This is a genomic window from Bacillus cereus group sp. Bc031 (assembly GCF_027716265.1).
GTDB classification, from domain to species: Bacteria; Bacillota; Bacilli; order Bacillales; family Bacillaceae_G; genus Bacillus_A; species Bacillus_A paranthracis.
On sequence record NZ_JAQFUL010000025.1, the window covers coordinates 1 to 57,671 of the forward strand.

A 57,671-nucleotide genomic window follows, 5' to 3' on the forward strand; every position below is an offset into this window, starting at 1 on the left:
TGTTTCGAAACGATTATCTGTTATTTTTGGGGAATTTAAAACCGTTGTTATTGGGTATTTTACAATCGTTGATTACATATGTATCATAATGCGGCAAATTCTTTAGAAAAGTTAAGTGTAGAAGCACAAATTTATACGATGAATTATTTAGAGAAGGAAGCAGAGGTAGAGACGCTCGGTCCGAATTCACTTTTAATTGCTTCGTATTTAGCGAAGCGCATGGATGTCCGTGTACAGATGATTGGGAAGAATGGAGATGTTGTGGCGGATACGCAAAAGGGAGCGCTTCTTGATCGGAATATTGATATCGAGAGTTCCTTGAAGGGAAAGAAATCTTATGTGTTTGAAGAGGGAGACCCAGCTCCAATTCTTTTGTTTTCAAGCCCGGTTTATTATGGAAACGATGTCATTGGTAGTGTTCGTTTTATAAATGAGTTAACGGGTGAGAAGGATGTTTTAACAAATGTTGGTTGGACGTTTTTAATGACGTCTCTTTGTCTCGTAGCTGCAGGTATTTTCTTTGCAATTCGTTTGGCAAAGTCTCTTCATAAGCCGATTGATCAGTTAAGACAAATGGCGCACCGGCTTGCGAATGGTGATTATAAAAGTAAGATTGAGTTAAATGAATATGTGGAAATTGCGCAGCTTTCAGCGTCTTTTAATGCGATGGCTGATGGGATTGAACTACATATTAAGCAATTGAAGGAAGAGAAAGAGAAGCAGAAAGATTTCTTAGACCGTATTACGCATGAGCTAAAAACACCGCTAACGGCGATTATTGGCTATGTGGATTTAATTCCGAAGTTAAAGGCGAAGGAAGATGTACAGGAGAGCTTGCGTTATGTAGCTGTAGAAAGTGAGCGTTTATTATCACTTGTAGAGGAATTACTTAAGTCTTCAAAGTACGGTACGAGTACGTTTGAAATATCACCTACAGTTGTGAATATAAAGGAGTTAGCCGAAGAAGCAGTTTCAATCGTGAAACCTCGTCTGCAGAAGTTTGAGATTGAAGTTATTAATGAGTTAACAGATGTATATGTTGTTGCCGATTTCGATAAGACGAAACAGATTTTCTTAAATGTGCTTGATAATGCGATAAAATATAGCGATGCTACGCAAATTCGTATGAATGTCATTGTAAATGAGCGTGAGGCGAAGGTGTTTGTTCATGATGATGGCATTGGTATCGATGAAGGGGTGCTGGCAGAGTGGAATGAATCGCCAGAAGGGAAGGTACTTTCTTCTAGTTACGGGAATGGGTATGGTTTGTATATTTGTCAGGAGATTATGAATAAGCAGGGCGGAAGTATGCGGATTGAGAGTAGTGAAGAGGTTGGTACTACCATATTTATTACATTCTTACTTCCGAGACGGATGGAAGACATAAAAAACTTGAAAGCGGTTAAATGATACATTTATGAAACAATTATGCGGTATTTTCGAAACAACGTTTTTTTATCTTGGAGGTAGGCAGAAATGAAAAGGCTATCATTTCAAATTCTTATGTTTGTCTTTTGTATCATTGTTTCTCTTATTTTGTTTTATGTGATGGAGAAGCAAATATATAATCGGATCACAATTGTGAATGACAAACAAGCTGTTTTACAAAGAGTGAATGAATCCCTGCCTACTGAAATGAAGGTTAGGCATGAAAAGTGGGGAGAAATTGTTATAACGGATGAAGTTCGTTTGCATACGATTGTTTCATTCTTTGACCGAATTCAAATCAATCCGAGTGAAGCTAAGAATCAAGAACAAGTATTTACTGGAGAAGTAACGTACTTGAATGGTTAGAAACGTACTTTTGCAGTAGGTGACTTGTTCCAGTACGGGGCTGATATGTACGGAAAGAATGGTACGGATCCAATGATTTCAGTATTGCAAACGTATTTGTTAAGCCTGTATTACACACCAGAACGTATTCATGATTTTTTTGCGTCAGCACAGGATGTCATAGTACGCCAAGGTGGTGTAGAACGTGCGGTGAATGTTACGCACATACTTGATTCGATTCGGTACGCAAAGCAAATTACAGATTACGGAGAAATTCAGAAGTTATTACAATCACAGAATGAACCGGTCGCTTATATTACCGCTTATAAAAATGGTAAGCGTATAAAGAATGAGCGTGAAGACATTCTTACTATTTCTGTGTATCCATCGTACTTTGTTGTGCAATATCTCGGTGATAATAATGGGAATGTCATGTATATGAAAAGCTCCCTCGCAAATGTATTTGTAAAGGAGAATGTGTCATGAGAAAGATAGCCTTTTTCTTCTTTTTGCTAGTAATTGGAGGAGCGATGTCTAGTTGCTCTCGAGATACAACCTCTATTAAATATAATAAAAGTGGTCTCCCTATTTTGAATGATCGTCATCTTGTTGCGTATGTAGCGGCTCGCGAGGAAGTGGGGGAAGCGTTGCTTTCATCATTTTGTAAACCACGCGGCTGTACGTATGAATTTATTCGTCTTTCGACAGAAGAGCTTCTTCGGAGGGTAGAAGAGGAAGCTGGAAATCCGAAAGCGGATATTATTATTGGCGGTACGGTAGACGCGCATCAAATGATGAAGCAAAAAAATCTATCTATTCCTGTTACGAGTCAGCATGCGAACCGTATTTCAAAAACTGTTAAAGATAAAGACGGTTATTGGTACGGTTATGAAGTAGAGAAGCTGGCAATTGCGATCAATAAAGAGCGGTGGAACAAAGAATTAGCCCCGCTCGGACTTCCTTATCCATCAAGGTGGCAAGATTTATTAAATCCAGTATATAAGGGAAAGATTGTTATGCCAGATCCAAATGTTTCAGGAACAGCCTATACGTTTTTTCAATCGCTTATTGATACTGTAGGTGAAGAGGAAGCGAAAGAATATGTTAAGAACTTTGCAGGGCAAGTTGGTGAAGTAACGGTAAATGGTTACATGCCAGTAGAGCTTGTTGCGAGTGGTGAATATATGATAGGCATCAACTTCATGGGAGATCAAAGAATGCTTCAAAAACAAGGCTTTCCAGTTGTAAGTATCGTACCTGAGCAAACAGGGCTATCTGTTAATGCGATTTCGAAACTAAAACGTGCACCGAACGGTATTATTGCGGATTTATTTATTGATTATTGTTTATCAGAAGAAGCGGGTCACATTTTAGAAAAGGTTTCGTTTGGCGTGCCAACGATGTTTGCGAAGAACGAGAAAGAACTAGAAGGACAGCCGGTTAGAAGAACGAACCAACATATATCAAATAGTGGAATAATCGAGATATGGAATAGACAACGTCTCTCTCAGAAGTGAGAAAAGGAGACGAAAGAATATGTTTAAATGGCTCAAGCCAGCACCTGCAATTGAAAGATTGCCTGCGGATATGATCGACCGTGTATATCGATTACTACGTATTCGTGTGTTAATCGGAATTTCAGTTGGATATGCTGCTTATTATTTAGTTCGTAGTAATTTTAATTTATCTACTACATATTTAGTTGATGAGTTCGGATTTAGCACTACACAAATTGGGTTATTGGGTGCAGTAATGGCTGTTGTTTACGGACTTAGTAAATTCTTTATGGGTAATTTATCTGATAAGGCATTTGCTCAACGATTTATTGCAGTAGGTTTATTTTTATCTGGACTTGTTAATATTTGTTTCGGCTATGCATCTTCCTTTGGGATGATTTTAACATTACTTGTTCTAAACGGTATTGTGCAAGGTATGGGTGCACCACCTTGTAGTATCGTTATGACGAAATGGTTTTCAAAGAAAGAACGCGGTACGAAAACAGGTCTTTGGAATATTTCACATAACGTTGGAGCATTACTTGTTCCGCCATTCATTGGAATTGGTGTAGGTATTTTTGGGGAAAGTCATTGGCAAGGTGGCGTATTTATTTTCCCAGCGATTATCGCAATGGTAATTGCAGTTCTTGTTTGGATTAATGCGAAAGATACACCAGAATCAGAAGGTCTTCCGCCAATTGATGAATATCGTAATGACTATGAAGAGCTTGAAAAAGTAGATAACGCTAACAAGATGTCACCAAAAGAAATCTTAATGAAGTATGTAGTGAAAAATAAATTTGTATGGTTCTTATGTATTGCGAATGCATTTGTTTACTTAATTCGTTTCGGTGTTATTAACTGGGTACCAATTTATTTAACAACAGTTAAAGGTTTTACAAAAACAGAGGCGCATTTTGCTTATTCAATATTTGAAACAGCAGCGATTCCAAGTTCTTTAATTGTCGGTTTTTTAAGTGATAAATTATTCAAAGGGAAACGTATGCCGTTATGTGTTATAAGTATGGCTGGGGTTGTTGTTGGAACAATCGTGTATTGGCAAGCAACTAATATTATAGTTGTGAGTATTGCAGTTTCTATTATCGGTTGTTTAATTTATGTACCACAATTCTTAATCGGTTTAAGTGCAATGGAATTAGTACCGAAATTTGCAGTAGGTACGACAGTTGGTATGTGTGGTCTGTTCGGTTATGTTGGAGGAAGTTTCATAGCAAACGCCGCAATTGGTATTATTGTTGATCGTTCTGGTTGGGATGGTTGCTTCATGTTACTGTTAGCAGGTGGTATTTTATCAACAATATTCTTATTGATTGTTCAAATAGGACATGAGAGAAAAGCTTCTAAAGTAGCATAATATTTCATTTTAAAAAGCTATCCAGTTTATATACTGGATAGCTTTTATATTTTTATACGAGGAAAATAAGTATGTAAAATTGCAGTTTAATATGTAAATGATTTTTATTCATTAATATAATTTTTTTAGATTTAATAAACCAATTACGTACATAGTTAGACCAAAAAATCCACCGGCACAACTCCAAAGTACAACATCAAATAAAGAAATAGAGATTTCCTCTGAACCTACATAGGGAAGGATATAATTCATAAAAACAAACATTTGAAAGCCCCAAAGCAAACCTGCTTTTAAGCCAGCTTTTCTTAATTTTTTCTTGTGTTGCAAATATTCTTCTTTTGTTGCACATTCAGTATCACTTAAACCTTTTTTCTTAAATTTAAAGGCTAAATAATTAGCATAAATCATATTAGACAGAAAAACTAATATAGTTCCTATAGATATTGTATGGTTCATAGTATCAACAAGTAACATAATAAGCATGACCAACATATTTAACCACCATAAACCAATTCCAGCTACAGATAATTCTTTATTGATTTCTTGTTTTTGATATTCATCTCGCTCACTCATTGTTCCAACAAAACTATTATAAACTCTTTCTTTCCATTCAAATTTCATCATTTACTCTCCCTCCCAAAATAAACTGTTTAAATCTGTTTTTAGTGCTTTTGCTAATTCGATACATAAGGCTAAAGAGGGATTATATTTATTGTTTTCAATTAAGTTTATTGTCTGTCTCGCCACTTTAACTCTTTTAGCTAATTCTAGCTGCGATAGACCTTCAGATTTTCGATATTGTTTAACGTTATTCAAATATAAACCTCCTAGTTAATAGTTGTAGACCTTGTGCACCAGAATGTCATGTATATGTGACATTTTATAGTTGAATAAATGAAAAGTCAAATATATATGACAAAAATGATAGTGATGCAATTAGGAAAATAATTTTAATAATTTATCTTTGTGAGGAGTTTATTAATAAAAGATAGCTTTTCTTATATTACTATAATCTTTCCTTAAATCTATCTTAAAAGATATAATGTCATATTTCTAATCATGGAAATTTTTGTTACAATAAAAATGAATGTGTAAAACTTTGTAAAAAGAATGTAATAATATGTATTTTGTTTTCAGAAAGTTTTATACAATTTCAAATTAAACTATTAAGTTATAAAAAGGAGAGAGAATATGGTACCAAATACGGTTCGTACTCCAAACAAGAAGAAGAAATGGATTATCATCGGGGTTATTGCACTAATTGTTATTGTAGCAGCAGTTAATATTTTTATTATGCAAGGCAAGAAGAAGGGGGCATCAACATCTGCTGATGCTGTAAGTTTTGAGAAGGTAACGGAGCGAAAGCTGAATAATACGAAGTTAATTTCTGGTCAGGTAAAGCCAGGGAATATCGAAAGTTTTTATGCGGATCCGACTAAAGGAAAAGTAAAAGATATTGAGGTGAAAGAAGGACAAGAGGTAGAGAAAGGTGCGAAGTTATTCTCTTATGATAATGAAGAGATTAATTTGCAAATGAAGCAAGCTGAGCTTGATCAGAAGATGGCTGATATGCGTTATGATCAAGGGAAGAAGAAGATTGATTCGCTCAAGAAAGAAATTAAGAAGGCGAAAGATAGCGGAGCTGGGAAAGAAGTAACAGATCCGATGGAAGAGCAAGTAAGTGAGCTGGAGATAGCTCAAAAGACAACTGATCTTGAGAAAGAAAAAGGGAAGTTGCAGAAAGAAGAGTTAAGTAAAAAGCAGAAAGAGCTTACGATTTATAGTAATTTTGCTGGTGTTGTTCAAAAGTTAGATAAAGATGCGGCGCAAAGTTCATCTCAAGCGTTAGGTGGTCAAGGGAAAGCATTTTTACAAGTGGCTTCTAAAGATCCGTTCCAAATTCAAGGAACGTTAACTGAGCTTCAAAAATCACAAATTCAAAAGGATCAAACATTTACTGTAACTGCGAAAGCAAATAGTAAGAAGAAGTGGACAGGTAAGATTACAGAAGTAAGTGAATTCCCAACGAGTGCAGAGATGGCGCAAGCAGGCGGTATGGGTGAGGCGACTCAAAATATGTCCCAATATACATATAAAGCAAGTCTTGATAGTCAAGATGGTTTATCTCCAGGTTATCACGTTTCATTGCAAGTAAATTTAGAGAATAAGAAGATGATTGCTGTTCCAACTAAGAGCATTGTAGAAAAAGATGAGGATGCATTTGTTTACGTTGAGGATAAAGGAAAGCTTCGCAAACAAAATGTGAAAAAAGGTTCTACTGATGGAGACTGGACAGAGGTTGTAGAAGGCGTAACAGTGGGGCAAAAGGTGGTTAAAAATCCTTCCGACGATGTGTATGACGGAATGGAAGTGAAAGAGAAATGATTACGTTAAATAATATCGCTAAAACGTATTATCAAGGAAAATTGGCAGTACCGATTTTGCACGGTATTAGTTTAACGATTCAAGGCGGTGAGTTCGTTTCGATTATGGGACCGTCTGGTTCTGGTAAATCAACGCTTATGAATATTATCGGTTGTTTAGATCGTCCAACAGAAGGCGAATATATGCTGAATGATGTGAATATCTTAACAGCAGACGAGTCAAAGCTTGCTTTAATTCGTAATGAATATATCGGTTTTGTGTTTCAGCACTTTAATTTGCTCCCGCGTCTTTCGGCAGTAGAAAATGTTGAACTTCCGCTCGTATATGGCGGCGTGAAGAAAGCAGAGCGTCGCAAGCGTGCTTTAGAGGCGCTTGGTAAAGTCGGATTAGCGGACCGCGTGCATCATTTACCAAACGAATTGTCAGGTGGACAGAAGCAGCGTGTCGCAATTGCAAGAGCGATTGCGAATAATCCAACGTTCATTATGGCCGATGAGCCGACTGGTGCGCTTGATACGAAGTCTGGTGAGCAAGTTATGGATATTTTCACGAAGCTTAATGCAGAAGGTACAACGATTGTTATGGTTACACATGAAGAGGAAGTAGCAGCGTATTCTTCCCGCCGCATTGTGCTGCGAGATGGGAAAATTACAGAAGATAGAAGGTGTGCGGTATGAGTTTACTAGATAGTATAAAAATTGCCCTATCTTCTATTTTAGCTCATAAACTGCGTTCAGCTCTTACGATGCTCGGTATTATTATCGGGGTAGGTTCTATTATTACTGTCGTTGCAATTGGGCAAGGCGGGGAAGCGATGCTGAAGTCGAAATTCGCAGGTTCTGGTGGTAATAACCTAATGCCAATTCAATTTAAACCAGATATGAATGATGAGTTTGCTATAGGCGGATTTGAAATACCGAAGTTAACAGAAGAGGATATTATGGAAGTAAAACAAGTGAAAGATGTTTCACATGTTATTACGACAAATTCGACAACAGAGATATTGGATGTAAATGATAAAAAAGCAAATCTGAATGTTATTGGTCTTGATAATGAATATTTTGCGGTTAATAAAGTAAAGGTCGTAAAGGGACGTACTTTAAGTGAATCAGATATTTCTCATGCAAATAATGTTGTGATGATTAGTACAAAAACAGAAAAGACGTTATTTAAGGATGTAAACCCAGTCGGACAAATTATTGAGATGAAGGGACAGCCAATGCAAATTGTTGGTGTGTATACATCTGATAATGAGTTTATGGGATTTGAAATGGAAGAAGCTTTAATCCCCCTTACGTTATGGCCTGTTTTATTCGGAACAGATGATATCCAAAATATCGCAATTCAAACTAAAAATGTAGACGATTTAGAAAAAGCTGGGAAACAAGCTGTTGATGTACTGAATAGTCGTAAGCCAAGTGAAATTCCAGGTAAATATGAACTGGTAAATTTAAAAGAATTACAAGAAAATGTTTCTAAAGTCACTAGCATCATGACGATGATTATCGGCGGTATTGCTGGTATTTCATTAGTCGTTGGTGGTATTGGTGTTATGAACATCATGCTCGTATCCGTAACGGAGCGTACGCGCGAAATTGGAATACGTAAAGCACTTGGAGCAACGCGTAGTAAAATTTTATTACAGTTTTTAATTGAAGCAGTTATGTTAACGCTTCTAGGTGGTTTGATCGGAATTGGTCTTGGATATGGCGGAGCATATATCGTTTCCACGTTCGCAAAATGGCCACCACTCGTTTCATGGGAAGTTGTCGTTGGAGGCGTACTGTTCTCTATGACACTTGGTATTATCTTTGGATTAATTCCAGCAAACAAAGCTGCGAAATTAGATCCAATTGAAGCACTTCGTTATGAGTAATTAATAGTGTAGTAAAACTACACACTACCGTTCTAGTGGGCGGTTCGTAGCCTCTATATGAGGAAGTGAACCGCCCGTTAGAACGGGTTATATAAATAGAAGGAGGCGTTATAATGGAAGCTAATATTAATACGCAAGATGCAGGTTCAAAAAAGCCATCATTATTTGGAATGATTACTTCTCCAGGTGAGCAGTTTGAGAGAATGAAGACGAAAAGTCCTGTATGGGGAGGGTTTTTCTTATTTCTTCTAATGGGGACAATCTTGGCAGCAGCGGTATCTTATTTAGGATTACTTAATACCCCGGAGTTGGCGAAGCTGGTTAAGAATGATACGACAGGTATAATGAAATGGACTACACTTGGGTTTGGAGCTATTGGAGGTCTAGTTGGAACTGCTTTTGGTCTTTTTGTAGTAGCAGGATTTTATAAAATTATTATGATGTTTATGAGCAATGATACTCCATATATGAAGATACTATCTATTTATATATATGCCAATGTTGTCTTTTATGTTGGTAGTCTTCTTAATGTAGCTTTAGGATATATTTTAGGTGGGAATGGCGCTGATAAATATACAAGTTTAGGACCTTTATTTGAACAAGGAACAATTGCATATGGCATTGGCTCTGCATTTGAAGTCTTTAACATTTGGAGTTTAATTTTAACTGGCTTAGGCTTGCATATTGTTGCTGGTTTAAGTAAAAAACAAGCAATAATTTTAATTTCTATATTCTTTATCTTGACAATTGGGTTTAGTGTGTTAGGCGGCATGTTCTCTGATTTTGGTGCATAACATATTATTTTAAAAAGGTGGCTCTTTAGAGTCACCTTTTTTATTTTTACCCCTATTTCAAATACCACTAACAGAATTTCAAATTCTACTTCATGTAATTTCAAATTTCAGTGATAGTATTTAAAATTACCCACAGTGCAATCCTTTCTTTATTTTTATATTGTGAAGGTACCGCGGAATATTAGAAAGGTATACCTTTTAGAAACGGGTACTGTGTGAAACCAGCGACTTTTAAAGAGGCAGTTGTGTTGTATGAAGGTATGATTGTGAATCAAATAAAGAAGTTAGGGATTTATCAAGATTATGAAGAGTATTATCAATGTGGGTTAATCGGTCTTTGGCATGCGTATGAAAAGTTTGATGCGGAGAAAGGGAGTTTTCCTGCATATGCAGTTGTAACGGTACGTGGTTATATATTAGAGAGGTTGAAAAAAGAATTCACAGTGCAAGAAAAGTGTGTATGTGTAGGAGAGTATGAGGATATCTTTCGTTTTGAAGATATTGAAATGAAAGTGAAGGATTTTATGAGTGTATTAGATGAGAAGGAGAAGTATATTATTTTTGAACGTTTTTTTGTAGGAAAGACGATGGGGGAAATCGCTTTAGAGACAGAGATGACCTATTATCAAGTGAGGTGGATATATCGGCAGGCGCTTGAGAAAATGCGAAATAGCTTAAGAGGATAAATAGTATCATAAGAATGGAAGGCAAGGGATATTGCTTTCCATTCTACTTATTTTGTTAAGGTAGTAAATGTAATAAGAGGTTTTTAAATTGTAGTGAATCTTGCATGTTCATACGTGATAATACATATCCAGCTTTTAATAATTGTTGTTTTAACTTATGGGGACTGATATGTATAGTTGTAGTTGTGCCATTTGAAAAATGAATGGTAGCTTTTTTACTTTTTTTGAAAAACTCTATGTCATCTATATGGTTATAAAACAGCCATATACAGTTTGGAGAAGAAGGAGACTCTGTTGGGAAAGCACAAATATATTCTCGATGATTAATTGGAATCGGGACATTTTGTTTGAAATGAAAGTTTGTTTGAACTGCTTTCCGTCTGCCTTGATAAGTAGAGTGAACATTGGTTAAACAAGATTTTTTTATGAGCTGGAGAGCGGTTTGACAGGAGTAAAGATGGTTCCCACTACTGTCGATCACTTTTGTGTAATAAGAAGGGTGCTTGCAAGGTTCTAACATCATTGTTGAATTAGAAATAATAATAGCATTTTCGTCATTCATAAATTTAATTCCCCCTTTATAAATAATAATAATTCTCAATATAATTATATACGAATTAAGTAAATTGATTGTTAATCTTTTATTTCATATTGTAAATTTTGGCTATTCGTTTACAATCAATAGATGATAGTCTTTCTAATTTGCATCGCTTGTACATATATATGAAAATAGAAAAGAGTAGGCGGTGAGATAGTATGAAGAAAAGGTATATTATTATGGCTCTAGTTGTTGTTCTTCTAGTATATTTAGCAAATAGTAATCCGAGTAAAGGTGAATATACAGATTGGGCAGCAAAGCAGTTTATGAAACGTAATGATGTAAGTAAGAAGCTAGATGAAGTTCAAAAGGAAAATGAAGAGGGTCTCCTTGGCGATTTAGCATCGGCTGGTAAGAAGTTGGCGAAAAAATATGTTGAGCCGCAAGTTGGATTATTAATCGATCATTATACGAAGCGAGATGATTATATATTCTTCTCAACATATAAGACGGAATTTGATATCGGCGGAGAACATTATAAATATGTATGCGTCGGTTTTTCAAAAATCTTTATTCCAATTGAAATGCCGAAGAAAAAAGACGAATCTGCAAAATGATGCAGATTCGTCTTTTTGTCTATAAGGTAATAGGAACTTCAGATACAGTCTTTTCTACGAGACGAGCTCCTTTTTTTCGGGTATTTTCATTAATTGATGAAAATACAGATGAGGCAAGGATCGTATCCATTACTTGATTTACGACTTGTGCATCAATAGGTGTGATCGGCTTCTCGATAGAAAAGACAACTGTTTTTCCATCTTCTTTCGCGAAAATTAATTCTAGTACTTGCATACGTTGTTTCCTCCTTTTTATTTATCTTGTAATCAGTGGGGACATCCCCACTGATTACATTGCCACCTTAAAGGTTAGAAAGATCTGATGTGCTAACAAGTTGTACAGCGTGAAGTGGTGATGCTTGTAGAGAAGCTAGAGCACGAGCTACGGTTTGTACTTTCTCTAAGTTTGCGTTTGTTTTTACGCGCTTAAATTGTTTGTTCTTTAAAACTGTTTTTCCATTCTTATCTAATCCATTGTTTAAGACGAGACGTAAAGTTAAATCCATTACGATTGTTTCGACTGCCATGTTTATCACCCCCTTTCACTATATAAATAGGATGCAAATGTCATGTTTTGGCGTGAAATTTATTCTTTTTTTTGGTACTCTTAAAAGAATAAGAGAGGGGTTTCGGAAGAATGAATCGTAAATGGTTATTTTGGATTCCTGTTTTACTATGGATGGGGCTGATTTTCTATTCCTCGGCACAACCGTATAAAAAGCAGGATATGCGTTCGGATATTGAACAATATGTAAATGTGGAGTTTGTGAAAGAGCATTTTTCATGGGTATCTATCGATTACGGCGGTGGTACACCTGTTAGTATTGCAAATAAAGGTGTAGGCGGATTTATTGAGTTTTTCCTTCGTAAAGGTGCTCATTTTATGGTGTTCTTTATGCTCGGTTCATTGACGTATTACGCTTTTCATCGATCAGGTTGTTCGAGAAAAAGGTGTTTTATATACGCTCTCCTTTTCGTTGCGGGATACGCAACATTTGATGAAATTCATCAATGGTTTACGGGAGATCGTACACCGATGTGGCAAGATTCATTGCTAGATACGTGCGGCGGATTAACAGGGATTATAATAAGTAATTGGTTTTGGAATAGAAAAAGGAGCTAATCTCGAAAAGATTAGCTCCTTTTGTTTATACACCAAGTAATTCTTTTAGCTCATCTGTAGATAGTTCTGTCATCCAACTATCGCTTGTAATGACGGCGTTGTTTAATGACTGTTTTCTTTCTAACATTTCATCGATTTTCTCTTCAAGTGTCCCCGTTGTAATCAGTTTATGAACGTGAACGAAACGCTTTTGACCAATACGATATGCACGGTCTGTTGCTTGGTTTTCTACCGCTGGATTCCACCAACGATCGTAGTGAATGACATGGTTGGCAGCTGTTAAGTTTAACCCTGTACCACCTGCTTTTAACGATAAAATGAAGATGTCATACGTTCCGTTTTGGAACTGTTCGATCATTTTGTCACGTTCTTTCTTCGGTACACTACCGTTTAAGAAGAGGACGCGCTGACCGAAATGTTTTTCTAACACATCTTTTAGCATGTTCCCCATACCGATGTATTGCGTGAAGATTAAACAACTTTCATTTTGATCTTTTATATTTTCAATGAGTTCCATGAGCGTGCTCGTTTTCATGGAACGTTCGATGATGTCTTTCGGTTCTGTTTCTTTTAAATAAAGAGCAGGGTGATTACAAATTTGTTTAAGTTTGTTCAGCATGAGTAATATAAATCCGCGTCGTTCAATTCCGCTTAATCCTTCTACATTTTGCAATGTATCTTGAACAAGTTGTTCATATAAGGAAGCTTGTTCACCAGTTAGTGGACAGTAAGCTTTCTGTTCTTGTTTATCTGGTAAGTTTAATGCGACTGTTTGATCTTTCTTCGTACGACGCAGTAAAAACGGCGAGATAAAACGTTGAACTTGTTGGATTTTTCCTTCGTCACGGTCCTTTTCAATTGGTGAGACGAAGCGGCGCTGGAATTGTCCTAAGCTGCCAAGGTATCCATGATTAATGAAGTCGAAAATAGACCAAAGCTCGGCAAGGCGGTTTTCCATCGGTGTTCCAGTTAATGCGATTTTGTGATTTGCTTGTAAGTTTCGCACTGCTTTAGACTGTTTCGTGTGTGGGTTTTTAATATTTTGTGCTTCATCCAAAATAACAGCATCCCAGCATAACGTACTAAGTTCTTCCTCATCAAGCTGAGCTAATGCATAAGACGTTAATACAACATCTGCTGATTGAAGGAAGTCTTTAAATGATTCTCCTTTCGCCCTATTACTTCCATAATGTAACTGAACGCGTAAATTCGGTGCGAAACGCTCAAATTCTTTTTGCCAATTTCCAAGAACAGATGTCGGTGCCACGATTAAGGCAGGACCTGTTTGGAGATTGTTTTCTTTTATATATAGTAAGTAAGTGATCGTTTGAATACTTTTTCCAAGTCCCATGTCGTCAGCTAATAATGCACCGAATCCAAGCTTTCTTAAATATAATAACCACTCAATGCCATGTTGTTGATACGGACGGAGTGTTGCGTTTAGTGAAGAAGGGACATCTACTTTTGGAATATCTCCAATGTGCAATAGTTTTTGGAATAGATCTTCATAATATCCATCTAGTTCAATTTCAATATCGTTAAATGGACTATCCTCTTCTACAATTTCTGTTTCAGCAGTGTTTGATAAATGTTGCTGAAGGACATCTTTCATTTCAAGTCCATACTTATCAGCACGGTTCATGAGCTTTCGTACTTCTTCAATAAAGGCTGGATCTAGTCGCATCCATTGACCATTTATATTGAATAACCGTTTGTTTTGTTCAACGAGTTCAAAAAATTCGCTTTCTGATAAATCAATGCCGTTCGTTGAAATGCGCCAGTCAAAGTTAACGAGTGTATTCATACCGAAGAAAGATTGCGTTTGCGTAGCATTTTGCTTCAGTTGCACACGTAATTTTGGTTTTGTCGCTTTTAAATTTTGCCACCACGATGGTAATAAGATTGTAATACCTGCGGCGAGTAATTCGTTACTTGCTTCTGTTAAGAAGTTCCACGCTTCTGTTTCAAAGAGTTCACTTCGGAATGTATCCCCTTCTTTTAACCACGGTACGAGCTTACTGAAGCTTTCTTGTGTTTCAAGAATACGTTCTTCATAATCGTGCCATCGTTTTGGTAAAGAATCGATACTTTCATATACATATATGCGATGTGCCCCGCGCTTTGGTGTAACAATTGTTTCAAGCTTCCACATTTCAAATTCTTCTTGCGGCTCTTGTAGTCGTAGTCCGATTGTAAAGGGAAGGTCATCTTCAATGTAACCAATTTTTCGAAGCCAATCTTCTTCATGTAGTGCTGCGTCTAATTGTCTTTTCGTAAAGTCGTAATGTTCATAAAGTCTCTTTGCATCTTCCCATCCGTCATTTGAACGGTTATCTTGTAATATGCTTTCATTTACTGCAGCCGAGAAAAGAGATGCCAATGTTTCATCTTCGATTGGAGTATGTTGAACTTTCCAAGATGGTTGTTTAGGCCAGCGCTCCATATCAGGTACGAAGCTACCGCTTGTGAAGGCATCCCACAATTCGTTCGCATCTTCCGTAAGTGCTGTAATAGGGCCGTTCATTTGAATACGGGCAAAGGAGTTCATCGGTTTATTCGCGATGTATTCAAATGCTTGTGTGTTTGTTAGCATAACACCTTGTCTTCCTTCAAAGCTTGCTTCTTTTAGAAACGTGCCGTAGAAGGAAGTGGAGTGCCATGTAAATGCATTTCGTTTCCAACTTGTTACGGATAATGGAGTACCGCTATCATCTTCTCCCCAAAGGAACCAACCGTGACTAACGTGCTGGAGCCTAATTGTTACTTCAGTTTGATTGATCATCGATTAATTTTCCTTTCCGTAATTCCTCTTGTAGTGCACGCAGACGTGAATGTAAGTTTGCGATATGAATAATGAAAGCATCCCATTCATCGGTACGCTTTAATCGTTTATATAATGTACGTAATTTCTTTAAGTAACGAACTGCACGTCTATATGATTTGCGATTTCGCTCTTCAATAGCTTCGGTAGCAGCAAGGTGATAAAGAGGAAGGGCTGCTTCTGGTGCTTCCTTCTCAATATCTTTCAGCGGTTCTTTCAAAAGTTCAATTGCTTCAAAACCGTGTAAGAGCTGAAGTTCTGCCCATGTGCGATACTGCTTTTTCGCGAGTACGTATTGTTCATAGTTTGCGAAACTATATGGTAATAGCTCTTGCAAAATCATTTCGAGTCCTGCTTGTTCATTTGTATGGGTTGCATATGTTTCATACATGATGACGAATAAGCGAACGATATCTTTTATGAAAATTGTATTTTCGTGCTCATGTATCGTTTTCTTCACTTGTTTATACGTAAAGGAAAGCCAGTTTTTCGCACGATCCCATTTCATTGCATTTAATAATTCCTCTAACCAATAGAAGTACAGACTTACAACAGAAGCAGGTTGTTTTTTTAATAAGTCCATCGCTAATCGATCTTCGTCATTTAAAAAGAGTAGATGAGAAGATGCTAATGCTTTGGAAAGTGGATTCATTTTCGTATCGATTCGTTTTTCTTCTTCTTGTAGTTGCTCGTTATTGTGTAACAGTTCACTCCATATGTGACGATAAATAAAGAACCTCTCTTGCGTATAGGCATCGGTGGAGAAGAATACTTCGTGAACGAGACGAGCTGTTTCCTGTAGAATTGATTTAGACTCTGAAGGAATCGATTCTGATTGTAAGTCCCGAACGATGGATTCCACTTTATCTACAAATAAGCGAACGACGTTAACAGGCTGATGATAAGAATACGTTTTATTTGCTTCAAAGTCCTGAATTTCTTCTAATAATTTTTGAAAGCAATAAAGCGCTGCATGTAGCCTGAACAACTCATGTATTACAACGATACGCGGGGCTTTCCGCTCGAGTTTCGTATAGAAGTCCGTAAAAATACTCATAAGAAAATACATTTGTTTATAAGTAAGCCGAGCTTGTTCTTTTTTAAATGATTCATATTCGTTATCAAAATATGATTGCCAACTTTTATAATCCGTTTCTTCAAAAGCTGATGATTGCAATACTTGTCTTGCAGTTCGAATAGGAGGAAGGGAAGGTTTCGTATTATTTTTGAATAAAGTTAATACATCTCCTACTTGCCCGAAACTAGATGCTGCCGATAGTAACACAGCGAGCATATGCTCACACTGCGTTGGTGCGAAGCAATCGCAATAGCTTTCAGCTACGTTACGAATCGGGATATGGACGCTATATACGCTGCCTTCAGCATCTACAGTTCCTGATAGCGTATAGCCATCAAAGTCAACGTTGTAGACAACACCACTACGATATAGGTGCCGAGCTGTAGCGACATGTTCCTGATCAGCTGTTTGCTGTGGATCTAGTCCTTGAACGAACTCATTCGCAATCATCATAATTTCATCTTTCGTAATTGAGTGTTGCAGCATAATATTCCTCCGTACACATATTTCTTTCCTTTACCATTATAAACAAAAAATGCTCAAAACAGAAAAAATGAAATTTAGATTACATTACTTGAAAATCATGGTAATATATAAAATGTTAATTTTGTATATTACTATATATTTATGGAGGGATTAGGTTTTGTCAGATTTACAATCGAAGTTTGGTAGCGGTATGAACAAATTGCAAGAGGGAATCGAGCAAGGGAAGATGAAATTACAAGTAGCTCAAGAGGTTGCGCAATTAAAGAAAATTACCCAAGAGAAACTACAGGCGAAAACGGAAATTTTGCTGGAACTTGGTCAAATGGCCTATATGCAACTCCGCAATGATGAAGTTCGAGTAGATGTGTTAAAAAATATTATAGAACCAGTACAAGAGCTGGATGTAGCTATTTATAATACGCGTAAGCAAATAGCTAATTTACAGAATCAAGGACAGAAAGGGCAATGTAGCTGTGGCGGTCCCTTATCATTAAATGATAAGTTTTGTGGACAGTGTGGGAAAGAAAATGAGTTACTCCTTCAATCAAAAAATGATGAAAATGAATCATGTACTTCATGTGGTGAACAAATTGCAACAGAGGCTACATTCTGTCCAGTTTGTGGTATGAAGCAAAGTAAGGAGTGAGGAACATGTATTGTAAAACTTGTGGTTTAGAACAATCGGATGTAGCGAATTATTGTACACATGATGGATCAAGTACAGGTAGTGTAGAAAGTGAAGTTATGTTAGCACCGAAAGACTCAAAGTATTGCCGAACTTGTGGAGTGGAAAGTAAAGGGACCGCTACATATTGTGAGAAATGCGGGGATTCCTTATTAGGTATTATAAAAAAAGAAATGAAAACGAGATTACCAGACGAAAATTTACAATTACATGTAAGTCCACCTGGCAGCACTTTGAAAAAAGGTTTACTTGGTGGCGGGCTTGCAATCGTATGTATGTTTATAGCCGGTTGGATTGGTAGCCTAATTGTCGATGCGGCGATTAACGATTTAGTGAGAACGATGCTTACAAAGATGAACGGTATGCTGAATATGACTACTATTGATCAATCTTTCATCGGTATAGCACCATTAATTTTAATGTATCATTTAATAGGCCTTGAAGTTAGTGGGAGCGGGGAATATGCGATGTCATTTATCCTTCATTTCCCATTGTTCATCTTGTTAGCAATTCCGGCACTTATATTAGGTGGAATTGGATTCTTTGTAGAGAAAAGCAACCCTTCTGCTATTTGGCGTGAGAAGTTACTAACATCGAGTGTCATCGGTATCGTATATGGAATTTTCTTGTGTATTGTTAGCTTTATTGCAGGTTCTTCTACGACAATTTCTCAATTCTATAAAACGATGACAATCAGTATTGGTTATTCACATGTTAGTAGTTTATTGTATGGCATTATATTTGGTTTATTATTTACCTTTATTGGTATGTGTATTCAAGCCGGGCCACACCGTCTATTATCTTCTATAAGTCGAAGTATTCCATATGCAACATCTATTTATTATAGTGTGGTAACTGTATTAAAAGGATTGCTTATTACATTTGGTATTATACTTATTACAATTTTATTTAGCAGTTCAAAGTCAGTGGGACCAATTGATTTTCCAGAGAAAACATATAAAACATTCATTTCATTAGAAGCAACACCATACATGTGGAATATGGCTCACTTTGCTCCAACAGCAATTGAATGGGGAGATATGGATAGAGAAATGAGAAGATACGCAATGGAAAAAGGGCCATTGCATTTATCTTATACGTCAGGAATATCAATAAATGGTACGTCATTAAAAGATTTGGAAATTGCTAACGGAGCTAATCTTCAACGAGTAAAAGAAATTGATGACTTTAATTCCTATATGCACTGGTGGGGGTTATTAATTTTATTACCATGTATTTTACTATTTAGAGCTGGAATGAAATTGGCTCAATATCCGATGAAAAATATGTACGTAACTATCGCTGTGTTTAGTGTGGTGTATACTGTGATGATGCTTTGTGTAAATGGATTGGCCAAAATTCATGTTGAGGCCTCAGGGAGTAAAGAAGTGATGAAAGAATTTGCTGGGATTTCCGGTCCATTGTTTTCTATTCAAAGTAGCGCGCTGTATTTAATTGTAGGTAGTTTTCTTCTTTCTTACGCATTAACATTCGCCGGTATGAAGTTAGGGAAAAAATAAGGGGGAGAGCCATTTGAAGTTTTGTGGGAAATGTAATAAACAAGTTGCAGATCATTTGAACTTTTGTTCCGAGTGTGGAAGTAAGGTAGATGTAATTGCTGATCAGGCAACTTCTTCTCGTTCAGAAGTACAACGAGAAATAAAGCCAGTGAAAAGTAAGAAAAATATAATGTTACTTATAGGCTTTGTTGTTATCTTTGCTATATTGTTTGGTGCGTATAAATTTGGAGCAAGCAAGTTTTCGAAAGAAAAGCAGGTCAATGCTATGATTGAAGCATTCCAAAAGAAAGATGCGAATGCAATTGATGAGTTTGTAAAAGTAGATGATCCGAGTTTGAAAGTGAAAGTTGACGATATTAAAGGATATATCCGTTATTTAAAAGAAAATCCTTCTTATAATAAAGAACTGCTATCTTATTTACAAAGAGAGACAGTAGATCAAAAACTAGCAAGTGATAAAGCATCATTTAAAGATGGTCAAATTATAGAAGACGGTAAAGAATGGTTCTTATATCCGAAATATAAATTTAATATGAAATCTTATTATATGAATGTAAGCACAACTGCGAAAAGCGTTGAAATATATGTGAATGATAAGAAAGAGACAGAGTTATCGAGTGATAAAACTTCAAAAGAAGTTGGTCCATATTTCCCTGGTTCTTACGTTGTAAAGGCAAAAGCGAAGACGGAACTAACTGAGTTAGAAACAGAAAAAGAAGTGGACTTGGCAGATGAAAAAGAGGCGAAAGTGGATGTGACATTATCATTAGAAGGAAATTATGTAACCATTTCTTCTGATGAAAATGATGCAATTGTATTTGTGAATGGAAAAAAACGTGGAAAATTAAGCTATGGAAGTTATAAGCTTGGTCCTGTATCCACAGATGAAACAGTAGAAGTACATTTAGAGAAAACTACTGATTTTGGTGTGATGAAATCTGAAAGTGTTAAAATCGGAGACCAGAGCACGTATTACTTAAAATTCCCGAAAGAAACATCAAGTTCGGCTGTTGGTGACTTTGTACGAAATCATATTTATGATAATGTACGTGCGATTTCATTAAATGATTTTAGCTTAATTGAAAATAATTATGATAAGAGCGGGAAATCGTATAAGGAAGACCGTGATTATATACAGTATTTACACAAAAAAGGAATTACAGAAGATTTATTAACAATGGAAATTCGTAATGTAGAGCGTCAAAGTGCTACGAAATATAAAGTAACGACATATGAAGAGTATCATATTCGTTACGGTGATGGCTCTGTGAAGTTCAAAAGCTTTAATAATGATCATATCGTTACTGTGAATGGAAATGGAAAGATGTTGTACCATTCTCTTGGAGCGAATAATACGTTGAAATCAGAGGAAGTATCTGGTCCAACTCATTAATGCAAAAGACTATCTCATGATTGAGATAGTCTTTTTTCGATTAGAAGCGCGTTTCCTTTAATATCGCTTGTACATACGGATCATGTAATATTTGCTCTATGATTGGTAACATGTTTTGTTCGAATGGAATGTCGATAGGGAATGGCTTTTGTGAGCCAGGTTTGATTCCATATTGGACAAATTTGTAATGTGTATTTTCTTCAGACTTGAGCACAATTAATTTATAGCGATTGTCGTCGCCAGCGAGTGAAAAATCAATAGAAGTAGCGTCATATGTTACTTCATCTTTATATATATACGGTTTTGGTGTACCGATCCAGTCTACTTTCGCTTGTACATTCATGGGTATAACCTCCTTATATGTATTATATAAAAAATAAAAGCCAGCTCTCAACAAAGAGAACTGGCTTTAGCAGTCATTGGTTATTTTAAAATTTTCACTTTAACAGTTTTGCGGCCCCATTTTTGAGCAGCGCTATCTGATCCAAGTAGGATGTCGATACGGTTACCTTTAATTGCACCGCCAGTATCTCCAGCGATAGCTTCTCCGTAACCTTCTACCCATACTTTAGATCCTAATGGGATTACTTTCGGATCAACAGCGATCATTTTCATGTTTGGGTTCGCTGTTAAGTCATGACCCATTGCAGTTAATACACGGCCGCCATATGTGCCACCGTTTTCGCTCGGATGAGCTGTATATGCTGTAGCTACAACTGTTAACTCACGACCACCAGAAGGTGTGCTAGTTTCAGCAGCTTTTACAGCAGGCTTAGCAGCTTGTTTTGCTTGTGCTGCAGGTGCTTTAGCTGGTGCTACAGCTTTAGCAGGAGCAGGTTGTTCTTGTTTCTCAATAACAGGTGCTGTACCTGTTAAGAAAGGAACGTGAACATAAGCTGTTTTTCCGTTATATTCGAATTGTAACCACTCATTTTGTACTTGGTTTGTTGTTTCAATCATATCATCTTTCTTAAGCGTCCCAAGAATTTCTGAGTTTGTGTTCGCTTCAGCACGTACGTTTAATACGTTAGCTGTTACGTAGTAGATGCTTTTAGTGAACTCTGCACTTACGAATGCGTCTTTACCATCTAAAGTGATTTTTGACCATCCGTTCTCTGTATTTTGAACATCTATTTTATTACCGTTTAGTAATTTACCGACAACTTTTGATTCAGTAGTAGGGTTTTCGCGTACATTTAGTACGTCTGTTGTTACAACAGTTTCTGCATTAGCAGATGATGTGAAAATCCCAAGACCAAAAACTGCTGCTGTTGCTATACCAATTAATTTTTTCATGATAGCCTCCATTGCGTTTGTTTTCGTGTCCTCATTATAGCAACAGATTTTTTCGGATTTGGGGAAAACACACAATTACAAACCATTCGTAATAAGTCGTTAACATGCTGTAATATAACAAAAAATATAGGAAAGCGTTTTTCATTCTATATGATTAGTAGGTTTCTACTTATATTCAAAATATTTAATACAACATATTGTTTTCGACGTAAATAAAAATATTACAGGGGTGTTACATGATGTTTACTAAATGATTACATTCCTTGAGTATTTTACCGTTTTATGGGTAATATAGTTATATAAACATAAACATTTCATTTGTGAAATTATAAACACGTGTTATATACTAGCAAAAAAACCGCATAATTGTTACAAAAAGAAAGGGTTGCAAGGAAGAAAAATGCCCTTTTTTACATCTGTAACACACCTTTTTTTGGGGAAATATATTCCCATCCGCATTTTTCTCGCACAATTTGACAGCAGTATTTCGATCTTATAGCTCTTGCAGAGTGAAAAAGGTTATACGGAAGGTAAGGCTGTCCATAAGAATTCGAATTGGTGAAGGTGAAAGTAAGAAAAACACCACAAAAATCATAGTTTTCTATCCGATTTTACATATCGGAATTTATGTTATTTACAAAAGTGAAACCTACGAAGGGGGATTTGATGAGGAAACTGACAAAAACATTCATCGTTTCATTAACATTATGTATTGCATTTACACTTTGGGGGATTATTCCCGAATCTATTATGGGAAAAGGTAGCCTAGGAAATGTAACAACCGCAATTCAAACTGCATTAGTTAGTAAGTTTGGATGGTTCTATATTATTTCTGTTTCTATTATTTTAGGTGTGTCTATCTTTTTAATTGTTTCGAAATACGGTTCTATTCGTTTAGGTAAAGATGATGACGAGCCTGATTATAGTTATATGACATGGTTTGCTATGTTATTTAGTGCTGGTATGGGTATCGGTTTAGTCTTCTGGGGCGTTGCGGAACCATTAAACCATTTGTATGCACCTCCGTTTGGAGAGAGTGCAACTGAGGAAAGTGCACGTCTTGCACTGCGTTTTTCATTTTTCCATTGGGGATTACATCCTTGGGGACTATATGCATTTGTAGCGCTTTGTATTGCTTACTTTACTTTTAGAAAAGGAAAAGCAAGTACAATTAGTGCGACAGTAGGACCGTTATTTAAAGGCGGGGACCATGGACGTATTGCTCATTTATTTGATGTGTTAGCTGTTTTCGCGACTGTGTTTGGCGTGGCAACATCATTAGGTCTTGGTGCAAAACAAATTGCCGGTGGTGTTAGTTATTTAACATCCATCCCGAATTCATTAACGACTCAGTTAGTTATTATTGCAATCGTAACAGTGTTATTTATGTTATCTGCGCAAACAGGTCTTGATAAAGGAATTAAATATTTAAGTAATACGAATATTATTTTGGCATTTGCACTTATGATTATTGTATTATTTGCAGGTCCAACAAACTTTATTATGAATTACTTCACCTCAACAATTGGTGCTTACATTCAGGAATTACCAAGCATGAGTTTCCGATTGAGTCCATTAGATGAAGGTGGAAACCAATGGATTCAATCGTGGACAATTTTCTATTGGGCATGGTGGATTGCATGGTCACCATTCGTAGGTACATTTATTGCTCGTGTTTCACGAGGACGTACCATTCGTGAGTTTGTTATCGGTGTGTTACTCGTACCGACCGTAATTGGTGCCCTTTGGTTCTCTGTTTTCGGCGGAACTGGTATTCATATGGAGCTGTTCGGTGATGCACATATTTTTGAAAAAGTGAAAGAGATGGGAACAGAAGTAGGGTTATTCGCTATGTTTGACCAGATGGGAAGCTTTGGATCGGCTTTATCTGTTCTAGCTATTCTTCTTATTTCTACATTCTTTATTACATCTGCAGATTCAGCGACATTCGTTTTAGGAATGTTAACGACACATGGTAGTTTAAATCCGCCAAACCGCATTAAAATGATCTGGGGTATCGTTTTAGCAGCCTTAGCTTCTATTTTATTATATGTAGGTGGCTTAGAGGCCTTACAAACGGCAGCTATCATTGCAGCATTCCCATTCGTCTTCGTTATTTTCTTTATGATGGCAGCCTTATTTAAAGAGTTACAAAAAGAAGGACGTATGAAGCGTCATAAATAATAGAAGGAAAAAGAGCTGATTATGTATCAGCTCTTTTTTATATAGAAGGAACTTGAACTGCAAGTAAGGGAAATAAAATACTTTACAGATTTTCCGAATAGGAAAGCCCACTACGGTGCGATAGTACCCCCTTTAGGGGTGGGATGATAGTGAGGTCAAATGCGATGTACAGATAAAAAACCGAAAGTATGTTCTGTATATCAAGTATTTGAAATGGTATAATTTTCATAACAGACAAGTAAAAGTCTCTAAAACAATCTTGTTCTCTGAAAACAGAATACATATGAGGTTGGAGTAACAAATTCTTCTGCTCCGTAAAATGTATTGATTCGTCAAGTACAAGACGCTAAAACACATTTGAGAACTCAAAATCTGACTCGTTTGGTAATAGAACGAGTGCCGTATTTGCTAGATGCACTGGATACGGAGTGGTGATGGCACACCGCAATCTTGCACGTCAGCGATACTAGAAATAGACGTCGCCTTTGGTAGCAAGAATCCCACTGACGTTAGTCAGCTTGCGGCTTTAGCCGTGGGAGTGTCAATATATTAGTAGTATGCCTTTTATATGGAGAAAAATCGATACATTTCGACAATGTTCGATATATGGCGGATTTTATTCGTATTTTTGACAAAAAATTGTCGGAAATGTGTTGTCACGTTTATATATATGTGCTATATTATTTCCTGTAAGCGATTTCAAATAGTTTTAAAGCGTATTCAAGGGGGACATCTAGAATAATGAAACGTTACGAAAGAAAGTGGAAGCATATTTGTTTGAAACGTGTGGCACATCGTAGTGTCCAAGAAAGCACGGAACCTAAGACTGAAACGCGTAAAGAGCAACAAGAGAAGCAATTGGTTCTACAAAAATAGCAATCACTTTTTCGTATATAAATGAAGGTCGATCGTTCGTTGGGGGATGGACGTGAAATTACTTTCAGCTAAGGGGTATTGTCTGATATATATTTTATACGGCAATAAATAAGCACAGAGCATACGGCGCTCTGTGCTTATTTTTATTATTTATCTTTTTTGAATCGAACAGTTTTATCCCAGCCAATGACTTGTTTCTTGCTCTTTGCACGTAAGTATAAAATTAAGCTACGAATGAATAAGTACGTAAAGAGCTGTGCGTACGTAAAGTACATGATCATACTAATAAAAATATTAGTTGGTGTAAAGGTTCGTTCCACACTCTGGGCACTAAATAATTGAGAAACATATGTAATATATGCGACATACCACATAAATAGTAGTGGAATGCTATATTGAATTTGGAATATCCCGAGTAACCCAATTACAAACCAAACGTTCGAAATGATTAAGAATAACCAAAATACAACATACACTAAAACTTGTTGTAAAGAATGGACGAGCAGTTTTCCTTTAAAGAAACTTAATGAAGAAAACATTTTTTCTAAAATGTACAAGTTCCCTTGAAGCCAACGTGTACGCTGCTTAATAAGGATTTTTAAATGCTCAGGTTCTTGTTCCCATGTAATTGACTCTGGAACGATTGGCAGGAGATAACCTTTTTGTGTAATTCGTAATGTTAATTCAGCATCTTCAGCAATTGCATAAGGGTCATAGCCGCCAAGCTCTTCTAATGCAGCGCGACGAAGAAGCATGTTTGTTCCTGTTAGTGAACCTGTTTGGAATAGTAACCAGCGTCCGGATTGCATAAGGAGCTGGAAGATTTGAAATTCTAACGAAATCATTCGTGTTAGCCAGTTTCTTTTTTCATTTACAGTACGAACATGCCCAACAGCTCCAACAGCATCCTCGGTTGTTTCAGCGTGTTCTACAAGCATTCGCAATGCATGTGGTTCAGGCTGGTTATCTGCATCATAAACACAGAAGTATTCACCATCTGAAATACTAAGGCCATAGTTTAATACACGTGATTTTCCTTTTGGTTCACCAGGTGGAACACGAATGTGACGAATATGAGCATAAGCTTTGTCAAAATCGTCACCAATTTCAGGTGTCTCATCTTGCGAGTTATCGTTTAATAAATAAACAGTTAGTTTGCCTGGATATTCAATCTTTGCCATCGCCTCTAAAGTATCCTTAATAACGACGCCTTCATTGTGAGCTGGTATTAAAATATCGACGCTTGGGTAATGTTCTAGCGTACGATCTTTTTGTTTCCTACTTCGGTGAACTAAACCTGCGAGTGTTAAGAAAGAATAGTAAACGAGTAAGCCAGAGAATAGAAAGGCTGTAAAAATAAGTACATACTTAATTGAAAATGTGATGCTGATCCAAAAAACGAGTACGCAAAATAGAAGGAATAAAAGAAGTATAACGAGTGTCATCATAATAACTTCGGTCCTTTTGTAGCGATTTGTTCTCGTTTAATCTTGATGTCTTGAATAGCCTCATCTGCAAGCCATTTTTCCATTTTAGGCTGTAGACGGTTCATTACAATATCAGCACCCGCTTCATTTGTATTTTGTAATAAAGTGACTAATGTGTTGTTATCATACTCAGCAACAAGGTCGAAGTCAGCTCTTACCGTTTCAATTAATAAGGAAGCTACACGGTCCATAACACTTTCCTTCGTATATTTACTAAAGGAAGTGAAATCAAAATAAATCATAACGCCTGTTTCATTACGACGATTCATTGCATTGATTAATAATGCTTGTCGTCTCTCAAATTCTTGTCTTGTTAATAATTTCGATTCTCCGATGTATTGTTCTAACGTTCTCACACGTTCGGTTAATTCTTTATTTTCATGAATAACCTTCTTTAATAGATGAGTGGAGATATATACAATGAAGAAATTTGCTGCCATTAGGAAGTGAGTAATAATGTATTCCCATTGTTCTGATGTACTCCATAAGTAAAGCCATGCTTGGTAGAACAGGTAGAATACCGAAATAATGGTTCCTAATATGAAGAAAACAAATGCAGTTTTATCAGGCAAAAATAGAAATAGTACATTAACAATTACATATATAATTGTAAAAATGAGAGCATGCTCATATTGCGTTACATGTACAGTTGTAAAATAAAATAAAATTTGTAAAATCCACATAGAGAGGACTTTATAGAAGTTATCTTTCACAAAACTTTCCTCCTTAAAGATAATTCATACAAGGATACTTGTAGTATGCGCAATTATTAAGAAATAGACCGGATGACTATATTCTTTTTGAGAGAGCAACAATAAGTAGTATCCCTCTTTTGTAAGAAAAAATAAACAGACTTGATAATTATTGTATCATAATGTTTTTATATTTCGGCATAAAGTATTTAATATATACTAAGAAAATAAAAAGTCCCCTCTTTAGAAAGAGGGGACTTGCTTTATTTTATAGGAACATCATACCTGCAACTGCTGCGTTTAAGAAGTTAGCTAGTGTACCAGCGATAACTGCTTTAATCCCTAATTGTGCAATTTGTTTACGGCGAGTAGGAGCTAATGTTCCTGTTACACCTAATTGAATTGCGATAGAAGAGAAGTTTGCGAATCCACAGATTGCGAATGTTAAAATTAGATTTGTTTTTGCAGAGAACTCTGCCATATGTGGTCCTAAGTTTGCGTATGCAACAAATTCGTTGATTGCAAGTTTTTGACCGATAAAGCTTGCTGCTTGTACGGCTTCACCAGGAGAAACCCCGATTAAAATTGCAAATGGTGATAGTAAGTAACCGAAGATTAAATCAAGGCTAAGTTTAATATCGAACCAAGAGCCAATCCATCCTAATAGGCCATTTAATAAAGCGATTAATGCGATGAAAGCCATTAACATTGCTGCTACGTTAATAACAAGTTGCATACCTTCTGATGCACCACGTGCTGCTGCATCAATAACGTTTGCATCTTCACGCTCTGTAGAAAGTTCAACGTTATTATCTACTTTTTCTGTTTCTGGCATAATTAGTTTTGCAATTAATAGACTTGATGGAGCTGCCATAATTGCTGCTGCTAATAAGTGTTCTAACGGAATACCCATTGCTGCATAGCCGACAAGAACTGATCCAGCAACAGCTGTCATACCGCTTACCATAATAGCGAAGAATTCACTATTTGTTAAACGTGCTAAGTAAGGTTTGATTAAGATTGGAGCTTCAGTTTGTCCTAAAAATACAGTTGTTACTGAGTTTAAACTTTCTGCTTTAGAAGTTCCAAGAAGTTTACTTAATGCGCCACCAACGATACTAACAAATTTCTGCATAATACCGAAATGATATAAGATTGCTACTAATGAACTAATAAATACGATTGGAAGTAGTGCTTGAATAACGAATACAAATCCCCAAGGTCCTTTTGCGTTGACTAAATCCCCAGCAACGAACTTAATTCCCTCGTAAGAAAAATTAATTAATCCTTGAACGCCATCTGCAGCGTGTTTTAAACCTGCTTTTCCGGCATCCCATCGTAATACGATAAATGAAAATGACATTTGTAATGCTAGCGCGATTAAAATCGTGCGCCAATTAATAGCTTTGCGGTTGGAAGATAGTAAGAAAGCGATTGCTAATACTCCAATCACGCCGCCAATTCCCCATAAAAGATTCATGCAGTGTATGCTCCTTCCTCATAGTAAAAAAATGTATAAAACAGTTGTCTATACTTCTGCAAATATAACATCTTAAGTAACTTATCATAATGGACATCAGAGGTCAAACGTCTAACGAAAAGTTTAAATAAAAAGAAAATTCTTCAAAAAAACACATATAAAATGATTAGACATGAAATAGGTTATGTTTTTTATGTGAAAATATACATTATGATAACGTTATGGATCATTATTGTAGAATATAGTGTATGAAATAGGAAAATAGATACATTATTTTTTTAGGGAAATAGGTTATACACATTAAAAAGAGCCTTCTAGTAATCTAGAAGGCTCTAAAAATATAACTTAAGGTGCTTTCGTATAACCTAAGAAGTGCTTACTCCAATAAGAATTGCTTAATGAAGCGATTGCTACACCTTTGTCTCCAGCTTGGATAAATGATCCGCCCCCAAGGTAAATACCCATGTGAGAAGGACCCGATTTATAAGTGTTTTGGAAATAAATTAAGTCGCCTGGTTGTGGATTTGAAGTTTGTGGTAGGCTACCCCAATATCCCGCAACACTTTGACGGCTAATGTTATGACCAAATTTCTTAAATACGTGGTAGATGTAGCCACTGCAGTCCACACCGTTAGCAGAAGTTCCGCCCCAAACGTATGGTACGCCTTGCATTCCTTTTGCATATGCAAGTATAGAAGAACTGTTGCCGCTATTATTACCTGTATTGTTGTTATTGTTTTGATTGTTATTTTGATTGTTGTTAGGCTTATTATCTACTGCGCCGCCAACTGGTGTTTTAGAAAGGTAACGTGTTCCGATATAACCAGTTTGACCGTTGTAGTTAATTTTGCTCCATCCAGAGTTTTCAGAGATTACTTGAACCTTCTGTCCTTGTGGAAGTGCGCCTATGATTCTATAATTTGTACCTTCACCACTACGTACATTTAAGGCAGAAGCATTAATGTAGTAGTCACCAATTGCACCTTGATTAGGTTGTTCAGGTTGTTTTGGTTGCTCAGGAGTAGTAGTGCCACCTTTAACGAATTTCATGAATTCGCTACTAACGTAGCCTGTTTTTCCTTGATAGTTAACTTTAAACCAGCTACCTTCAGAGCCAATTACGTTTAATGTCGTACCATTTAATACGCCACCAATTACGCTATGGTAAGTAGCAGGGCCTGTACGTACGCGTAGAGATGTTGCGTTAACAACGTAAGTACCGCCAGTTTGAACAGTTACATTATTATTTTGTTCTTGTTTGTTATCTTGGTTGTTTCCTTGTGTAACGTTATCGCTAGAACCACCTTTTGTTACGTAGTCTTTACTTACGTAAGCTGTTTGTCCTGCATAATTGATTTTGAACCAATCTTGAACTTCGCCAACAACTTGTACGACTTGTCCTTTTGTAACAGAACCTACAGTTGTGTGAGAAGTGCTAGGACCTGTACGAACACGAAGGGAAGATACATTTACTGTATAGTTTCCGCTTGTTGGTTTTACAGATTCTTGGTTATTATTATTCGTATTGTTGTTTGAAGAACCTGCATTAGCAGAAACACCAGATACGAATTCGCCACTTACATAGCCAACTTGTCCATTATGGTTGATTTTCACCCAACCATTTTCTTGGCCAATTACGTTTAATGTTTGTCCTGCATATACACGTCCTGAAACAGAACTAGAAGTGTTAGGAGCAGTACGTACACGTAATACATCAGCAGTAACTTTATTGTTTCCGCCTGTTGTACTTACATTGGAATTGCTTGCACCATTTTTTGATACAAATTCGCCACTAACAAAGCCTGTTTGTCCATTCATGTTAATTTTGAACCAACCATTTTCTTCGCCAATCACGTTTAATGATTGACCGTTATAAACGCGCGAGATGATGTCGTGAGAAGTACTTGATCCTGCACGAACATGTAATACGCTAGCGTTTACCGTATAAGATGAGCTGTTTGATGCAGAAGCTTGGACAGTTGTAGCAGCTTTTTGTGTATTTTGTTCAGGGGCAGCTTGAACACTATCAAGTGTAGGTGCTGCTCCTCCTGCTACAGACACTGCCGCAAGACCGGCAAGGTATTTTTTCATAATTTGTCGATTCCTTTCTGTCTGTAATGTAGTGAAGAAATATTTACCAACTGTTAAAAATTCTAAAGAGCATGTCGATTACTGTCAAGACTTATGCGGGAATCTGAATATGACAAAAAGATTACAAGAAAAAATCAAGGCATAAATCTATACCTTGATTTCCATTTAAATACATATATTGAATGTAGAAAGGATAGAAATTATTCGTGTTTAAGAAGATGACATATTGGATTGTAACAAACTCTGAGAAAATGATCGTTGCAGCATTTTAGTGATAGGGCCAACTTGACCATCTTGGATTGCGGTTCCATCAAGATGAGTCATCGGCAAAATTTCAATCGTCGTTCCTGTAAAAAAGCATTCATCCGCTTGATAAACATCACGAACGCTGAAAAGCTCTTCTTGTACTGGAATACGAAGGGTTTTCGCTAAAGAAAGGACATATTGACGAATAATGCCGTTTAAAATAAGGTGATTAGCTGGATGTGTGTAAAGAGTTCCGTTTTTAATGAGAAAGAAGTTAGAGTGGCTTCCCTCAGTTACAGTACCATTTCGTACGAAAAGGGCCTCTTTACAACCTTTTCGTTCCGCTTTCGTATTAGCTAATATATTTGGTAATAAATTTAATGATTTAATATCACAGCGTAGCCAACGCGTATCCGGTTCTGATATGGCACGTACACCATATTCAATCCATAACGCTGGTCTTTCTTTCTTTGTAATATAGGCATAGATTGTTGGAGGGACGTCATATGAGAACGTATGGGTACGAGCTTGTACACCACGAGATACTTGCAAATAAATCGTTCCATCTTCGTGGAAATTATTATTTTCGATTAGTTTATAAAGTAGGGTAATCAGTTCCGCTTTTGAGAAAGGGAGTGTTAATTCTATTTCTTCCATGGAGCGATATAATCTTGTGATATGCGGATCTAATAAGTGAAAGTTCCCTTTATATAGACGAATAACCTCGTAGACACCATCCCCAAACTGCAAGCCTCTTTCCTCAAGGTCTATGTACGTTTTTTGTTTCGTTGTATCAATAACTGCATCATTCCAAAGTACAAATCTTTCATATGCCAATTTCGATCCCATCCTTTCGTAAGTAAAGAAGTCACAATACTAATTTTTATGTGAGTAATTCTTTACATATGACGTATATGTATTTGTAAATGGTAGAGAAGTGGTAGTGATTTACAGCATTTCGTATATACAAATTCGAAAATAAGAAATAAGAATCCTGCTTTTAAATAAAAAAAAGCAACATTCTTATGGAATGCTGCACAAGGAGGGTAGCTATCTTTCATAGGGACATCGTCTTATTGAATGTTTTGTGTATGGAAACAAAACATATTGAAAGACAATTATAAGAAAGTAGAAATAAACGATTCACATATTTCTTTAAGGGATCTTATTACAGATGAGAGATAAGAAATATATAGAACCTCGTTTACATATTTTATTATAGAGATACTTCATTAATTTTATATGAATATTTGGTAAAGGTTATGTAATGTTAAAGTTAATGAATATAAGTAATTGTATGGAGAAATATAAAAAAAGAGGCTGAGATTACTCAGCGCTCTTCTTTTCTTCTTTAATAGCTGTCTTTACTTCACCAGTTTTGATCTTGTTGCTTTCAGAGAAGCGAAGTAAGTCACCCTCAATGATTTTGTCAGACATGTTCAATTCATTTTGGGCACGATCAATAAGTGGTTGAGATTCCTCTTTTGGCAGTTGTACAACTTCGCCAGTAGCGCGGTCGTAGAATGTACTGTTCGTGTACATGTACTTATCTGTAACGAAGCTACCATCACGAAGAACAACGAAGCCTTTATTATCAGGTGAGAATACGTCATGACCGAATCGAACGTCATTCGTAGAGTCTACACCAAGTAAGTTTAGAATAGTTGGTTTAATGTCAATTTCACCAGTTGGTTTTGAAATTGTTTTACCTTCTTTTTGACCTGGAACGTGAATAAACATCGGTGTTTTTTGTAAGTTCATATGGTCAAATGCAGTAATTTCTTCTTTTCCTAAGAACTGTGCCATTGCACGGTTATGGTTTTCAGAAATACCGTAGTGGTCACCGTAGAATACGATAACTGAGTTATCGTAAATACCTTCTGCTTTTAGACGCTCAATAAAGTGTTTCATTGCTTCGTCTAAGTAGCGAGCTGTTACCATGTAACGGTCAAATACACCATCACCAGAATTGTATTCATCAATTAATTTTGTATTGTCATCATAAGTGAACGGGTAATGGTTTGTTAAAGTAAGGAAGCGAGTATAGAACGGTTGCTTCACTTGTTTTAACATATCGACTGACTGATCAAAGTATTCGATATCTTTTAATCCCCAGTTTAATTTCGTTTCTGGCGTAATCTTGTAGTCAAGCTCGTTGTAGTAACGATCATAACCAAGTGCCGGATACATAATGTTACGGTTCCAGAATGTTGCGTTGTTTGCGTGGAATACTGCAGTGTAGTATCCTTGCTGGCGTAAAATTTCTGGAGTTGCTGTATATTCGTTGTTACCGTGTGTGAAGAATACAGCACCACGGTCTAGTGGATACATTGAAGTATCTACTAAGAATTCAGCATCAGATGTTTTTCCTTGCCCAGTTTGATGGAAGAAGTTATCAAAGTAATAACTTTCTTTCGTAAATTGGTTTAAGAATGGTGTAACTTCTTGTCCGTTAACTGTTGCACCAATTAAGAATGTTTGTAATGACTCAAGAGAGACAACAATTACGTTCTTCCCTTTTGCAGTACCAAACATATTTGGATCTGGTTTGCTTTGCGTTGTTTTTACGTAGTTCTCTGTTTCCTGTAACTTACTACCGTCAGCAAATGCTTTTTGTGAACTTGATTTTGCTTGTAAGCCAAGATCATACACTTGATGTACATATAAACCTAAGTTTTTAACAAGCATAACGCGGTCGAATGAACGTGTTAATAGTTCTGGACGCTCAGCTTCTGCCAGTCCTAAGTTTGCGAAGAAAATAGCAATTGTTGACACGAAGTATAGGGAACGCATTGGGCGTGCTACACGTTCTGTCGGTGCAAAATTCTTCATCTTCTTCAATAAAATGAAGAATACGATAATATCAGCAAATGCAAGGATAATTTTGTAGTTAAACAATTCTTTTACACTAGAACCTAAACTTCCGAAGTTGGATGTTTGTCCTAGTACTGGTAAAGTAACGAAGTCATTGTAGAATCCGTAGAACATTACGTTACCAACAAGAACGATTGTTAAAATAAAATTAATTCCAAGTGCTATATAGTTACGTTTTTTCCCTTTTGCAAATAATGCAAGACCAACAAGCAGTAATGATGCTGCTAATGGGCTAAGGAATAAAATGAATTCTTGCATGAAAGATTCAAGTTTTAAATCAAAGCTTGTGCGTGTAATAAGATATGTCTTCAACCATAAGGCTAAAGCTACGAATACAGTGAAACGCACATTTTGAAATTGTGATTTCAAGGTTTCTTTCATTCATTTCCACCCTTTCTCTATCAGGCTTGGTCGATTTTGGAGCGAAAAATGCTAAAATAAAAAATACATAGTTTTCTTGGCCATAATTAGAGGTTCTATATTCACCCATATACGACTATAACTATGCATACCCTTTTAGTTTCTTGTGTTACTCATAAGCATAACGTCATTTCTGTATTATACAACAAAATTCATTTCTGAGAAACACTATAACATTTTACATTTTTTGTATAAGATTTGTCACTACCAGAGAAAACTTTAACATTCGTTTATATGTCCGTCAACTAGAAAATATAACAAAGGTAGAGCAGAATGTTAAGTGAAAGTGAAAAATCTCTTGTTGAGAAATAAGAAATGACAATGGGTAAGTGGTTATCTAGAAACCTATTATATGAAGGGAAATATGTAAAAATTAACGAACACTTGTTCTTTTTGAGTTTGTTTGTTACAATGAAAGTTCATTGATAGATTATGTGTAATTTTGATGAACTTTTACTGAAAACATATTGTAGCTTATTTCTTTTAAAAAATAGGGAGGCCTTTACATGGAGCAAAAATTTTCAGTTGAAGCATTTTGGAAGAAAGTAAAACATGTCGCAAAGCAGGCAGGGCAGTCAGTTATTTATGCAAGTTTATTGTTGTTTTACGTTTTGCAGAAACCAGATGTTCCAAAACGAGTGAAAATTATTGTAATTGGAGCACTTGCTTATTTTATTGCACCGATTGATGCGATTCCAGATTTCGTTGCTGGAATTGGTTATACGGATGATTTAGGGGCGTTAATGGCTGCATTATTACAAGCGTCGCTATACGTCGATGATGATGTAAAAGATAAGGCGCGAGTGAAGTTGGCAGAATGGTTTGGTTCGGATATAGACACATCCTTTATCGATCAGAAATTAGATCAATAGGTGAGAACTGTCACATGGTGACAGGGCGAACGTAAGCGAGGAAGTGTATTATGCCATCAGGAAGAACGCATACGAAAATAAACTTAATATCCCTTCCGGTTGTTTTGTTTCTGCTCTTTTCGTATGGACTAACAAATTTTGATTTTTTATTAACTTTTGCAATTGGCTTTTTAGTAGGTACTACATTTTTAACACCGGATTTAGATACGTATAGTAATGCGTATAATAAATGGGGATTCCTGCGTATATTTTGGTATCCGTATAAGAAGGTGATGCCGCATCGCTCCTTCTTTACACACACAATTATACTTGGTGATGTGATTCGTATTGCATACATGTTAATTGTGTTTTCTCCGTTTTTATTCCTATTAAATGTAATCGCGCTTGACGGGAATTTAATAGAAATGGCGAAGGAACATGAGGTTGAAATTGTAACGTTCGTAATGGGAATTGTTGTGGCAAGCACGCTTCACATTATAGCGGATAAAGTGAATACGCGCCGTAAGAAAATGATGAGAAAAAAGAAGAAACGCAGAAGATAAAAAAACCGTCCCAAAAAGTATTTTGGGACGGTTTTTTCTTATTAATCAAACGTTTGTTTAAAATTAAGCTTTCAGTACTTTAATACCTTTCACGATGTTCCAAATGAAGTAGTATAAGCTAATGATTCCGCAAATACATAAGACAATCATTGTACCGATTCCAAGTGTTACATCCGGTTGATCAGATCCAAGACCCATAATTCCTAAAATAGTTACGCCAATGAATGTAGCGATACTTGGGATAATGTGTGTCCATAGAGCACGTTTTGCATGTGGTTTCGTTTCAGCATCGCCCACAATCCACACAATAATAGGGAATAAGATAGGGGCAAATAATACACTAAAGTATGATAAAGCTGCTAATATTTTGTTTCCATTCATATATATCACCTCATAAATAATGTCCGTTGTTATACTATTATTATGCAATAGTTTTGGCAAGCTTTCTATCGATGAACATGACAAGAACATGACGGTTTTGTAAGATTTTTTTGTTAAATAATAAAATTTTCAAAAAAATCTTTTTAAATGGAAATTGTTATGGTACAGTATAAATGAAAGTTATTGAAAACGTTTTCTTAAACGTTTTTTTATTTTTAGACTTAAAGGTATGATGACCTGATAGTCTATTGATGAGGTTATTCTACTTAAAAGGGGATTCTTTAGGGGGAGAGAACAATGAACACATGGACACAAGTTTATGATCCGTTCGGAAACATTTGGATTTCGGCGGCGGTCGCACTTATTCCGATTATCTTTTTTTTCTTAGCTTTAGCAGTTTTCCGCATGAAGGGGTATGTGGCAGGAGTTATTACAGTTGTACTTACAATTTTAGTGGCATTATTCGCTTATAAGATGCCGTTCACGATGGCAATGGCAGCGACTGGATATGGTTTTTTATACGGACTATGGCCAATTGCTTGGATTATCATTATGTCGGTATTTTTATATAAAATATCTGTGAAAACAGGTCAATTCGATGTGATTCGTGCATCTGTATTATCCATTACGAATGACCATCGTTTACTCGTTATTTTAATCGGTTTTTCATTCGGAGCATTTTTAGAAGGGGCAGCGGGATTCGGTGCACCAGTAGCGATTACGGCAGCGCTTCTTGCAGGCCTTGGGCTAAATCCTTTATATGCGGCAGGTCTTTGTTTAATTGCAAACACAGCACCAGTAGCGTTCGGAGCAATGGGTATTCCGATTACAGTTGCTGGACAAGTAACAGGTATTGATCCACATAAAATTGGACAAATGGCTGGACATCAATTACCGTTCTTATCATTATTTGTTCCATTCTTTATCGTATTTTTAATGGACGGGTTGAAAGGAGTAAGACAAACGTGGCCTGCTTTACTTGTAGCAGGTAGCTCATTTGCAATTACGCAGTTCATAACAGCGACATTCTTAGGACCAGAACTTCCGGATATTACGTCGGCACTTGTAAGTTTAGTTAGTTTAGCGCTGTTCTTAAAAGTATGGCAACCAAAAGAAATTTATCAATCAGGGCAAGCAAATAGAGAAGTAGCTGCAACAACAGCGGCATCGATGCCGAAATTAACGTTAGGAAAAGTAGTAAAGGCATGGTCTCCATTTATCGTATTAACGGTTATGGTAGTCATTTGGAGTCAAAGTTTCTTTAAAGCATTATTTGCTCCAGGAGGCGCGTTAGAAAGTCTTGTATTTAAGTTTGAAATTCCAGGCTTGCACAATTTAGTAATGAAAGCAGAGCCTATTGTAAATAAAGCGACGCCTTACGAGGCAATTTTGAAGTTTGATGTATTATCAGCAACGGGAACAGCAATTTTAATTGCTTGTCTCATTTCCATGTTTATTTTGAAAATGAGTGTAAAAGATGCAGTGGTAACATTTAAAGAAACTTTAAGTGAACTTAAAATGCCAATTCTATCTATTGGATTCGTATTAGGATTTGCATTTATCGCAAACTATTCTGGGCTATCTTCTACACTAGCGTTAGCACTAGCAGGAACTGGCGGACTATTCCCGTTCTTCTCACCATTCTTAGGATGGATTGGTGTATTCTTAACAGGGTCTGATACTTCAGCGAATGCATTATTTTCAAATTTACAAGCAATTACAGCGCAGCAAGTCGGTGTATCTGAAGTACTTCTCGTTGCAGCGAATACAACGGGCGGTGTAACCGGAAAAATGATTTCTCCGCAATCGATTGCCATTGCTTGTGCAGCAGTTGGACTTGCTGGAAAAGAATCAGATTTATTCCGGTTTACAGTGAAGCATAGTTTATTCTTCGTAATTATTGTTGGTATTATGACGTATGTACAGGCATATTATTTAACGTGGATGATTCCATAAACAACAAAAGAAATAAACTTTGCATTTTTCAGATTATCGTGTATGATGAGAAAGTATTGAAAATTAAATCAGTGATAAACTAGGGGTGCCTAACGTATGCGTAGGCTGAGAGAGAAGCGCGTGAACTTCTTAACCCTTTGGACCTGATCTGGCTCGTACCAGCGTAGGGAAGTTAACGGCTTTACATAATGATGTCTTTATGAGCCAGGTCCTTATTTTTTTATGGACCTGGCTCTTTTTATTTTGGCATACGCTGGCCATATCTCGTCCTTGTCACGTACAGGGGGGCAACAAAGGTTATGAAACAGTCTGTTTCAGCTGAGCAAATTGAATTGAAATCGAGTTTACCAGGAAGTAAGAAAGTGTATGTGGATGGACCACGAGAAGGTATGAAAGTGCCGATGCGTGAGATTGAACAAAGCGATACAAACGGCGTTCCGAATCCGCCAATTCGCGTATATGATACGAGCGGTCCTTATACGGATCCCGCGTATAAAGTGGAGCTGGAAAAGGGGATTCCAACGCCACGCCATTCTTGGATACTGGAGCGTAATGATGTAGAAGCATACGAAGGGCGCGAAGTGAAACCAGAGGATGACGGTGTGAAGGTGGCTTCGAAACATACACCTGTTTTCCCGCAAATGGATCGTAAACCACTTAGAGCGAAGCAAGGTGCAAATGTTACGCAAATGCATTATGCACGTAATGGCATCATTACGTCTGAGATGGAATATGTTGCGATTCGTGAAGGGGTAGAACCTGAGTTTGTTCGTAAGGAAATTGCGGAAGGTCGCGCTATTTTACCAGCGAATATTAACCATCCTGAAGCAGAGCCGATGATTATTGGACGTAATTTCCACGTGAAGGTGAATGCAAATATCGGAAACTCTGCTGTATCTTCTTCTATTGCAGAAGAAGTAGAGAAGATGACGTGGGCTACTCGCTGGGGTGCAGATACGATTATGGATTTATCTACAGGTAAAAACATTCATACGACGCGTGAGTGGATTATTCGTAATGCGCCTGTACCAGTTGGAACTGTACCGATCTATCAAGCGCTTGAAAAAGTAAACGGAATTGCAGAAGATTTAACGTGGGAAGTGTATCGTGATACGTTAATTGAGCAAGCGGAGCAAGGCGTAGATTACTTTACGATTCACGCTGGCGTATTACTTCGTTACATTCCGATTACTGCAAAGCGTACGACAGGTATCGTTTCGCGCGGTGGTTCAATTATGGCGCAGTGGTGTTTATACCATCATAAAGAAAACTTCCTATACACTCATTTTGAAGAGATTTGTGAAATTATGAAGCAGTATGATGTTTCGTTCTCTCTTGGAGATGGATTACGTCCAGGTTCGATTGCAGATGCAAATGACGAAGCGCAGTTCTCTGAGCTTGAAACACTTGGTGAATTAACGAAGATTGCTTGGAAACATGATGTGCAAGTTATGATTGAAGGGCCTGGGCATGTACCGATGCATTTAATTAAAGAAAATATGGAGAAAGAGCTTGATATTTGCCAGGGCGCACCATTCTATACACTTGGACCGTTAACGACAGATATTGCACCAGGTTATGACCATATTACATCCGCAATTGGAGCTGCGATGATTGGCTGGTTTGGAACAGCGATGCTTTGTTATGTAACGCCGAAAGAACATTTAGGTTTACCGAATAAAGATGATGTACGCGAAGGTGTTATTACGTACAAAATCGCTGCGCATGCAGCTGATCTGGCGAAAGGGCACAAAACGGCTCATCAGCGTGATGATGCACTTTCAAAAGCTCGTTTTGAATTCCGTTGGCGCGATCAATTTAATTTATCTTTAGATCCTGAACGCGCGATGGAGTATCACGATGAAACGTTGCCAGCAGAAGGTGCGAAAACGGCTCATTTCTGTTCCATGTGTGGACCGAAGTTTTGTAGTATGAGAATTTCACATGATATTCGGGAATATGCAAAAGAAAATGATTTAGAAACGACAGAAGCAATTGAAAAAGGAATGAAAGAGAAAGCGAAAGAATTTAAAGAAACAGGTAGTCATTTATACCAATAACACGTTACACCTCTTTACTTGATTGATCACACTGTAGTACCTAACTTAAATATAGAAGAAGCCCGCTATTTGTGGGCAGTAAGACCCCCGCCTCAAAATTCAGCGGAAGCAAAGAAGTTAGGTGGGGGGGCAACTGCCCGTAAAAGCCCGATTAGTTAGGGCTGATTAAAGTTTCACTTTATAAGGCGAAGAAGAGATGTACCCAGTAGAATAAGAGGAATAATGTAACGACTGTTGTGAGTGGAATAACGATAAGGGATACACTTAAATAGTCTTTCCATTTTACTTTAATTTTGTTTTGTTTCAGGATATACATCCAAATGAGAGAAGCTAGCGTACCGATTGGTAATAATAGTGAACCGATGTCACTACCAATGATATTTGCGAGATAGATAGTTTTTAATGTGACTGGATCTAATCCCATTTCTGTTAACGTAATGGTCCCAATCATAAGTGCAGGGTGATTATTGAAGACATTGGAGAGGAGAGAAACGAGTCCACCCATTGCAAAGCTAGCATAAAGCAGATGTTGACTTACAACTGGTTCAAGCCATTGGACAAGCGCTGCTGTTAATCCTGCGTTGTGGAGCCCGTAAATAATGACATACATAGAGAAAGCAAAAATCAAAATGTGCCAAGGTGTCTTTTTCAAAATGTCGACAGGGTTCGTTCGTAAGTAGTACCATCTCCAAATAAGAAGAACGAGTGAACCGAGTACGGCAACAATCTCGATTGGGATGGATAAGAAGGATGCAACGAATAGAAGACAGCGCATAAGGAAGACGAAGCCTAATACTTTTAGCATGAACCTTGTCCGTTTTTGTTTCGTATCAACCGAATTTTTTCCTTTTAACGGATGAAAGTTTTTCGTGAAGAATATTTCTTCAATATCATATGAAGAAACAGGCAATTTTTTCGGAAGTTTTTTCTTCAAAACCGTATACATAAGCCATGACATAAACAATAGTCCTAATGTTGCAGGTACAAACATCATAGCAGTATGCATATAAAGAGTCATATTCACGATATTTAATGCGATTAAGTTTACGATATTACTTACACCAATTGGTGCACTAGATGCAGTAGCGATTAAAGCACCGCTTAATAAATAAGGGATTTGTTAATGCGGTTTTAATTGAAGATTTTTTAGGAGAAGAATTAAAATTGGCGTTGTAATTAAAATACTACCGTCGTTATTAAATAAAAGAGTCATAAGAAAACATAATAATTGAATATACCAGTATAATCGGCGCCCGGAGCCTTTTGCTAGGTTTGCAAGTTTTGCTGCGGACCAGTGGAAGAATCCGAAGCTTTCTAATATAACCGCCATAACGATGGTCGCTAATATTGTTATGGAGGCACCGCCAATTTTACTAATAATGTCCATGACGTCTGGTTTTGATACAAGTCCAGTAATCAGGATAATGCCAGCGCCAATTGCTGCCGGCCACGCCTCATTTAAACCACGAGGTCGCCAAAAGATAACAATCATTGTTAAGAAGAATACAATAATAGTAATCCATATTTCAATGCTCATATTTTACCTACCTTTCTACTTTTCCTTAAAGTAATGTAGCTTGTCTTAAGGTTTGTATTGGTAGTATATTCAGCAAAAAATAAGAAGAACTAGACGTATAACGGAGTGCAATAAATATGTGTTTTTCAAGTTATGGGACAAGTATCTCTCTTAGTGAAATAACTATTGTGAGAGGAGTCTAGAAATTAATGGGGCAGTAAGATAGTAAATGAAATTTATATGGGCGATTATGGAGATATATCGGCGCAACTCAAAATATATCAGCGATTATTGAAATATATCGGCGCAACTCAAAATATATCAGCGATTTTTAAATTATATCGACTTATCGACAAAACATGACAAAAGGAGCCCACCCCAAAATACCTTTTGGAACAGGCCCTACAATATTATTTTTCCTTCAAAAAAGTTCGATCCTTCAAGAATAAATTCCAGAAGAAAATAAATCCTGGTAATAAAATTGCAATCCCAATTGCATATAGAATAAGCAATGCATAGAATGTTTCGACCGTTGTAAAGCTTGTAAATACAGTTACATCAGGATAAATAATATACGGTAAATGCGCAACGCCGTAAGCATAACTTGCAAATGCATATTGAGCGACGACTGCTAAAACAGCGATGCGAGGGTATCCTAGTGTGTCATACTTCTTGTTTGTCCACCAAAGAGAAGAGTATCCGATAATGAATAAAACGATAGAAACTGTAAACCATGTGAATTGCTTTATTAGCCCTTGCATAAGCCAGTGTGTTTCCGGATCCATTACAACGAGGGCAATAATCGCCGTAACGAGCGTTGCAGGACCAAGGATAATCGCGTTTCTTCTATAAATTCTATATGCATCTTCTGAACCTTGTTCTCTCGCAAAATCAGCAAGAAAGAGAGAGGAAAGAAATAGTTCCGAAGTTAGTCCGAAGAGCATATAACAATAAATAACAGGACTAGAAAGAAGTTTTCCATATAGGAGTACTTCTTTTCCTTCAGACATTGTAATATAGGCACCTTCTGTAACAGGTAAAACGGTAATTAATAGGGCTGGAATTAAGAGTCCTGTAATACCTGAAATAATACGAAGAAGGTGTTGGTACTTCGGCAGGGAATAAGCAAATACCATAAATGTACTGCGAATTGCCACGAGTACTAGAATTAACATAACGGGTACGAACATTACCGTTGCTAGGGTAAAAGCAGCTTTCGGAAAGAAGCCAAGAAAAGCGACAACGACAAAGACGAGAAATGTATTTGTTACTTCCCAAGTCGGTGATAAGTATCGGTTGGCAAGCTTGGCAGCTAGCGTTGGATGTTTTGCGTATACCATGCCCCAAAAACCTGCTCCAAAATCGATGGACCCTAATATACTGTATACGAAAATAAGAGCCCATAAGATGATGATTGCAATACTTTCCTCATGCACGAGAATCGCCTCCTTCGTGATGTAAATCATTTGTAAGCGGATGTTTCTTAAAGAATGTCCGTAGTACAAAAACTGTTAAAATACCGAGTCCAATATATAAAATGATGAATAGAATAAATAAAGGACCGACAAAATCAGCGCGTGTAGAAGCGTCGACTGTACGTTGCATACCGTAAATGGTCCATGGCTGACGACCGCTACAGCTGAAAATCCACCCAAATTCAATGCCGAGCATCATAACTGGTCCACATGCGGCAGCTCCCCAAAGAAGCCATTTCGGTAGCTCTGTTCCTTTTTTTCGGTAAACAAAGTACCAATATAAGAGGGCAATTGCTGCAACTGCAAAGGTAAAAGCAGCAGTGCCAACCATTAAATTGAACAGTGTATGCGTGTAAAATGGTGGCCATGTTTCTTGTGGAAATTCCTTTAGTCCTTTTACGACAGTGTTAGGGTCTAGTCCTACTAGTAGGCTAAGCATGTTCGGGATTTCTAGTGCATAGTTTAGTTCAAGTGTGTTAGGATCTACAACGCCGCCAATTGATAACGGTGCATGTGATGTCGTTTCAAATAAAGCTTCAGCAGATGCCAGTTTTTCAGGGGAATGCTTATGTAAAGCAATTGCCGATTCGTGTCCCGAAAGCCACATCGTAGCGCCTGTAATAAATGTTACGACGAGTCCTAACAGTAGTCCTTTTTTATGATATGCCACTTCACGTTCACTTACATTCTTCTTTAATAATTTAAATCCGGCGATAGAGGCAATGACGGCAGCTCCAGTTGCGTAGGCTGTAATCACAACGTGGAATGCGCTCGTGCCAAAACTCGGATTAAAGAAAGCTTTCCACGGATCAACGTTAAAAACTGATCCATCTGGTCCCATTGAAAAGCCCGCGGGTGTATTCATCCATGTATTTGCCGATGTAATAAGCACGGCGGATGCCGTGGCACCAATCATGACGAAGAATAGCGAGATTAATCTCATGAATGGAGGTAGTTTGTCAGCTGCATATACATAAATGGACATGAACAAAGCCTCTAAAAAGAAGGCGAAAATCTCAATTTGAAAGGGAACAGAAATAACCTGCCCAACAATTTTGGCAAAACCAGGCCAAAGCAGTGAGATTTGCACACCAACGATTGTTCCAGTTGGAATTGCTACACCGAGAAGGATGGCAAAAGCCTTTGTCCATCTTTTCGCCATAATGGCGTAGTCGGAATCTTTCTTCCAGTGATAGAGTATTTCACTTATAAAAATCATTAATGAAAGTCCGACACCAAGTGTTGCGAAGATAATGTGGAATGCTAGTGAAGAACCGAAAAATGCTCTTGCTAATGTTACCGTATCCATATGTAAACTCCTCTTCTTTTTTGCCATTATTTTCTGATTGAATTGGAAGATTTATTCAAAAAAACTACCAAAAATATATATGTATTTAAAAAGTGGATATGGTAATATAATGTTTGAATATTCTAAATAGAAAGAAGTTAATATTTTGTTTGTTTTTTAGTGAGGAATATTTTATAATCTTTTATGCGAACATAAGTTCTGTTTTGGAGTGAAGAAGTTTATGTGAAATGGAGAGGATGTTTTATGTATCCTGAAGTCATTAAAAAGATGGCATTTTCAAAAGAGCATAGAGATTTATTATTGAAGCTGTATAATAAAGAGATTACGCGTAGTGAGTATGATCGACTCGTAGAATCGCTATATAGACCTTCTAAAGAGGCTTGTGAGGGATAAAGGAACGGGAGACAATCTATTAGATTGTCTTTTTTACATTTACGTATGTTCTGGTAAAATTAAGGATAGCCTTACTAGGGAGGTGAAAAGTTTGCGGAAACGTATATATATAGTGATTGGCGTTATTCTTTTAATCGCTTTAGGTGGAATTGTATTTTGGTCAGCTTTGCAAGGAAACCGTACGGAACATTTTATTTTAAGACATATGGTGAATGAAAATGGGACGCTTGCTACATATCGTTTAGAGGATACAAAAGCAGGTACTGGTGAAGCGAAAGGCCGTGAAGCTTTATCGGAATCAGCAGGACTATGGCTGCAATATACACTCGATAAAGACGATCAAGCGTTATTCGATGAACAAGTTAAGGTTATTCAAAATAACTTTGTACATAAGAACCAAATTGTTTTATGGAAAATCTCTGAAAAGGGAGAAATGCAGTCAGCTACAAATGCACTTATTGATGATCTTCGTATTATAGAACAGTTATATCGCGCTTATGAAATGTACAAGGAAGAGCGCTATAAAAACTTGGCAGATCAATTGAGTGATGCTGTAATTCGTTATAATAAGAAAGATAATTATTATGTTGATTATTATGATGCAGATGCAAGGAAACAAAATGATTTTGCAACAACGTCATATGTAAATCCGCATGCATTCTCCTATATGAAAAAGTATGGAAAAGTTTCTGCTCAGCAATATGAGGAAGTCGTTCAATTTTTAGCGGATTATCCAAGGCATGGATGGGCATTCCCGAAAGAGTATAAAGCAGATGGTACATTTACGTACGACAAAGAAGTGAATCAGATTGACCAATCATACGTTGCATATCATCGTAGTTTAGGTGGTCTTTCATCAGATGCTTATTTGGAATTTATAAAGAAGAAATTCCAGGAGGATGGAAAGCTATATGGTCGTTACAATTTAGAAACGGGAAAACAAACTGTGAATTATGAATCGCCAGCCGCTTACGGATTAACGATTTTGTACGTACTACAAACAGGTGATACAAATTTCGCAAAGGAATTATATGATCATATGGCCACATTCCGAAATGACAACGTATTTAGTAGATACTACGGTGGATATGTAACAGGCGAAAATAACAATACGCATATTTTTGATAATGTTTTGCCGCTTTTAGCTGAAATAGAATTAGAGAAGAGTGAAAAATAAAAGGTGCCACCCTATGGGGATGGCATCTTTTATTGTTTAATATCATTTTAAGTCCTAATATTGGAGAAGTAATCAATTACGAATTCACGGAATTTCTGAGCAGTTTTCGATAAGTAACGTTTTTTTGACCAGCTTAACCCAATCGTTCGCTCACAATTTGGTTCAATAATACGTAACTTATTTAATGCTAAAGTAGAGTTTTTTAATAAAGTTAAACTTGGGACAAAGGCGATGCCGAGGCCTTGCTTAATCAGGTCGCTAATCACGGTTGGTTCATCTACTTCAAAAGCAATATGTGGAGTGAAGCCAGCTTCTTTACAAAATTCATCTGTTAAGTGCCGAAATCCGTAACCAGTGTTCATACTAATGAACGGTTCGTCTTTTACTTCATGCAAATATACACTTTCACGTTCTGATAAACGGTGCCCAGAAGGGACGACTAAGAAAATTTCTTCTGTAATAAGTGGTTCCCAAATAATCTCTTCGCCTTCAATTGGCACAGAAGAAATGCAAAAGTCAATTTCTATATTATCTAGTTGTCGTTTCATAGAAGGAGTAGATGCGAGAAATTGTTGGAATCGAACGTTAGGATGTTCTAGTAAAAAAGAACCAATTAGTTCGGGTAATATTCTTGGAATAGAAACAGCCAACGTAATAGAGCTTTGTTGTAAGTCAGCTAAATCTTTAATTTCTCGTTCGCCTTCACTTAATTCATGAAAAATGCGCTCTACTCGTTTTAAAAATACTTTCCCGAAAGAGTTTAATGTAATTTGTCGCCCTTGGCGGTCAAATAACGGAACGCCCAAGTCCTTTTCTAATCTAGCAATTGTTTTGCTGAGTGAAGGCTGTGCGATATGCAATTCTTCAGCGGCTTTTGTCATATGCTCTACTCGTGCAACTGTTTGAAAGTATTTTAGTTGAAGAAGTTCCATTTTGACTCTCCTTTCTATAGACCAAAAGGAATGGATTGATAATTAAAGATGTATTATACAGTATGAAAATGGACGTGTATAGTAAATCTGTTAAACCATTCTAATGGTGTGAAATTCGGAGAAGGAGTATGTTTCATGAAAGGAATTCAACTTGTATTTAAAGATTGGAAAGCGATGTGGCACCATAAACATGGGCGTATCGCTTTAATTTTTTTGTTAATCGTTCCTTTAATTTATTCAGGGTTCTTTTTAGCTGGATATTGGGATCCATACGGAAAATTAGATAAATTACCTGTTGCGATTGTAAATTTAGATAAGGGTGCTGCAATGGATGAGAAAACAATTCATGCAGGAGACGATTTTGTAAAAAATTTAAAAGAGAATAAGGAACTGGCTTTTCATTTCGTATCAGAAAAAAATGCTGAGGAAGGGCTAAAAGAAGATAAGTATTATATGGTTGTTACGATTCCAGCCGATTTCTCTAAAAAGGTAAGTACACTTATGGATGAAAAACCAGAACCAGCACAATTGCAGTACAAAGTAAATCCGGGTAAAAACTTTGTAGCAGCGCAAATTGGAACGACAGCTGTTGAAAATATGAAAACAAAAATTTCAAATAGTATTACGAAATCTTATACAGAAGGTGTCTTTTCAAAGTTTCAAGACTTAGCACAAGGGTTGAGTGATGCAAGTAATGGTGCTGGGAAGTTACATGAAGGAACGACAGATGCAAGAAATGGGGCAAATCAGCTTGCAGATGGTATTCATCGTTTAAGTGACGGGACATCAAAAGTGAAAGAGGGAAGTGAAAAACTTGCTTCTAGTCAATCAGCTTTAACTGATGGAGCGAATGAGCTGAGTGAAGGGGCAAAATCCCTTCATAGTGGTATGGAGTTATTAGCACAAGGTGAAAAAAACTTACAATCAGGGGTTAGTGAATTAAGTGCTGGTACAAATGAATGGGTGAACGGAAGTGAGAAACTTGCTGACGGGCAAGTGAAAGCGGACAATGCAGCAAATAGTGTAAAACAACAATTAGAAGAGTACGTGAAAAGTCATCCAGAGGTGCAGCAAGACCCTGCTTTTCAAAAGATTATCGCTACTTCTAATGGATTAGCTCAAGCAACAAACACTTTAAATAATAGTCAGAAACAATTGATACAAGGTGCACAGAAGCTTGCAGATGGTCAGCATAAGGTTGAAGAAGGTATGAATACATTCGGAGTTAAGTTAAATGAAGCTACTGCTGGAACGAAAAAGATAGCAGATGGTGCTACAAATTTAGCTAGTGGATTTACGAAATGGGGAACTGGGTTTACATCATTACAAGAAGGTGTAAATCAACTTGCGAGCGGGGGAACAGAGCTGAATCATGGTGCTGATCAGTTAACGAACGGACTTGTTAAACTTGACGATGGTGCGAAAGAACTTTCTACGAAATTGGGAGAGGGCGCAGAGAAGATAGCGGATATTCGCAATGATGATGCACGCAATACGATGTTCTCAGAGCCAGTTCAATTAGTGAAGTCAACAGTTTCTGACGTGCCTAATTACGGTTCAGGTATTGCACCATATTTCTTATCACTTGCATTTTATGTTGGCGGAATTATGGCGTCGAATATTTTACCGCTTGGCCGTAGACAAAATATGAAAGTAAGTGGAACAGTACATTTTATTAACAAATTAGGCTTAGTATATGTAATTGGACTTATTCAAGCATTGCTTGTAGATGTAGTTGTGCTAGGAGTTATGAAATTAGAAGTTGCAAGTGTGCCACTCTTTGTTTTATCAAGTATCGTTATTTCCTTTACGTTCATGACGTTTATTCTTATGTTAGTAACGGTATTTGGTCTTGTTGGAAAGTTCTTAGCGGTAACGCTTCTCGTCTTGCAATTAGCGACGAGCGGTGGGACTTTCCCAGGAGAATTAAATATAGCTGTTCTTAGCAAGATTGGACAATTTCTCCCAATGTCCCATTCTCTTAGAGGATTGCAAGATGTGATTTCTTTAGGAGATTGGTCGCAATTACAAATGCAAATTTTAATATTGTTATGCTATCTCGTTGTTGCTGGTGGAATTGCTTGGATCACGAGCCATATACAACATAGGGAAACGAATGCAGAACAAGTTTTTTAAAATGAAAGAAGCTATCCGACTTTTTCGGATAGCTTCTTTTTTATTTGCGTTCCATTACCGCAAAGTAATTGTTTTCATTATCAGCAAAGTTAAAAGCTCTGCCAGTAGGTAAATCTACAACTTGTCCAACAGTAACGTTTTTCTCAGAAAGATCTTTATATAGTTGATCTAAGTTGTTAGAGAAGAACATAAGTGAAGGAGTACCTAAGTTTAATTCAGGTTGCATCTTTGCAATTAACTCTTTATCGTGAAGGACGATGCTTGTTCCTGCTTCTTTTGACGGTGCAATTTCAATCCAGCGAAAACCTTGTCCGTTATTTTCTTCCGCAATAATTTGGAATCCTACTGTCTCAGTCCAAAATCGCATGGCTTCATCTTGATTATTTACATATAGCATAATTTGTCCAATTTGATTAATCATAGGTGTGTCCTACTTTCTTTTCGTGTATGGAATTCTATTATATCAAAGATATGGTTTGAATACCTTTTCGTGATTTTTCCGAAGTACAATCTTCGTCCATCTCATATTTGTCGTAGGAGAAGGTCCTGTAATCCATGTATGAAATGGTAGTGCACTGCATATGACCATTGCTGAAATCGAGATTGTGGCTGTTATTGTAAATAATAATAGGCTATATAATATTGTGTTTTCTTGCAGTGTGAATAGAGAAAGAAACTTTGTACATAGTTGCAAGAAGAAAAAGTGAGCTAAATAAGCACCATATGTGTAATTCCCGATAAATCGTAAAGCTTTATATAAGAAACCGCGTCTCTGTACGATTGTAATAGAAAGCACGTAAAGTATGATAATTTCGCATACGATATATAAAAACATAGATGGCTTTAAATAAGTCGAAACGGTTAAATGAATAGAGTTTGCTCCGTAAAAACTAAATAACTCATAATTGATGAATAAAAATAAGATAAAAAATAAGATTGTAATAAGCGGAATATGTTTTATGACAAATGTACGCCACGCTTTTAGTGCGACAGCAGCGATTCCTCCCATGACGAAATAGAATGAGTAGAAGAAGAAGGAACGGTCTGTATAATGTAAAATGGTTGAGCTAGTCAATTTCTCGCCATTAAAAATGTAGTGCGAAGAATACCACATTAAGAGGAAATATAGGCAAGCAAAGACGGTCATATATTTATATATGTCTTTTTTATTTTCTGTTCGTTTTTGAAACCAATAAAATAGTGTGCACAGTAAAGGGAACAGTAGGTGAATTTGAAACATCATAATCACATACCAAAGATGGGGTGCGGCTGTTCCGAGTAATAAACTTTTTATTCCGCTTTGTAGTGTAATCATATCGTTTGTTGTTAATAAGTAAAGAATAGACCAGAAGAGATAGGGAATGAGTAAATGTGCGGCTTTTTCATAAATATATTCTGCGTAGGCAAGTTGCTTTGTATATTGACGAATTAAGTGGAAGCCGACGATAAATATGAATGCAGGTGCTGAAAATTTTGCGAGATTAAATAGCATACCCATAATGAGGGATTGCTCAAGTAAAACATGTCCTTGATTCATTGTATATAATAACGAACTTTGCAAAACGACAGCAAGGAATGCAATGCTTTGCAAAACTTTAAATTCAGGTGCGCTTTGTGTCATTAGGTCCATCTCCTTTTCCATACATGATTATAGTACGGAGAATAGATAAGAGGTGTGGAATATTTGTGAAGTTTTTAACAAATTTGTGGCGGAATAGATTATATCGACGATTTTTCGGATATATCGTTCATAACTTCAAATATATCAACGATTTTTTCAATATATCGACGTTTCGACAAGGGATATCGACTTATCAACAAATAACGACAAAAAGAGGATGCTCAAAACGAGCATTCTCTTTCTATCTATTAAGCAAATTTGTTTTTGATCCAGTTCTTACCTTCTATAAGGCGAGCTGTCATTACGGCACAAGCGTTATCTGCTGTTACGTTTAACATCGTTGCAGGAGGATCAATGATTGTACTGATTGCTGCGATAATTGGTAATGCTTCTGGCGGGAAGCCATATAAAGAAACGATTAACATTTCACCAATCATACCGCCGCCTGGAATAGCGCCCATTACTGTTCCTACTAATAGAGAAACAACAAGTGCGATTGCTAATGTTTTTGGTCCTTCGAATTCCATGTTGAAAATACCGAATAAGAAAGCAATTTTTAATACGCCGCCTAAAACAGAGCCGTCTTTATGAAGTGTAGATCCAAGAAGGACAACTGTTTCACGAACGTCAGAAGAGATACCCATTTTCTTCGTTGCTTCTAAGTTCGCTGGAATACTTGCGGCACTACTACAAGTTGCAAGAGATGTAACTGTAGGAGAGACCATGTTCTTCCAAAATACTTGTACACCTTGCTTGCGACCTGCAAGGTATGCATAGAACGTAAAGAATACAAAGAAGTAAATAAGAGACGCTGGATAGTATACCATTGCTGCTCGGAAGTAAGTTCCAAGAAGCTGTGGTCCGAATTCACCAACTAATGCTGCGAAGTAAGCAGCAAGTCCGATTGGAGCGTAGTACATAATGAAAGATACGACTTTCATTGAAATTTCTGCACCAGCTTGTAAGAATGTAGCGAATGGCTTTCCTTTTTCGCCAACTGCTGAAGTTGCAATCCCCATTAAGATAGAGAAGAAAATAAGGGCTAACATATTTTCACGAGATAGTAACTTCGAGAAGTCAGATACTGTTAAAATACCGACGATTTGATCTGCAACACTAACAGCTTTGCCGGCTTTGTCAGGTTGTGTTAGTTCTAGTACAACACCTTGTGCTGGCGGGAATACTTTCACGACAATAATCATAAAAATAGCAGCTAAAATACTTGTAAATAAGAAAGTCCCAGCCATACTAGACATAATTTTACCGAAACGTTTTAATCCATCCATATTAGCAATAGATGACGCGATGCTAAAGAACACTAACGGTACAACAATCGTAAACATTAAGTTTAAGAAAATGTCACCAAGCGGCTTTAAAGCAACTGCATCGGCACCCATGAAATAACCAATGAAACCACCAATTAGGATAGAAGATAATAAAATAAGTGGAAAGCGATATGCCTTCATAAATATATCCTCCTATCAATTAAAAAAATCATACTGAATTATTATAGCGAGTTAAAGTCCTCTTTACTAGGAGAATACGGATAGATGGAATAGCGTGAAAACCGAGAAATTTTTGTTTTTAAGCTCGGCATACAGCAGGAAATCTAGACATATATATTTGTAACCTAGTTGTGGTAAGGGATGCGCCATCATTTAGGTTGAGAAGAAGGGGGAGGGAAGCGAGATGAATATTTTGCTTTGCTGTGCAGCGGGAATGTCTTCCAGTTTGATTGTTACTAAAATGGAGAAAGCAGCAGAGGCAAGAGGAATAGAGGTAAAGATTTGGGCTGTATCAGGTTCTGAAGTAAATAGCCATATTGATAAAGCCGATGTACTTTTACTTGGGCCACAAGTACGTTATTTATTACCGAAAATGAAAGAATTATGTAAGGAGAAAGGGGTACCTGTTGATGTCATTCAATCCGTTCATTACGGACTTTGTAATGGGGAAGCTATCTTGCAAGCAGCTTTGTCAATGAAACCATGAGGAGAGTGGGATAGATGATACGGTTTTTAGAGAAATATGTAATGCCGGTAGCAGGAAAGGTTGCAGAGCAGAGGCATTTGCTAGCAATTCGTGATGGACTTGTATTGACGATGCCATTTTTAATTATAGGATCAATTTTTCTTATTATTAGTACATTACCAATCCCAGGGTATAGTGAATTCATGGCGAGTTTGTTCGGGAAAAACTGGAACGTAGCATTAGGGTATCCAGTTAGTGCAACTTTTAATATAATGGCTTTAATAACCGTTTTTGGAATCGCTTACAGGCTTGGGGAATATTATAAAGTGGACGCTTTAGCATCCGGGGCATTGTCGCTTGTGACATTTTTACTTGCAACTCCATTTCAAGTTTCATATATCATGCCGGGTACGAAAGAAAGTATACTGGTAGATGGAGTAATTCCAGCGGCATTAATGGGAAGCCAAGGTTTATTTGTAGCGATGATTATTGCAATTATATCTACTGAAATATACCGATTTCTTGTACAAAAAAAGATGATTATAAAAATGCCTGAGACAGTTCCGCCGGCAGTAACGCGTTCATTTGCAGCGCTTATTCCTGGGTTTATTGTTGTGACAGTTGTTTGGATCATTAGATTGATTTTTGAACACACAACTTTCGGAAGCATTCATAATGTTGTAGGGAAGCTACTGCAAGAACCGCTGAGTATACTTGGTGCTAGTCTTTGGGGAGCAGTTATAGCGGTTATTCTCGTTCATGTCCTTTGGGCGTGTGGAATTCATGGAGCTACAATTGTGGGCGGTGTAATGAGCCCGATTTGGTTATCGTTAATGGATCAGAACCGGATTGCTTTTCAAGCGGGCCAAGATGTACCGAATACGATTACCGCACAGTTTTTTGATTTATGGATTTATATGGGCGGCTCTGGTGCAACACTAGCCTTAGTTGTCGGAATGTTATTGTTTGCGCGAAGTCAGCAATTAAAAAGTTTAGGACGATTGTCAATTGCACCTGGTATTTTTAATATTAATGAAATGGTAACTTTCGGTATGCCAATTGTCATGAATCCACTTTTACTTATTCCATTTATAGTAGTTCCTGTTGTATTAACGATTGTTTCTTATTTCGCAATGGAATGGGGATTGGTAGCTCGCCCAAGTGGTGCTACTGTAACATGGACGACACCAATTCTATTTAGTGGATATTTAGGATCGGGTGGCAAAATTTCAGGTGTGATTTTGCAACTCGTTAACTTTGCACTAGCGTTCGTCATATATTTACCGTTCTTAAAAATATGGGATAAACAAAAAGTGGCGGAAGAAAAGGGGGAGTAAAGAACTAAAATGGATACGATAGAAACGAAGACCTTTCACTTAATCTTGCATGGGGGAAATGCGAGAAGTTGTTCAATGGAAGCAATTGATTGCGCGAAGCGTGGAGAGTTTACAGAAGCAGAAGCGAAATTACAAGAAGCGTTAGAGGAATTAAAAGAGGCACACCGTGTACAAACGGATCTCATACAGAAAGAAGCTGGTGGTGAAAAGACCGAAGTTACCCTTCTGATGGTGCACGCACAAGATCATTTAATGAATGCAATTACGGTGAAGGAATTAGCGAGTGAATTTGTAGAATTATATAAGAAGATGTCGGTAGCTGAATGAACCTTGCGTATGCAAGGTTTTTTATGTATGTGTCTGTACCATCAGTGGAATATGTGTTCCACTGATGGTATTTACAATCCTCCTTCTTACAAATGAGTAAGAGTGATATTTAATCGACAGTAACAATCTCCCCTATACCACGGATTAGCTTTTTTATATGCATCTCATTTGGTTTCAATATACTTACGATATAATCAATTGCTATTTGCGGTTCAACGGTTGTACCGCACGTATAACAGTCGATGGCTGCAAAGTTTTTTTCTGGATAAGTGTGAATAGAAAGGTGGCTTTCTGATAGTAAAACTAAAACAGTAACGCCATGCGGATGAAATTCTTTTGTACTTACGTTTAAAACGTGGGCACCAGATTGATCAGCAGCGTGAACTAAATGATGTTCTAAAAAGTAAATATCATCTAATAGGGAAAAATCCACTCCCCATAAATCTACTATTATATGCTTACCGAAAGTAGAATATTCCATAAGGTAGCGCTCCTTACTATAATGTTGTTAAAATTCCATTTCCTGTTTGTAACATTGATGTAGGATAAGATTCGATTCTGAGTTTAAAAGAGCGAGATTACGTTGTTCTAAATGTTCTTCTCTAAATTGAAATAAAGGAGAAAGAAGGGAAGGTAATGTTCGAGGCGTTGGCACTACATATAATTGCTCAATTTGATCGAGTACATAGGCAGAATTAGCGGCAATATGAAATCCCCAGTCAGTTCCGAAAGAAGGAACGATTGTATGATAACTTTTCACAGTTAATCCCGCATGTTCAATTGTATTACCGATACTCCAATATACTAGAGGTGCATCAGCAGGTGAATTAGATTGGCAGACGAATGCCCCATCTTCTGTTAAGAATGTAGCTATCCGAGCAAAAAGTTCGCTTGTATATAAAGTACTTAAAATTTCTGTTGCTGGATCAGGAAAATCAATAATAATTACATCGTATAAGGATGAAGGAGAATTTAGAAATTCTTTCGCATCACATACGTGCACATTCACGCGACTATCCAAAAATGCATTGTTGTTTAAAGATACTATTTCTGGAACATTACGTGCCATATTAATCATTGCCTCATCTAAATCAACAAGGTCTACATGTAGCACAGTTTCATATTTCAAAACTTCTCGTAGGGCAAGGCCATCGCCACCGCCTAATATGAGAACACGTTTTGGATCAATTACTTTTGACATAATTGGATGCACAAGTGCTTCATGATAAATTTGCTCATCGACGGAACTGAATTGTAGTTGCTTGTCCAAATATAAACGGATATCGCTAACTTGTAACAAATTAATATTTTGATAATTACTTTGTTCCGCAAATAAATTTGTATGTTCACCAGCTTGTATTTGCTTTAGAGAAATTTCATCCCATATATCTAAGTTGTGTGAATCTGTGGGTACTATGACTACATTTTCGGATTGTACTTGTTTATCCTGCTTGTCTTGTTTATCCTGTTTGTTGTTTGTCTTGTTTGTCCTGTTTACCATGCTTGTCCTGCTTATTTTCTACCTCCTGCTGTTCTAGTTCGAATTTGTTAGAGTCTAATTCAGAACGTTTGTCTTTTTTATAGCTTGTTATTCTATAAATCTTTATTTTGCTTTGTTTTCTATGTTTTGGCATAGGAATCCCCTTTCGAATTGTGTTATTTTATTCTATTCTATGTAATTTAGTAGATTTTGCTTGGACAATAGATAGAGGAGTTTTTTTAATAGATTTTCACGCTAAAAAAATTTTTTTAGTGTTTTTTTGTTTTAAATACAACTAGACAACTAAACACTAATCTATTTTCATACAGTTATGTGTTAAAAGCGTGTTGTTTTATAACACACTGTGTGTTTTTTGGTCGACACACTAATTGAAAGCGTTAACACACAAAGAAAATGGTCGAAAAAGTGCTGATTTTAGTGGTTTTAAAAAGTTGGCACGCTAATTGCATTAATAAATAGCGTAAAGAAAAATAAATAAAATATAAATTTTTTATACTACACAAGGGGGATTTTCAAATGAATATTTTATTATGTTGCTCAGCAGGGATGTCTACAAGTTTACTAGTTACAAAAATGGAAGCGGCTGCAAAAGCTCGCGGTCTAGAAGGAAAAATTTGGGCTGTATCTGGGGATGCAGTAAAAACAAATATCGATCAAGCAGATGTATTATTACTAGGACCACAAGTTCGTTACATGCTGTCTTCAATGAAAACGCTTGCTGATGAGAAAAACGTTGGAATCGACGTTATCAATCCAATGCACTACGGCATGATGAATGGAGAAGCAGTTTTAGATCACGCATTAACACTAAAAAAATAATTAGGGGGGAAGCGAAATGCAAAAGTTTATTGCATTTATGGAGAAATATTTAGTTCCTATCGCAGGTAGAATTGGATCGCAGCGCCACTTAGTTGCGATCCGTGATGGATTTATCGCAGTTATGCCTCTTATTTTAGTTGGATCATTTGCAGTACTTATTAATAACTTACCAGTGGATGCATTCCAAAAATTTATGAAAGGTGCATTCGGGGAAGTTTGGAAAGACGTCGGTGGCGGTATGTGGACTGGTTCCTTTGCTATACTTGCCCTCATAGTCGCAGTTGGAATCAGTTATAATTTAGCAAAATCTTACGGCGTAGATGCGTTGTCAGCAGCAATTATTACATTCGGTGCATTAATTATTATTTCTCCGACAACGCCAAAAGAAGGTGGTATTGATTTAGCTTGGACAGGGGCACAAGGTCTATTCGTTTCTATCATAGTGGCTCTTCTTGTAACTGAGGCATTTAGATTCTTTGTTCAAAGAGATATTACAATTAAAATGCCTGATGGTGTTCCACCAGCAGTAATGAAATCATTTGCAGCATTAGTTCCAGCATTCGTTATTTTAATCGTAACAGCAGGCATTCAATTAGCAGTAAAATTAGCAGGAACAAGTATTCATAAATTCGTATTTGAAACAATTCAAGTACCATTACAAGGTTTAGCAGGTACATTGCCAAGTGCCATTATTATAGCGTTGCTTATTCACGTATTATGGTTCTTCGGATTACATGGTCCGAATATTATTGGGGGTATTATTGACCCAATCTATTTGCCAGCGTTAGAAAAAAACATGAAACTATTTGATGGTGGTATGTCTGCATATGATGTACCGCATATTTTCACAAAGCCATTCTTTGATGTATACGTGTACATTGGTGGATCTGGTGCAACATTAGCATTCTTAGTTGCAGTAATGCTTGTTGCAAAAAGTGCGCAGCTTCGTGGTGTAGGTCGCGTATCTATCGGACCTGGTTTCTTCAATATTAACGAACCAGTTATTTTCGGTACACCAATTGTATTAAATCCAGCATTAATTATTCCATTTGTA

Annotated in this window: 49 protein-coding genes, 4 pseudogenes and 1 riboswitch (1 of these 54 running past the window's edge); of the genes and pseudogenes, 28 read left to right on the forward strand and 25 right to left on the reverse strand. The window is 36.9% G+C overall.

Features of this window, described 5'->3' with window-relative positions; translation table 11 throughout:
• Window positions 1–75: 75 nt before the first annotated feature.
• From PDQ33_RS11895 to PDQ33_RS11910, 4 genes and pseudogenes are all read left to right on the forward strand, one after another.
• Window positions 76–1,410, forward strand: a pseudogene (locus PDQ33_RS11895) (HAMP domain-containing sensor histidine kinase); the annotation flags it as partial.
• Window positions 1,411–1,476: 66 nt separating this feature from the next.
• Window positions 1,477–2,259 (forward strand): annotated as a pseudogene (locus tag PDQ33_RS11900) (DUF3919 family protein).
• Window positions 2,256–3,290, forward strand: coding sequence for an ABC transporter substrate-binding protein (locus tag PDQ33_RS11905; RefSeq protein ID WP_061131839.1), 1,035 nt, complete (start codon window positions 2,256–2,258; stop codon window positions 3,288–3,290). The pseudogene PDQ33_RS11900 and the gene PDQ33_RS11905 overlap by 4 nt, the downstream one beginning before the upstream one ends.
• 19 nt (window positions 3,291–3,309) lie before the next feature.
• Complete coding sequence (locus PDQ33_RS11910; RefSeq protein ID WP_000477581.1) at window positions 3,310–4,644, forward strand: MFS transporter; 1,335 nt, start codon at window positions 3,310–3,312, stop codon at window positions 4,642–4,644.
• A gap of 111 nt (window positions 4,645–4,755) precedes the next feature.
• Here PDQ33_RS11910 and PDQ33_RS11915 read toward each other — a convergent pair whose 3' ends face one another.
• Entirely contained in the window at window positions 4,756–5,268 is a 513-nt protein-coding gene (locus PDQ33_RS11915) for a DUF3278 domain-containing protein (protein ID WP_061131838.1), read from the reverse strand.
• The gene (locus tag PDQ33_RS11920) at window positions 5,269–5,460 is read right to left on the reverse strand and encodes a helix-turn-helix transcriptional regulator (protein ID WP_061131837.1); all 192 of its coding nucleotides are present in this window, start codon (window positions 5,458–5,460) and stop codon (window positions 5,269–5,271) included.
• Window positions 5,461–5,835: 375 nt separating this feature from the next.
• Between PDQ33_RS11920 and PDQ33_RS11925 the strand changes: the two genes are divergently transcribed.
• The 5 genes from PDQ33_RS11925 to PDQ33_RS11945 all read left to right on the forward strand — a co-directional run bounded on the left by PDQ33_RS11925 (window position 5,836) and on the right by PDQ33_RS11945 (window position 10,385).
• The gene (locus PDQ33_RS11925) at window positions 5,836–7,029 is read left to right on the forward strand and encodes an efflux RND transporter periplasmic adaptor subunit (RefSeq protein WP_061131836.1); all 1,194 of its coding nucleotides are present in this window, start codon (window positions 5,836–5,838) and stop codon (window positions 7,027–7,029) included.
• Window positions 7,026–7,706, forward strand: a complete 681-nt coding sequence (locus PDQ33_RS11930) for an ABC transporter ATP-binding protein (protein ID WP_016085521.1) — start codon at window positions 7,026–7,028, stop codon at window positions 7,704–7,706. The genes PDQ33_RS11925 and PDQ33_RS11930 overlap by 4 nt, the downstream gene beginning before the upstream one ends.
• Window positions 7,703–8,905, forward strand: a complete 1,203-nt coding sequence (locus tag PDQ33_RS11935) for an ABC transporter permease (RefSeq protein WP_061131835.1) — start codon at window positions 7,703–7,705, stop codon at window positions 8,903–8,905. The genes PDQ33_RS11930 and PDQ33_RS11935 overlap by 4 nt, the downstream gene beginning before the upstream one ends.
• Window positions 8,906–9,018: 113 nt before the next feature.
• Window positions 9,019–9,699 carry a Yip1 family protein gene (locus PDQ33_RS11940; protein ID WP_000387913.1) on the forward strand — a complete coding sequence of 227 codons (681 nt, stop codon included), beginning with the start codon at window positions 9,019–9,021 and terminating at the stop codon, window positions 9,697–9,699.
• 215 nt (window positions 9,700–9,914) lie between these two features.
• A complete protein-coding gene (locus PDQ33_RS11945) occupies window positions 9,915–10,385 on the forward strand; it encodes a sigma-70 family RNA polymerase sigma factor (RefSeq protein WP_000801289.1) in 471 nt (156 codons plus the stop codon).
• A gap of 55 nt (window positions 10,386–10,440) precedes the next feature.
• Here PDQ33_RS11945 and PDQ33_RS11950 read toward each other — a convergent pair whose 3' ends face one another.
• Window positions 10,441–10,947, reverse strand: coding sequence for a competence protein ComK (locus PDQ33_RS11950; RefSeq protein ID WP_000997432.1), 507 nt, complete (start codon window positions 10,945–10,947; stop codon window positions 10,441–10,443).
• Window positions 10,948–11,141: 194 nt separating this feature from the next.
• Between PDQ33_RS11950 and PDQ33_RS11955 the strand changes: the two genes are divergently transcribed.
• Window positions 11,142–11,540, forward strand: a complete 399-nt coding sequence (locus PDQ33_RS11955; protein ID WP_000747726.1) for a DUF4359 domain-containing protein — start codon at window positions 11,142–11,144, stop codon at window positions 11,538–11,540.
• 19 nt (window positions 11,541–11,559) lie between these two features.
• Here the strand turns inward: PDQ33_RS11955 and PDQ33_RS11960 are convergent, their stop codons facing one another.
• Both PDQ33_RS11960 and PDQ33_RS11965 read right to left on the reverse strand, forming a co-directional pair.
• Window positions 11,560–11,775, reverse strand: a complete 216-nt coding sequence (locus PDQ33_RS11960; protein WP_001197595.1) for a DUF2922 domain-containing protein — start codon at window positions 11,773–11,775, stop codon at window positions 11,560–11,562.
• 67 nt (window positions 11,776–11,842) lie between these two features.
• Complete coding sequence (locus PDQ33_RS11965) at window positions 11,843–12,067, reverse strand: DUF1659 domain-containing protein (RefSeq protein WP_270755756.1); 225 nt, start codon at window positions 12,065–12,067, stop codon at window positions 11,843–11,845.
• Window positions 12,068–12,177: 110 nt separating this feature from the next.
• Between PDQ33_RS11965 and PDQ33_RS11970 the strand changes: the two genes are divergently transcribed.
• A complete protein-coding gene (locus PDQ33_RS11970) occupies window positions 12,178–12,663 on the forward strand; it encodes a VanZ family protein (RefSeq protein WP_001080713.1) in 486 nt (161 codons plus the stop codon).
• A 25-nt stretch (window positions 12,664–12,688) separates the two neighbouring features.
• On the opposite strand, the gene PDQ33_RS11975 is transcribed toward PDQ33_RS11970, so the two are convergent.
• Together PDQ33_RS11975 and PDQ33_RS11980 are read right to left on the reverse strand one after the other, a co-directional pair.
• Entirely contained in the window at window positions 12,689–15,445 is a 2,757-nt protein-coding gene (locus PDQ33_RS11975; protein ID WP_270393450.1) for a DEAD/DEAH box helicase, read from the reverse strand.
• On the reverse strand, window positions 15,429–17,048 hold the full coding sequence (locus PDQ33_RS11980) for an SWIM zinc finger family protein (RefSeq protein WP_000939167.1): 1,620 nt from the start codon (window positions 17,046–17,048) through the stop codon (window positions 15,429–15,431). Before PDQ33_RS11980 ends, PDQ33_RS11975 begins: the two co-directional genes overlap by 17 nt.
• 157 nt (window positions 17,049–17,205) lie before the next feature.
• Between PDQ33_RS11980 and PDQ33_RS11985 the strand changes: the two genes are divergently transcribed.
• From PDQ33_RS11985 to PDQ33_RS11995, 3 genes are read left to right on the forward strand one after another with little or no spacing between them, the layout of a single operon-like run.
• Window positions 17,206–17,694 (forward strand): zinc ribbon domain-containing protein, encoded by a 489-nt coding sequence (locus PDQ33_RS11985; RefSeq protein ID WP_061131832.1) that lies wholly within the window; start codon window positions 17,206–17,208, stop codon window positions 17,692–17,694.
• A gap of 5 nt (window positions 17,695–17,699) precedes the next feature.
• Window positions 17,700–19,253 (forward strand): hypothetical protein, encoded by a 1,554-nt coding sequence (locus PDQ33_RS11990; RefSeq protein ID WP_061131831.1) that lies wholly within the window; start codon window positions 17,700–17,702, stop codon window positions 19,251–19,253.
• A 13-nt stretch (window positions 19,254–19,266) separates the two neighbouring features.
• Window positions 19,267–20,646 (forward strand): zinc ribbon domain-containing protein, encoded by a 1,380-nt coding sequence (locus tag PDQ33_RS11995; RefSeq protein ID WP_270755761.1) that lies wholly within the window; start codon window positions 19,267–19,269, stop codon window positions 20,644–20,646.
• Between the two features lie 40 nt (window positions 20,647–20,686).
• Here PDQ33_RS11995 and PDQ33_RS12000 read toward each other — a convergent pair whose 3' ends face one another.
• A complete protein-coding gene (locus PDQ33_RS12000; protein WP_001102521.1) occupies window positions 20,687–20,989 on the reverse strand; it encodes a DUF3910 family protein in 303 nt (100 codons plus the stop codon).
• 80 nt (window positions 20,990–21,069) lie between these two features.
• Complete coding sequence (locus PDQ33_RS12005; RefSeq protein WP_046198041.1) at window positions 21,070–21,942, reverse strand: cell wall-binding protein EntA; 873 nt, start codon at window positions 21,940–21,942, stop codon at window positions 21,070–21,072.
• A 666-nt stretch (window positions 21,943–22,608) separates the two neighbouring features.
• On the opposite strand from PDQ33_RS12005, the gene opuD reads away from it, so the two are divergent.
• A complete protein-coding gene (gene opuD / locus PDQ33_RS12010; protein ID WP_001230133.1) occupies window positions 22,609–24,126 on the forward strand; it encodes a glycine betaine transporter OpuD in 1,518 nt (505 codons plus the stop codon).
• Window positions 24,127–24,867: 741 nt separating this feature from the next.
• Window positions 24,868–25,002, forward strand: coding sequence for a hypothetical protein (locus PDQ33_RS12015; protein WP_000833067.1), 135 nt, complete (start codon window positions 24,868–24,870; stop codon window positions 25,000–25,002).
• 146 nt (window positions 25,003–25,148) lie between these two features.
• Here PDQ33_RS12015 and PDQ33_RS12020 read toward each other — a convergent pair whose 3' ends face one another.
• The 6 genes from PDQ33_RS12020 to PDQ33_RS12045 form a co-directional block, all read right to left on the reverse strand.
• On the reverse strand, window positions 25,149–26,450 hold the full coding sequence (locus tag PDQ33_RS12020; protein WP_270755766.1) for a glycosyltransferase family 2 protein: 1,302 nt from the start codon (window positions 26,448–26,450) through the stop codon (window positions 25,149–25,151).
• Window positions 26,447–27,202: a dGTP triphosphohydrolase gene (locus PDQ33_RS12025; protein ID WP_000654291.1), complete on the reverse strand. Its 756-nt coding sequence runs from the start codon at window positions 27,200–27,202 to the stop codon at window positions 26,447–26,449. The genes PDQ33_RS12020 and PDQ33_RS12025 overlap by 4 nt, the downstream gene beginning before the upstream one ends.
• A gap of 247 nt (window positions 27,203–27,449) precedes the next feature.
• Window positions 27,450–28,661, reverse strand: coding sequence for a NupC/NupG family nucleoside CNT transporter (locus PDQ33_RS12030; RefSeq protein WP_001051025.1), 1,212 nt, complete (start codon window positions 28,659–28,661; stop codon window positions 27,450–27,452).
• A 345-nt stretch (window positions 28,662–29,006) separates the two neighbouring features.
• Window positions 29,007–30,752: a C40 family peptidase gene (locus PDQ33_RS12035; RefSeq protein WP_061131829.1), complete on the reverse strand. Its 1,746-nt coding sequence runs from the start codon at window positions 30,750–30,752 to the stop codon at window positions 29,007–29,009.
• 210 nt (window positions 30,753–30,962) lie between these two features.
• Window positions 30,963–31,847, reverse strand: coding sequence for a D-amino-acid transaminase (locus tag PDQ33_RS12040; RefSeq protein WP_074543814.1), 885 nt, complete (start codon window positions 31,845–31,847; stop codon window positions 30,963–30,965).
• A gap of 477 nt (window positions 31,848–32,324) precedes the next feature.
• Window positions 32,325–34,253 (reverse strand): LTA synthase family protein, encoded by a 1,929-nt coding sequence (locus PDQ33_RS12045; protein WP_048553009.1) that lies wholly within the window; start codon window positions 34,251–34,253, stop codon window positions 32,325–32,327.
• A gap of 545 nt (window positions 34,254–34,798) precedes the next feature.
• On the opposite strand from PDQ33_RS12045, the gene PDQ33_RS12050 reads away from it, so the two are divergent.
• Both PDQ33_RS12050 and PDQ33_RS12055 read left to right on the forward strand, forming a co-directional pair.
• Window positions 34,799–35,164, forward strand: coding sequence for a YkvA family protein (locus PDQ33_RS12050; RefSeq protein WP_000435502.1), 366 nt, complete (start codon window positions 34,799–34,801; stop codon window positions 35,162–35,164).
• A 50-nt stretch (window positions 35,165–35,214) separates the two neighbouring features.
• Window positions 35,215–35,706, forward strand: a complete 492-nt coding sequence (locus PDQ33_RS12055; protein WP_001139074.1) for a metal-binding protein — start codon at window positions 35,215–35,217, stop codon at window positions 35,704–35,706.
• Window positions 35,707–35,769: 63 nt separating this feature from the next.
• Here the strand turns inward: PDQ33_RS12055 and PDQ33_RS12060 are convergent, their stop codons facing one another.
• A complete protein-coding gene (locus tag PDQ33_RS12060; RefSeq protein WP_001014100.1) occupies window positions 35,770–36,087 on the reverse strand; it encodes a DUF4870 domain-containing protein in 318 nt (105 codons plus the stop codon).
• Between the two features lie 297 nt (window positions 36,088–36,384).
• Between PDQ33_RS12060 and lldP the strand changes: the two genes are divergently transcribed.
• Both lldP and thiC read left to right on the forward strand, forming a co-directional pair.
• Window positions 36,385–38,043 carry an L-lactate permease gene (gene lldP / locus PDQ33_RS12065; RefSeq protein ID WP_061131827.1) on the forward strand — a complete coding sequence of 553 codons (1,659 nt, stop codon included), beginning with the start codon at window positions 36,385–36,387 and terminating at the stop codon, window positions 38,041–38,043.
• A 71-nt stretch (window positions 38,044–38,114) separates the two neighbouring features.
• Window positions 38,115–38,230, forward strand: a riboswitch (TPP riboswitch).
• A gap of 112 nt (window positions 38,231–38,342) precedes the next feature.
• Window positions 38,343–40,103 carry a phosphomethylpyrimidine synthase ThiC gene (thiC, locus tag PDQ33_RS12070; RefSeq protein ID WP_000814470.1) on the forward strand — a complete coding sequence of 587 codons (1,761 nt, stop codon included), beginning with the start codon at window positions 38,343–38,345 and terminating at the stop codon, window positions 40,101–40,103.
• 178 nt (window positions 40,104–40,281) lie between these two features.
• On the opposite strand, the pseudogene PDQ33_RS12075 reads toward thiC, so the two are convergent.
• The 3 genes and pseudogenes from PDQ33_RS12075 to cydA all read right to left on the reverse strand — a co-directional run bounded on the left by PDQ33_RS12075 (window position 40,282) and on the right by cydA (window position 44,403).
• Window positions 40,282–41,640: pseudogene (locus PDQ33_RS12075) on the reverse strand (arsenic transporter).
• A gap of 389 nt (window positions 41,641–42,029) precedes the next feature.
• Window positions 42,030–43,055: a cytochrome d ubiquinol oxidase subunit II gene (locus PDQ33_RS12080; RefSeq protein WP_000544181.1), complete on the reverse strand. Its 1,026-nt coding sequence runs from the start codon at window positions 43,053–43,055 to the stop codon at window positions 42,030–42,032.
• Window positions 43,048–44,403 (reverse strand): cytochrome ubiquinol oxidase subunit I, encoded by a 1,356-nt coding sequence (gene cydA, locus PDQ33_RS12085; RefSeq protein ID WP_061131825.1) that lies wholly within the window; start codon window positions 44,401–44,403, stop codon window positions 43,048–43,050. Before cydA ends, PDQ33_RS12080 begins: the two co-directional genes overlap by 8 nt.
• A gap of 243 nt (window positions 44,404–44,646) precedes the next feature.
• On the opposite strand from cydA, the gene PDQ33_RS12090 reads away from it, so the two are divergent.
• A complete protein-coding gene (locus PDQ33_RS12090) occupies window positions 44,647–44,796 on the forward strand; it encodes a hypothetical protein (RefSeq protein ID WP_000283184.1) in 150 nt (49 codons plus the stop codon).
• Between the two features lie 91 nt (window positions 44,797–44,887).
• Window positions 44,888–45,973, forward strand: coding sequence for a transcriptional regulator (locus tag PDQ33_RS12095; RefSeq protein WP_270755773.1), 1,086 nt, complete (start codon window positions 44,888–44,890; stop codon window positions 45,971–45,973).
• Window positions 45,974–46,020: 47 nt separating this feature from the next.
• On the opposite strand, the gene PDQ33_RS12100 is transcribed toward PDQ33_RS12095, so the two are convergent.
• Window positions 46,021–46,905, reverse strand: a complete 885-nt coding sequence (locus tag PDQ33_RS12100; protein WP_061131823.1) for a LysR family transcriptional regulator — start codon at window positions 46,903–46,905, stop codon at window positions 46,021–46,023.
• Between the two features lie 135 nt (window positions 46,906–47,040).
• On the opposite strand from PDQ33_RS12100, the gene PDQ33_RS12105 reads away from it, so the two are divergent.
• The gene (locus PDQ33_RS12105) at window positions 47,041–49,041 is read left to right on the forward strand and encodes a YhgE/Pip domain-containing protein (RefSeq protein ID WP_270755776.1); all 2,001 of its coding nucleotides are present in this window, start codon (window positions 47,041–47,043) and stop codon (window positions 49,039–49,041) included.
• A gap of 40 nt (window positions 49,042–49,081) precedes the next feature.
• Here the strand turns inward: PDQ33_RS12105 and PDQ33_RS12110 are convergent, their stop codons facing one another.
• From PDQ33_RS12110 to PDQ33_RS12120, 3 genes are all read right to left on the reverse strand, one after another.
• Window positions 49,082–49,462, reverse strand: a complete 381-nt coding sequence (locus PDQ33_RS12110; protein ID WP_061131821.1) for a VOC family protein — start codon at window positions 49,460–49,462, stop codon at window positions 49,082–49,084.
• Between the two features lie 42 nt (window positions 49,463–49,504).
• Window positions 49,505–50,662, reverse strand: coding sequence for an acyltransferase (locus PDQ33_RS12115; RefSeq protein WP_061131820.1), 1,158 nt, complete (start codon window positions 50,660–50,662; stop codon window positions 49,505–49,507).
• A 248-nt stretch (window positions 50,663–50,910) separates the two neighbouring features.
• Window positions 50,911–52,128, reverse strand: coding sequence for a dicarboxylate/amino acid:cation symporter (locus PDQ33_RS12120; protein WP_270755777.1), 1,218 nt, complete (start codon window positions 52,126–52,128; stop codon window positions 50,911–50,913).
• Between the two features lie 223 nt (window positions 52,129–52,351).
• On the opposite strand from PDQ33_RS12120, the gene PDQ33_RS12125 reads away from it, so the two are divergent.
• The 3 genes from PDQ33_RS12125 to PDQ33_RS12135 are packed head-to-tail and all read left to right on the forward strand — an operon-like array spanning window position 52,352 to window position 54,297.
• The gene (locus PDQ33_RS12125; protein ID WP_001023546.1) at window positions 52,352–52,654 is read left to right on the forward strand and encodes a PTS sugar transporter subunit IIB; all 303 of its coding nucleotides are present in this window, start codon (window positions 52,352–52,354) and stop codon (window positions 52,652–52,654) included.
• 14 nt (window positions 52,655–52,668) lie between these two features.
• Window positions 52,669–53,970, forward strand: coding sequence for a PTS cellobiose transporter subunit IIC (celB, locus tag PDQ33_RS12130; RefSeq protein WP_270755778.1), 1,302 nt, complete (start codon window positions 52,669–52,671; stop codon window positions 53,968–53,970).
• A 9-nt stretch (window positions 53,971–53,979) separates the two neighbouring features.
• Window positions 53,980–54,297, forward strand: coding sequence for a PTS lactose/cellobiose transporter subunit IIA (locus PDQ33_RS12135; RefSeq protein ID WP_270755781.1), 318 nt, complete (start codon window positions 53,980–53,982; stop codon window positions 54,295–54,297).
• Window positions 54,298–54,406: 109 nt separating this feature from the next.
• On the opposite strand, the gene speD is transcribed toward PDQ33_RS12135, so the two are convergent.
• Both speD and PDQ33_RS12145 read right to left on the reverse strand, forming a co-directional pair.
• Window positions 54,407–54,778 (reverse strand): adenosylmethionine decarboxylase, encoded by a 372-nt coding sequence (gene speD, locus PDQ33_RS12140; protein WP_048557375.1) that lies wholly within the window; start codon window positions 54,776–54,778, stop codon window positions 54,407–54,409.
• Between the two features lie 27 nt (window positions 54,779–54,805).
• Window positions 54,806–55,931: pseudogene (locus PDQ33_RS12145) on the reverse strand (polyamine aminopropyltransferase).
• 383 nt (window positions 55,932–56,314) lie between these two features.
• On the opposite strand from PDQ33_RS12145, the gene PDQ33_RS12150 reads away from it, so the two are divergent.
• Entirely contained in the window at window positions 56,315–56,617 is a 303-nt protein-coding gene (locus PDQ33_RS12150; protein ID WP_001023567.1) for a PTS sugar transporter subunit IIB, read from the forward strand.
• A gap of 16 nt (window positions 56,618–56,633) precedes the next feature.
• On the forward strand, window positions 56,634–57,671 hold the 5' portion of the coding sequence (gene celB / locus PDQ33_RS12155; protein WP_061131818.1) for a PTS cellobiose transporter subunit IIC. It continues 270 nt past the right edge of the window; only the first 1,038 of its 1,308 coding nucleotides appear in the window; the start codon lies at window positions 56,634–56,636; the stop codon falls past the right edge of the window.

What these genes read in the sequence shown, in the direction of transcription:
- PDQ33_RS11905 (WP_061131839.1), top strand. Translation starts at nt 2,256, where the DNA reads ATGAGAAAGATAGCCTTTTTCTTCTTTTTGCTAGTAATTGGAGGAGCG.
- PDQ33_RS11910 (WP_000477581.1), top strand. Translation starts at nt 3,310, where the DNA reads ATGTTTAAATGGCTCAAGCCAGCACCTGCAATTGAAAGATTGCCTGCG.
- PDQ33_RS11915 (WP_061131838.1), bottom strand. Translation starts at nt 5,268, where the DNA reads ATGATGAAATTTGAATGGAAAGAAAGAGTTTATAATAGTTTTGTTGGA.
- PDQ33_RS11925 (WP_061131836.1), top strand. Translation starts at nt 5,836, where the DNA reads ATGGTACCAAATACGGTTCGTACTCCAAACAAGAAGAAGAAATGGATT.
- PDQ33_RS11930 (WP_016085521.1), top strand. Translation starts at nt 7,026, where the DNA reads ATGATTACGTTAAATAATATCGCTAAAACGTATTATCAAGGAAAATTG.
- PDQ33_RS11935 (WP_061131835.1), top strand. Translation starts at nt 7,703, where the DNA reads ATGAGTTTACTAGATAGTATAAAAATTGCCCTATCTTCTATTTTAGCT.
- PDQ33_RS11940 (WP_000387913.1), top strand. Translation starts at nt 9,019, where the DNA reads ATGGAAGCTAATATTAATACGCAAGATGCAGGTTCAAAAAAGCCATCA.
- PDQ33_RS11950 (WP_000997432.1), bottom strand. Translation starts at nt 10,947, where the DNA reads ATGAATGACGAAAATGCTATTATTATTTCTAATTCAACAATGATGTTA.
- PDQ33_RS11955 (WP_000747726.1), top strand. Translation starts at nt 11,142, where the DNA reads ATGAAGAAAAGGTATATTATTATGGCTCTAGTTGTTGTTCTTCTAGTA.
- PDQ33_RS11960 (WP_001197595.1), bottom strand. Translation starts at nt 11,775, where the DNA reads ATGCAAGTACTAGAATTAATTTTCGCGAAAGAAGATGGAAAAACAGTT.
- PDQ33_RS11965 (WP_270755756.1), bottom strand. Translation starts at nt 12,067, where the DNA reads ATGGCAGTCGAAACAATCGTAATGGATTTAACTTTACGTCTCGTCTTA.
- PDQ33_RS11970 (WP_001080713.1), top strand. Translation starts at nt 12,178, where the DNA reads ATGAATCGTAAATGGTTATTTTGGATTCCTGTTTTACTATGGATGGGG.
- PDQ33_RS11975 (WP_270393450.1), bottom strand. Translation starts at nt 15,445, where the DNA reads ATGATCAATCAAACTGAAGTAACAATTAGGCTCCAGCACGTTAGTCAC.
- PDQ33_RS11980 (WP_000939167.1), bottom strand. Translation starts at nt 17,048, where the DNA reads ATGCTGCAACACTCAATTACGAAAGATGAAATTATGATGATTGCGAAT.
- PDQ33_RS11990 (WP_061131831.1), top strand. Translation starts at nt 17,700, where the DNA reads ATGTATTGTAAAACTTGTGGTTTAGAACAATCGGATGTAGCGAATTAT.
- PDQ33_RS12000 (WP_001102521.1), bottom strand. Translation starts at nt 20,989, where the DNA reads ATGAATGTACAAGCGAAAGTAGACTGGATCGGTACACCAAAACCGTAT.
- PDQ33_RS12005 (WP_046198041.1), bottom strand. Translation starts at nt 21,942, where the DNA reads ATGAAAAAATTAATTGGTATAGCAACAGCAGCAGTTTTTGGTCTTGGG.
- opuD (WP_001230133.1), top strand. Translation starts at nt 22,609, where the DNA reads ATGAGGAAACTGACAAAAACATTCATCGTTTCATTAACATTATGTATT.
- PDQ33_RS12015 (WP_000833067.1), top strand. Translation starts at nt 24,868, where the DNA reads ATGAAACGTTACGAAAGAAAGTGGAAGCATATTTGTTTGAAACGTGTG.
- PDQ33_RS12020 (WP_270755766.1), bottom strand. Translation starts at nt 26,450, where the DNA reads ATGATGACACTCGTTATACTTCTTTTATTCCTTCTATTTTGCGTACTC.
- PDQ33_RS12030 (WP_001051025.1), bottom strand. Translation starts at nt 28,661, where the DNA reads ATGAATCTTTTATGGGGAATTGGCGGCGTGATTGGAGTATTAGCAATC.
- PDQ33_RS12035 (WP_061131829.1), bottom strand. Translation starts at nt 30,752, where the DNA reads ATGAAAAAATACCTTGCCGGTCTTGCGGCAGTGTCTGTAGCAGGAGGA.
- PDQ33_RS12040 (WP_074543814.1), bottom strand. Translation starts at nt 31,847, where the DNA reads ATGGGATCGAAATTGGCATATGAAAGATTTGTACTTTGGAATGATGCA.
- PDQ33_RS12045 (WP_048553009.1), bottom strand. Translation starts at nt 34,253, where the DNA reads ATGAAAGAAACCTTGAAATCACAATTTCAAAATGTGCGTTTCACTGTA.
- PDQ33_RS12050 (WP_000435502.1), top strand. Translation starts at nt 34,799, where the DNA reads ATGGAGCAAAAATTTTCAGTTGAAGCATTTTGGAAGAAAGTAAAACAT.
- PDQ33_RS12055 (WP_001139074.1), top strand. Translation starts at nt 35,215, where the DNA reads ATGCCATCAGGAAGAACGCATACGAAAATAAACTTAATATCCCTTCCG.
- PDQ33_RS12060 (WP_001014100.1), bottom strand. Translation starts at nt 36,087, where the DNA reads ATGAATGGAAACAAAATATTAGCAGCTTTATCATACTTTAGTGTATTA.
- lldP (WP_061131827.1), top strand. Translation starts at nt 36,385, where the DNA reads ATGAACACATGGACACAAGTTTATGATCCGTTCGGAAACATTTGGATT.
- thiC (WP_000814470.1), top strand. Translation starts at nt 38,343, where the DNA reads ATGAAACAGTCTGTTTCAGCTGAGCAAATTGAATTGAAATCGAGTTTA.
- cydA (WP_061131825.1), bottom strand. Translation starts at nt 44,403, where the DNA reads ATGGATACGGTAACATTAGCAAGAGCATTTTTCGGTTCTTCACTAGCA.
- PDQ33_RS12090 (WP_000283184.1), top strand. Translation starts at nt 44,647, where the DNA reads ATGTATCCTGAAGTCATTAAAAAGATGGCATTTTCAAAAGAGCATAGA.
- PDQ33_RS12100 (WP_061131823.1), bottom strand. Translation starts at nt 46,905, where the DNA reads ATGGAACTTCTTCAACTAAAATACTTTCAAACAGTTGCACGAGTAGAG.
- PDQ33_RS12105 (WP_270755776.1), top strand. Translation starts at nt 47,041, where the DNA reads ATGAAAGGAATTCAACTTGTATTTAAAGATTGGAAAGCGATGTGGCAC.
- PDQ33_RS12110 (WP_061131821.1), bottom strand. Translation starts at nt 49,462, where the DNA reads ATGATTAATCAAATTGGACAAATTATGCTATATGTAAATAATCAAGAT.
- PDQ33_RS12115 (WP_061131820.1), bottom strand. Translation starts at nt 50,662, where the DNA reads ATGACACAAAGCGCACCTGAATTTAAAGTTTTGCAAAGCATTGCATTC.
- PDQ33_RS12120 (WP_270755777.1), bottom strand. Translation starts at nt 52,128, where the DNA reads ATGAAGGCATATCGCTTTCCACTTATTTTATTATCTTCTATCCTAATT.
- PDQ33_RS12125 (WP_001023546.1), top strand. Translation starts at nt 52,352, where the DNA reads ATGAATATTTTGCTTTGCTGTGCAGCGGGAATGTCTTCCAGTTTGATT.
- celB (WP_270755778.1), top strand. Translation starts at nt 52,669, where the DNA reads ATGATACGGTTTTTAGAGAAATATGTAATGCCGGTAGCAGGAAAGGTT.
- PDQ33_RS12135 (WP_270755781.1), top strand. Translation starts at nt 53,980, where the DNA reads ATGGATACGATAGAAACGAAGACCTTTCACTTAATCTTGCATGGGGGA.
- speD (WP_048557375.1), bottom strand. Translation starts at nt 54,778, where the DNA reads ATGGAATATTCTACTTTCGGTAAGCATATAATAGTAGATTTATGGGGA.
- PDQ33_RS12150 (WP_001023567.1), top strand. Translation starts at nt 56,315, where the DNA reads ATGAATATTTTATTATGTTGCTCAGCAGGGATGTCTACAAGTTTACTA.